The organism is Vibrio sp. Vb339, assembly GCF_902751245.1.
In the GTDB taxonomy this organism is placed as follows: Bacteria; Pseudomonadota; Gammaproteobacteria; order Enterobacterales; family Vibrionaceae; genus Vibrio; species Vibrio coralliirubri.
This window is the reverse complement of sequence record NZ_CADDIS010000005.1, coordinates 115,343-173,013: the sequence shown is the minus strand read 5'-3', so window position 1 is coordinate 173,013 and position 57,671 is coordinate 115,343. Positions and strand designations below refer to the sequence as shown.

At 45.7% G+C, this 57,671-nt stretch carries 49 protein-coding genes and 1 other RNA gene (2 of these 50 running past the window's edge); 13 read left to right on the top strand and 37 right to left on the bottom strand.

What is annotated here, in order from left to right; all coding sequences use genetic code 11:
- From secA to rsmI, 17 genes are all read right to left on the bottom strand, one after another.
- Positions 1-1,481, bottom strand: the 5' portion of a protein-coding gene (gene secA, locus HRQ85_RS20150; RefSeq protein ID WP_172380460.1) for a preprotein translocase subunit SecA. The gene continues 1,246 nt to the left of window position 1, outside the view; the window shows 1,481 of its 2,727 coding nt (coding positions 1-1,481); it begins with the start codon at positions 1,479-1,481; its stop codon lies beyond the left edge, outside the window.
- A 390-nt stretch (positions 1,482-1,871) separates the two neighbouring features.
- Positions 1,872-2,789 (bottom strand): UDP-3-O-acyl-N-acetylglucosamine deacetylase, encoded by a 918-nt coding sequence (gene lpxC, locus HRQ85_RS20145; protein WP_010434751.1) that lies wholly within the window; start codon positions 2,787-2,789, stop codon positions 1,872-1,874.
- Positions 2,790-2,885: 96 nt separating this feature from the next.
- Positions 2,886-4,115 (bottom strand): cell division protein FtsZ, encoded by a 1,230-nt coding sequence (ftsZ, locus tag HRQ85_RS20140; RefSeq protein ID WP_017059291.1) that lies wholly within the window; start codon positions 4,113-4,115, stop codon positions 2,886-2,888.
- Positions 4,116-4,146: 31 nt separating this feature from the next.
- Entirely contained in the window at positions 4,147-5,415 is a 1,269-nt protein-coding gene (ftsA, locus tag HRQ85_RS20135) for a cell division protein FtsA (RefSeq protein WP_010434747.1), read from the bottom strand.
- On the bottom strand, positions 5,408-6,100 hold the full coding sequence (locus HRQ85_RS20130) for a cell division protein FtsQ/DivIB (RefSeq protein WP_017059290.1): 693 nt from the start codon (positions 6,098-6,100) through the stop codon (positions 5,408-5,410). The genes ftsA and HRQ85_RS20130 overlap by 8 nt, the downstream gene beginning before the upstream one ends.
- A gap of 278 nt (positions 6,101-6,378) precedes the next feature.
- The gene (murC, locus tag HRQ85_RS20125; protein WP_172380459.1) at positions 6,379-7,839 is read right to left on the bottom strand and encodes a UDP-N-acetylmuramate--L-alanine ligase; all 1,461 of its coding nucleotides are present in this window, start codon (positions 7,837-7,839) and stop codon (positions 6,379-6,381) included.
- Between the two features lie 13 nt (positions 7,840-7,852).
- Entirely contained in the window at positions 7,853-8,914 is a 1,062-nt protein-coding gene (gene murG, locus HRQ85_RS20120) for an undecaprenyldiphospho-muramoylpentapeptide beta-N-acetylglucosaminyltransferase (RefSeq protein ID WP_172380485.1), read from the bottom strand.
- Between the two features lie 12 nt (positions 8,915-8,926).
- A complete protein-coding gene (gene ftsW, locus HRQ85_RS20115; RefSeq protein ID WP_048609688.1) occupies positions 8,927-10,123 on the bottom strand; it encodes a cell division protein FtsW in 1,197 nt (398 codons plus the stop codon).
- A gap of 22 nt (positions 10,124-10,145) precedes the next feature.
- The gene (gene murD, locus HRQ85_RS20110) at positions 10,146-11,462 is read right to left on the bottom strand and encodes a UDP-N-acetylmuramoyl-L-alanine--D-glutamate ligase (protein ID WP_172380458.1); all 1,317 of its coding nucleotides are present in this window, start codon (positions 11,460-11,462) and stop codon (positions 10,146-10,148) included.
- A 57-nt stretch (positions 11,463-11,519) separates the two neighbouring features.
- A complete protein-coding gene (gene mraY / locus HRQ85_RS20105; protein WP_019824581.1) occupies positions 11,520-12,602 on the bottom strand; it encodes a phospho-N-acetylmuramoyl-pentapeptide-transferase in 1,083 nt (360 codons plus the stop codon).
- Positions 12,599-13,972: a UDP-N-acetylmuramoyl-tripeptide--D-alanyl-D-alanine ligase gene (locus HRQ85_RS20100; protein ID WP_172380457.1), complete on the bottom strand. Its 1,374-nt coding sequence runs from the start codon at positions 13,970-13,972 to the stop codon at positions 12,599-12,601. Before HRQ85_RS20100 ends, mraY begins: the two co-directional genes overlap by 4 nt.
- Positions 13,972-15,456, bottom strand: a complete 1,485-nt coding sequence (gene murE / locus HRQ85_RS20095; RefSeq protein WP_172380456.1) for a UDP-N-acetylmuramoyl-L-alanyl-D-glutamate--2,6-diaminopimelate ligase — start codon at positions 15,454-15,456, stop codon at positions 13,972-13,974. The genes HRQ85_RS20100 and murE overlap by 1 nt, the downstream gene beginning before the upstream one ends.
- A gap of 18 nt (positions 15,457-15,474) precedes the next feature.
- Complete coding sequence (locus HRQ85_RS20090; RefSeq protein ID WP_019824584.1) at positions 15,475-17,232, bottom strand: peptidoglycan glycosyltransferase FtsI; 1,758 nt, start codon at positions 17,230-17,232, stop codon at positions 15,475-15,477.
- On the bottom strand, positions 17,229-17,546 hold the full coding sequence (gene ftsL / locus HRQ85_RS20085; protein ID WP_050643159.1) for a cell division protein FtsL: 318 nt from the start codon (positions 17,544-17,546) through the stop codon (positions 17,229-17,231). Before ftsL ends, HRQ85_RS20090 begins: the two co-directional genes overlap by 4 nt.
- Positions 17,547-17,549: 3 nt before the next feature.
- Positions 17,550-18,500: a 16S rRNA (cytosine(1402)-N(4))-methyltransferase RsmH gene (gene rsmH / locus HRQ85_RS20080; protein ID WP_017059280.1), complete on the bottom strand. Its 951-nt coding sequence runs from the start codon at positions 18,498-18,500 to the stop codon at positions 17,550-17,552.
- 228 nt (positions 18,501-18,728) lie between these two features.
- An RNA gene (gene rnpB, locus HRQ85_RS20075) (RNase P RNA component class A) lies at positions 18,729-19,168 on the bottom strand.
- Between the two features lie 176 nt (positions 19,169-19,344).
- Complete coding sequence (gene rsmI / locus HRQ85_RS20070; RefSeq protein ID WP_019824587.1) at positions 19,345-20,211, bottom strand: 16S rRNA (cytidine(1402)-2'-O)-methyltransferase; 867 nt, start codon at positions 20,209-20,211, stop codon at positions 19,345-19,347.
- Positions 20,212-20,272: 61 nt separating this feature from the next.
- Here rsmI and HRQ85_RS20065 point away from each other — a divergent pair, with 61 nt between their 5' ends.
- The 4 genes from HRQ85_RS20065 to HRQ85_RS20050 are packed head-to-tail and all read left to right on the top strand — an operon-like array spanning position 20,273 to position 23,690.
- Positions 20,273-22,090 (top strand): penicillin-binding protein activator, encoded by a 1,818-nt coding sequence (locus tag HRQ85_RS20065; protein ID WP_172380455.1) that lies wholly within the window; start codon positions 20,273-20,275, stop codon positions 22,088-22,090.
- Positions 22,077-22,475, top strand: a complete 399-nt coding sequence (locus HRQ85_RS20060) for a YraN family protein (RefSeq protein ID WP_048614934.1) — start codon at positions 22,077-22,079, stop codon at positions 22,473-22,475. The genes HRQ85_RS20065 and HRQ85_RS20060 overlap by 14 nt, the downstream gene beginning before the upstream one ends.
- Before the next feature lie 2 nt (positions 22,476-22,477).
- Positions 22,478-23,068 (top strand): phosphoheptose isomerase, encoded by a 591-nt coding sequence (locus tag HRQ85_RS20055; protein WP_004729817.1) that lies wholly within the window; start codon positions 22,478-22,480, stop codon positions 23,066-23,068.
- Between the two features lie 16 nt (positions 23,069-23,084).
- Entirely contained in the window at positions 23,085-23,690 is a 606-nt protein-coding gene (locus HRQ85_RS20050; protein WP_017059276.1) for a BON domain-containing protein, read from the top strand.
- A 92-nt stretch (positions 23,691-23,782) separates the two neighbouring features.
- On the opposite strand, the gene sspB is transcribed toward HRQ85_RS20050, so the two are convergent.
- The 8 genes from sspB to zapE form a co-directional block, all read right to left on the bottom strand.
- Positions 23,783-24,277, bottom strand: coding sequence for a ClpXP protease specificity-enhancing factor (gene sspB, locus HRQ85_RS20045; protein ID WP_017072808.1), 495 nt, complete (start codon positions 24,275-24,277; stop codon positions 23,783-23,785).
- 6 nt (positions 24,278-24,283) lie between these two features.
- A complete protein-coding gene (gene sspA, locus HRQ85_RS20040; RefSeq protein ID WP_009848943.1) occupies positions 24,284-24,919 on the bottom strand; it encodes a stringent starvation protein SspA in 636 nt (211 codons plus the stop codon).
- Positions 24,920-25,016: 97 nt separating this feature from the next.
- Positions 25,017-25,754: a cytochrome c1 gene (locus HRQ85_RS20035; RefSeq protein ID WP_172380454.1), complete on the bottom strand. Its 738-nt coding sequence runs from the start codon at positions 25,752-25,754 to the stop codon at positions 25,017-25,019.
- Entirely contained in the window at positions 25,751-27,016 is a 1,266-nt protein-coding gene (locus HRQ85_RS20030) for a cytochrome b (protein WP_017061435.1), read from the bottom strand. Before HRQ85_RS20030 ends, HRQ85_RS20035 begins: the two co-directional genes overlap by 4 nt.
- Positions 27,016-27,606 (bottom strand): ubiquinol-cytochrome c reductase iron-sulfur subunit, encoded by a 591-nt coding sequence (petA, locus tag HRQ85_RS20025; RefSeq protein ID WP_017061434.1) that lies wholly within the window; start codon positions 27,604-27,606, stop codon positions 27,016-27,018. The genes HRQ85_RS20030 and petA overlap by 1 nt, the downstream gene beginning before the upstream one ends.
- Before the next feature lie 330 nt (positions 27,607-27,936).
- Complete coding sequence (gene rpsI, locus HRQ85_RS20020; protein ID WP_004740758.1) at positions 27,937-28,329, bottom strand: 30S ribosomal protein S9; 393 nt, start codon at positions 28,327-28,329, stop codon at positions 27,937-27,939.
- Positions 28,330-28,342: 13 nt separating this feature from the next.
- Complete coding sequence (gene rplM / locus HRQ85_RS20015) at positions 28,343-28,771, bottom strand: 50S ribosomal protein L13 (protein ID WP_010434689.1); 429 nt, start codon at positions 28,769-28,771, stop codon at positions 28,343-28,345.
- A gap of 247 nt (positions 28,772-29,018) precedes the next feature.
- Positions 29,019-30,122, bottom strand: coding sequence for a cell division protein ZapE (zapE, locus tag HRQ85_RS20010; protein WP_048618220.1), 1,104 nt, complete (start codon positions 30,120-30,122; stop codon positions 29,019-29,021).
- 219 nt (positions 30,123-30,341) lie between these two features.
- Between zapE and zapG the strand changes: the two genes are divergently transcribed.
- From zapG to degS, 3 genes are all read left to right on the top strand, one after another.
- Complete coding sequence (zapG, locus tag HRQ85_RS20005; protein WP_019824592.1) at positions 30,342-30,797, top strand: Z-ring associated protein ZapG; 456 nt, start codon at positions 30,342-30,344, stop codon at positions 30,795-30,797.
- A 126-nt stretch (positions 30,798-30,923) separates the two neighbouring features.
- Positions 30,924-32,279, top strand: a complete 1,356-nt coding sequence (locus HRQ85_RS20000; protein ID WP_172380484.1) for a Do family serine endopeptidase — start codon at positions 30,924-30,926, stop codon at positions 32,277-32,279.
- A gap of 158 nt (positions 32,280-32,437) precedes the next feature.
- On the top strand, positions 32,438-33,502 hold the full coding sequence (degS, locus tag HRQ85_RS19995; protein ID WP_017061430.1) for an outer membrane-stress sensor serine endopeptidase DegS: 1,065 nt from the start codon (positions 32,438-32,440) through the stop codon (positions 33,500-33,502).
- A 102-nt stretch (positions 33,503-33,604) separates the two neighbouring features.
- On the opposite strand, the gene parC is transcribed toward degS, so the two are convergent.
- From parC to nudF, 6 genes are all read right to left on the bottom strand, one after another.
- On the bottom strand, positions 33,605-35,863 hold the full coding sequence (parC, locus tag HRQ85_RS19990) for a DNA topoisomerase IV subunit A (RefSeq protein ID WP_017067236.1): 2,259 nt from the start codon (positions 35,861-35,863) through the stop codon (positions 33,605-33,607).
- A gap of 3 nt (positions 35,864-35,866) precedes the next feature.
- Positions 35,867-37,747, bottom strand: coding sequence for a DNA topoisomerase IV subunit B (parE, locus tag HRQ85_RS19985; protein WP_172380453.1), 1,881 nt, complete (start codon positions 37,745-37,747; stop codon positions 35,867-35,869).
- A gap of 239 nt (positions 37,748-37,986) precedes the next feature.
- On the bottom strand, positions 37,987-38,592 hold the full coding sequence (gene yqiA / locus HRQ85_RS19980) for an esterase YqiA (RefSeq protein ID WP_050651938.1): 606 nt from the start codon (positions 38,590-38,592) through the stop codon (positions 37,987-37,989).
- Between the two features lie 15 nt (positions 38,593-38,607).
- The gene (cpdA, locus tag HRQ85_RS19975) at positions 38,608-39,432 is read right to left on the bottom strand and encodes a 3',5'-cyclic-AMP phosphodiesterase (RefSeq protein WP_017061426.1); all 825 of its coding nucleotides are present in this window, start codon (positions 39,430-39,432) and stop codon (positions 38,608-38,610) included.
- A gap of 59 nt (positions 39,433-39,491) precedes the next feature.
- Positions 39,492-39,932 carry a DUF1249 family protein gene (locus HRQ85_RS19970; protein ID WP_008222561.1) on the bottom strand — a complete coding sequence of 147 codons (441 nt, stop codon included), beginning with the start codon at positions 39,930-39,932 and terminating at the stop codon, positions 39,492-39,494.
- A 4-nt stretch (positions 39,933-39,936) separates the two neighbouring features.
- On the bottom strand, positions 39,937-40,566 hold the full coding sequence (gene nudF, locus HRQ85_RS19965; protein ID WP_017061425.1) for an ADP-ribose diphosphatase: 630 nt from the start codon (positions 40,564-40,566) through the stop codon (positions 39,937-39,939).
- Between the two features lie 227 nt (positions 40,567-40,793).
- Here nudF and tolC point away from each other — a divergent pair, with 227 nt between their 5' ends.
- The gene (gene tolC, locus HRQ85_RS19960; RefSeq protein ID WP_019824182.1) at positions 40,794-42,113 is read left to right on the top strand and encodes an outer membrane channel protein TolC; all 1,320 of its coding nucleotides are present in this window, start codon (positions 40,794-40,796) and stop codon (positions 42,111-42,113) included.
- Positions 42,114-42,242: 129 nt separating this feature from the next.
- Here the strand turns inward: tolC and hldE are convergent, their stop codons facing one another.
- The 3 genes from hldE to HRQ85_RS19945 form a co-directional block, all read right to left on the bottom strand.
- Positions 42,243-43,673, bottom strand: a complete 1,431-nt coding sequence (hldE, locus tag HRQ85_RS19955) for a bifunctional D-glycero-beta-D-manno-heptose-7-phosphate kinase/D-glycero-beta-D-manno-heptose 1-phosphate adenylyltransferase HldE (protein WP_172380452.1) — start codon at positions 43,671-43,673, stop codon at positions 42,243-42,245.
- A gap of 121 nt (positions 43,674-43,794) precedes the next feature.
- The gene (gene glnE / locus HRQ85_RS19950; protein WP_172380451.1) at positions 43,795-46,644 is read right to left on the bottom strand and encodes a bifunctional [glutamate--ammonia ligase]-adenylyl-L-tyrosine phosphorylase/[glutamate--ammonia-ligase] adenylyltransferase; all 2,850 of its coding nucleotides are present in this window, start codon (positions 46,642-46,644) and stop codon (positions 43,795-43,797) included.
- Between the two features lie 224 nt (positions 46,645-46,868).
- On the bottom strand, positions 46,869-48,125 hold the full coding sequence (locus HRQ85_RS19945) for a methyl-accepting chemotaxis protein (protein ID WP_048618204.1): 1,257 nt from the start codon (positions 48,123-48,125) through the stop codon (positions 46,869-46,871).
- 97 nt (positions 48,126-48,222) lie between these two features.
- Here HRQ85_RS19945 and HRQ85_RS19940 point away from each other — a divergent pair, with 97 nt between their 5' ends.
- On the top strand, positions 48,223-48,972 hold the full coding sequence (locus HRQ85_RS19940; protein WP_052880124.1) for a potassium channel family protein: 750 nt from the start codon (positions 48,223-48,225) through the stop codon (positions 48,970-48,972).
- A 51-nt stretch (positions 48,973-49,023) separates the two neighbouring features.
- On the opposite strand, the gene HRQ85_RS19935 is transcribed toward HRQ85_RS19940, so the two are convergent.
- On the bottom strand, positions 49,024-50,541 hold the full coding sequence (locus HRQ85_RS19935; protein WP_017102953.1) for a CYTH and CHAD domain-containing protein: 1,518 nt from the start codon (positions 50,539-50,541) through the stop codon (positions 49,024-49,026).
- Between the two features lie 207 nt (positions 50,542-50,748).
- Here HRQ85_RS19935 and HRQ85_RS19930 point away from each other — a divergent pair, with 207 nt between their 5' ends.
- The 3 genes from HRQ85_RS19930 to HRQ85_RS19920 all read left to right on the top strand — a co-directional run bounded on the left by HRQ85_RS19930 (position 50,749) and on the right by HRQ85_RS19920 (position 53,637).
- Positions 50,749-51,429 carry a TIGR00153 family protein gene (locus HRQ85_RS19930; protein WP_010434644.1) on the top strand — a complete coding sequence of 227 codons (681 nt, stop codon included), beginning with the start codon at positions 50,749-50,751 and terminating at the stop codon, positions 51,427-51,429.
- A 128-nt stretch (positions 51,430-51,557) separates the two neighbouring features.
- Entirely contained in the window at positions 51,558-52,820 is a 1,263-nt protein-coding gene (locus HRQ85_RS19925) for an inorganic phosphate transporter (RefSeq protein WP_017061418.1), read from the top strand.
- A gap of 205 nt (positions 52,821-53,025) precedes the next feature.
- Entirely contained in the window at positions 53,026-53,637 is a 612-nt protein-coding gene (locus HRQ85_RS19920; RefSeq protein WP_017062917.1) for a TIGR04211 family SH3 domain-containing protein, read from the top strand.
- A gap of 105 nt (positions 53,638-53,742) precedes the next feature.
- Here HRQ85_RS19920 and HRQ85_RS19915 read toward each other — a convergent pair whose 3' ends face one another.
- Complete coding sequence (locus HRQ85_RS19915; RefSeq protein WP_052880125.1) at positions 53,743-54,747, bottom strand: general secretion pathway protein GspB; 1,005 nt, start codon at positions 54,745-54,747, stop codon at positions 53,743-53,745.
- The gene (locus HRQ85_RS19910) at positions 54,747-56,417 is read right to left on the bottom strand and encodes an ExeA family protein (protein ID WP_172380450.1); all 1,671 of its coding nucleotides are present in this window, start codon (positions 56,415-56,417) and stop codon (positions 54,747-54,749) included. Before HRQ85_RS19910 ends, HRQ85_RS19915 begins: the two co-directional genes overlap by 1 nt.
- A 36-nt stretch (positions 56,418-56,453) precedes the next feature.
- On the opposite strand from HRQ85_RS19910, the gene HRQ85_RS19905 reads away from it, so the two are divergent.
- Positions 56,454-57,671 carry the 5' portion of a multifunctional CCA addition/repair protein gene (locus tag HRQ85_RS19905; RefSeq protein ID WP_172380449.1) on the top strand. Its footprint extends 99 nt past the window's final position, so the window shows 1,218 of its 1,317 coding nt (coding positions 1-1,218); it begins with the start codon at positions 56,454-56,456; the stop codon falls past the right edge of the window.

Here is a 57,671-nt window from a genome sequence, read left to right as displayed (position 1 = left end):
TGTGCAACGATCTCTGCTTCCATTTCGTGGAATTTAGCATTTAGAACGCTGTGCTTAATTTTTGCTTTTTTCAGTGCGTTAGACAGTAGTTCAGACTTCTCGATAGAAACCGTACCAACCAGTGATGGCTGACCAGCAGCTACACGGTCTTTAATGTCTTCAATGATCGCATTGAACTTGTCTTCTTCAGTACGATAAACCACATCTGGCATATCGTTACGAACCATAGGTTTGTTGGTTGGGATAACCACCGTTTCTAGGCCGTAGATAGACTGGAATTCGAAAGCTTCTGTATCGGCTGTACCTGTCATACCTGACAGTTTTTCGTATAGACGGAAGAAGTTCTGGAATGTAATCGATGCTAGCGTCTGGTTTTCATTCTGAATCTTCACACCTTCTTTAGCTTCAACAGCTTGGTGTAAACCTTCAGACCAACGACGACCTGGCATAGTACGACCAGTATGTTCATCAACGATAACCACTTCGCCTTCTTCAGTAACGATGTAGTCGACGTCTTTCTCAAACAGTACGTGTGCACGCAGCGCTGCATTAACATGGTGCAATAGGCTGATGTTTGTCGGAGAGTAAAGCGTGTCACCCTCTTCCATCAGGCCGTTTTTGACCATTAGCTCTTCTACAAATTCTTGACCGTTTTCAGTCAGGTGAACCTGTTTCGATTTCTCGTCCATGGTGTAGTGACCTTCACCACGGTACTCTTCAGAATCTTCTTTATCTTGGCGCTCAAGGTTAGGAATCAACGTGTTAATACGCGTGTAAAGATCTGAACTATCTTCTGCTGGGCCAGAGATAATAAGTGGAGTACGAGCTTCATCGATTAAGATTGAGTCAACCTCATCGACAACAGCAAAGAAGCGCTCACGTTGAACACGATCTTCAGCACGGAAAGCCATGTTGTCACGTAGGTAATCGAAGCCAAACTCGTTGTTTGTTCCGTATAGGATATCCGCTTGGTACGCTTCTTTCTTCTCTGGTGGAGCCATGTTTGGCACGTTCACGCCAACCGTCATACCAAGGAATTCAAATAATGGGCGGTTTGTTTCCGCATCACGCTTCGCTAGGTAGTCGTTCACCGTTACTACGTGAACACCTTTGCTAGGTAGGGCGTTAAGATAAGCTGGTAGGGTTGCTGTAAGAGTCTTACCTTCACCAGTACGCATTTCTGCAATTTGGCCAGCATTTAGAACCATGCCACCAATCATTTGCACGTCAAAGTGACGCATGCCGTAAACACGCTTAGACGCTTCACGTACCGTAGCAAATGCTTCAGGTAGAAGTTGGTCTAGCGATTCACCTTTATCTAAGCGCTCACGAAACTCAACCGTTTTTGCTTTTAGCTCTTCGTCTGAAAGTGCTTCAAACGATGGTTCGAAGTTATTAATTTCTTTTACAATTTTTCTAAGGCGGCGCAGTGTTCTGTCATTGCGACTGCCAATTACCTTTGTCAGCAGCTTAGTAATCATGTGCTTGGAATCTCTTCGTTCTCAGATCGTCCGCGATCTATTTTAAATGCCGTCAGTGTCTCTACTAGCTATGAACTAGTCTTCAGTTACTAACCAAGGATACTGAGATAAATCTAGTATCTTTGATATTGTACTTGAGAGTAGAGTTTTCAAGGCTTGAGTTAAAATTAATGCCCTTTAGTGTAAGTAATTTTCACACCAACGACCATTTATAACCCCATTTGTTTGATGTGCTTGGAACTTTTCTTTCTAATTGCTGATGGATTAGCCAGACTGCAGCTCATTGGGATACAACTTTCGGATGTTGACGACACTGTATCTGGAAAATAGATACAAAAAAACCAGGTCAATGACCTGGTTTTCGAAATCTTATATTGTTGTAAACAACAATTACGCTAGAACCATTCCTGGCTCAGCAAATGCAACAGGAGAGCCTACCTCTTCTTCGAATGTTGCCCATTCCCAAGCTTCTGCGTCAGCAAGTACTGCACGTAGTAGTTGGTTGTTTAGGCCGTGACCTGATTTGTATGCACGGAACTCACCAATAATAGCGTGTCCACACATGTACAAGTCACCAATCGCATCGAGTACTTTATGAGTTACGAACTCATTGTCAAAACGTAGACCTTCTTCATTAAGAATTCGGTACTCGTCAAGTACGATAGCATTATCAAAGCTACCACCAAGTACTAGGTTTTGAGATTGTAGATACTCAATGTCGCGCATGAAGCCGAAAGTACGAGCGCGAGAAATTTCTTTCACAAAACCTTGTGAAGAGAAATCAAACAACAAACGTTGCTCATCAGATTCAATTGCTGGGTGGTTAAAGTCAATCTCAAAGTCCATACGGAAGCCGTTAAATGGAACAAACTCTGCCCACTTATCGCCATCTTCAAAACGGATAGGCTTTTTGATACGAATAAAACGCTTCGCTGCATTCAGTGTTTCTACACCCGCTTGCTGTAGCAAGTATACGAATGGGCTTGCGCTACCATCCATAATTGGGATCTCAGGAGCATCTACTTCAACAATAATGTTGTCGATGCCCATACCCGCTAAAGCTGCGTTAAGGTGTTCCACTGTAGAGATACGTACGCCTTCGTCATTAACAAGAGCTGTACATAGCATAGTGTCACGAACTGACGCTGGATCAGCTGGGAAATCTACAGGTGGATTTACATCTGTACGACGATAAACAATACCTGTATTTGCAGCTGCCGGGCGAAGAGTAAGTGTGACTTTACGACCAGAGTGGAGACCCACACCAGTTGTTTTCACAATTTCTTTCAGAGTACGTTGTCTGATCATCTGCTTGCCTCGTTATCAGTGCTACAAATCACGGTCAGTATTTACCGACCGCGAATTTTACCATTAATTCGACGATAGTCAAATTTTGGGTATTTGTTAATCAGCCTGACGTCGTAAGAATGCTGGAATATCTAAGTATCCACTCTCTTTCTCAGCCTTAGGTGCTGCACTTTGGCTAGCGCCTGTACCTGAAGAAACAGGTGACGTTGTTGGCTGCGGCTTAACTTGAGGTTTAACCTCAGTTTTTTCTTGCAATGGTTGTGCCACTTTCTCTTCCACTTTTGGTGCAGTTTGAGCCGCTACCTGTGGTTGAGGAGTTGGTGCAACCTTAGCTTTACCACCAGCAACTAATGTAATGTCTGGTTTTTTCTCTGTGCCGATACCTGTTGCTACAACAGTTACACGGATTTCATCCGTCATATCAGGGTCTAGAGAAGTACCAATCACAACTGTTGCGTTATCAGATGCGAATGCCTTAACTGTATTACCTACTGTTTCGAACTCATCTAGACGCATATCTAGGCCTGCTGTGATGTTCACAAGAACGCCACGTGCGCCAGCTAGGTCGATGTCTTCTAGTAGTGGGCTAGAAATTGCCGTTTCAGCAGCTTCTTCAGCACGGTCTTCACCTTTTGCGATACCGCTACCCATCATTGCATGACCCATCTCAGACATTACGGTGCGAACATCCGCGAAATCGACGTTAATCATACCAGGGCGAGTAATTAGCTCAGCGATACCTTGTACAGCGTTTTTAAGTACATCATTTGCACTTGCGAAAGCTTCTAGCAGAGTTACGCCGCGGCCAAGTACTTTAAGTAGCTTCTCATTTGGAATCGTAATTAAAGAATCCACATGTTTAGAAAGCTCTTCAATACCTTGCTCAGCAAACGCTAAACGCTTTTTGCCTTCAAAGCTAAATGGCTTAGTTACAACAGCAACCGTTAGCACACCCAACTCTTTCGCAACTTCAGCAATAACTGGAGCAGCACCTGTACCAGTACCACCGCCCATACCAGCTGCGATAAATACCATATCGGCGCCAGTTAGAACTTCTTTAATTCTTTCTCGATCTTCGAGAGCTGCATCACGGCCTACTTGTGGGTTTGCACCAGCGCCCAAACCTTTAGTGATATCACCACCAATTTGGATCACGCTGCTCACGCTTGTTTTACGAAGTGCTTGTGCATCAGTGTTAACACTGATGAATTCTACGCCTTCGATTGATTCACGTACCATGTGCTCAACAGCGTTACCGCCACCGCCACCAACTCCAACGACTTTAATTACTGCATCGTCAGACATTTCCATCATCGGTTCAAACATGTGTTATCTCCGTTTTTTCCTGCAACTCAGGTTAAAACTCTTTTTGTATCCAATTACGCAATTTGCCAAATAAACCAGACATAGAAGGTGCTGAACGCTTAGGTTCGCTGTAATCACCTTCATCACTGATCTGACAATCTCTTGCGTAATGAAGTAAACCAACCGCCGTAGAATGATACGGCTCTTTAACATAGTCAGTTAAGCCACTAACTTCTAACGGCTTACCAACTCGAACTTGATTGCGGAAAACACGTTCCGCACACTCTACCAATCCGTCAATTTGTGCCGCTCCACCAGTGAGAACGACGCCAGCTGCAAGGTGGTGTTTAATACCTTCATCTCGTAGCTGTAATTGAACCGTATCAATAGTTTGGTTAACGAGACCCATAAGTTCAGTGTAACGTGGTTCAATCACTTCCGACAAAGTTTGTCGTTGCAAACTTCTCGATGGGCGACCACCAACACTTGGGACGTTAACAGAATCATCCTTGCTTACGAGTTCACTCAGAGCGCAACCATGGTTTACTTTTATCTCTTCAGCATCGCTCACTGGCGTGCCGAAAGCGAAGGCAATATCACTGGTTACTGCATTTCCTGCGTAGGAAAAGACTTCAGTGTGTCGAAGTGCGCCGCCAGTCCAAATGGAAATATCCATTGTACCCGCACCGATATCGACAACACACACTCCAAGCTCTCTCTCGTCTTCAGTAATTACCGCATTGCTTGAGGCAAGTCCTGAAAACACGATTTGTTCTACTGTAAGACCACATCGTTCAACAGCTTTAATAATGTTTCTCGCCATGTCGCTATGGCAAGAAATTAGGTGAACACTGACTTCCATTCGAACACCAGATAAACCAAGTGGGTTCTTAATCCCTTCTTGATAATCAATGGTAAATTCTTGTGGGATCACGTGCAGAATTCTCTGCTCATCACCTATTTTAATTGATTTCGCGGTATGGATCGCTCGATCCATATCGTCTTGAGACACCTCTTCATCAGAGATAGTGCCCATGCCTTTTTCAATTCGGCTTGCGATATGTTTACCCGATAGCGAGATAAATACATTGCTGATTTGGCATTCCGCCATCAACTCTGCTTGATCAATAGCTCGCTGAACCGACTTCACTACCGACTCTAGGTCGTTTACACCACCTTTATCCATACCTCTGGATGGGCTTTGCCCAGAACCAATGATATTGATTTGACCATCAGGCAATATTTCACCAACCAGAGCTGATATGGTCGCAGTGCCTATATCAAGACCAACGATTATGTTGTCATCTGCGGTCTTAGTCATCTGTGCTCTCTTCTAACTCTTGCTCTGGAAACCAGCCTACAGCGGCTCCCGTATCATACCTGAGGTCGATGTAGCTCACTTGATTCGCTTTACTACCAAGTTCGTTGTAAAGCGAAATGAAGCGTTCAACACGCTCATCTAAAGAATCTTTACCTAGTTCTAAACGGATACCGTTATCTAGGATTATTTGCCAAGCGCGACGCTCATTGAGAACGAGTGAGGTAACGGTTAACCCTAGACTGTTAATCAAAGGGGTTATCTGTCGCCACTTTTCTATCACTTCTTGGCTGGTGCCGTCTGGGCCGTAAAGCTTAACTCTATCGCCCTTCAACAGGCCGATATCACCATTAAACACCTGACCATCGTCATTCAGCAGCATGTTGCCGTTCCAGATTGCTGCTGCATGGTACTCAGTCAAAAATACTTTTATTGTGTCTGGCCACTGCTTACGAATGGAGACCACTGAAACCCAAGGTAACGCTTCTAAACTGTCTTGCAACACACCGATGTCTTGCGACATGAACGTTCCAATATGCTCTAGCTCGCTAAAGGCATGTTGAACATCACCAGCGGTTACGTAAGTTAAGTCGCCTTGAAGTACTATTTTGGAGAGAGGCAATCGCTGATCGTCCCACATCCAAGTCAGTGTGGTATAGAAAAGAAACCCAATGAATAGCAATACCATGACAAAAAAAGACCCGCCTAAGGCGTGTTTCTTGAGCGACGGTAAACTGAATAGGTGGCGGTTTTCGCTAAAAGTACTTTCTACCAAAGCCCGCATTCCCTGTCGTTGGTTCGCAATTCTATTCCCTATCTTCGTAATAGAGGTAAAAGCACTTACTTTAACCTATGAATTATACTGAGCAAAATCAAACTATCAAACGTTGATAATAAGATTTTTGGTCAATTTTAGGTCAATCGCAAGAAGTGAGCGATTGACCACAGTCTGTAGACAGTATTCTGTTACGCGTTCTGCATTTTATTAATGTCTAACTGTAACGATTCCAACTGCTTCGCTACTCGACCAACATCGCCTGCACCCTGCGTTAAAACAAGGTCACCGCCTTGAATTACGTTGGCTAAAGCCGATGGCAGTGCGTTGATATCGGCAACAAAGATTGGATCTATCTTACCACGCCCACGAATAGTTCGACTTAATGAACGCCCGTCAGCCCCTGCAATAGGTTTCTCACCTGCAGAATAAACATCTAACAGAATTAGGACATCAACCTGCTCAAGAACGTTCGCAAAATCATCATACAGATCGCGAGTACGACTATAACGGTGCGGTTGGAAGATCATTACAAGACGTTTATCAGTCCAGCCACTACGAGCAGCTTGAATCGTCACATCAACTTCGGTTGGGTGATGACCGTAATCATCGACCAACATTGCAACGCCTTTACCTGTTTCGTACTCACCTAGGTGATCGAAACGACGCCCCGTGCCTTCAGTTCCCGCCATCGCTTTGAGAATAGCTTCATCGCTGATGTCATCTTCTGTTGCAACGGCAATCGCCGCGGATGCATTCAATGCATTGTGACGACCCGGAATGTTTAACGTGATATCAAGGTTAGCTTTACCTTCACGTACTACCGTGAACTTACCTTGTTGACCTTGTTGTACGTAGTTCTCAATACGAATATCCGCATCTTCTGAGAAACCGTAAGTAATCACCTGGCGACTTACTTGAGGAATAAGCTCACGCACTACTGGATCATCAACACACATCACAGCCTGACCGTAGAATGGTAGGTTGTGTAAGAAATCAATAAACGTCTGCTTTAGCGTTTCAAAATCGCCGCCGTAGGTATCCATATGATCCGCTTCAATGTTAGTTACGATACTAACCATTGGTTGCAGATGTAAGAATGAAGCATCACTCTCATCGGCTTCAGCGATAAGAATACGGCTTGAACCTAAACGTGCGTTAGTGCCAGCACTTTTCACCAAACCACCGTTTACGAAGGTTGGATCTAGGCCTGCTTCCGAGTAAATCTGTGTCACTAGCGCAGTCGTGGTTGTTTTACCGTGCGTGCCTGCCACAGCAATGCCGTGACGAAAACGCATCAGCTCAGCTAGCATTTCTGCACGACGAACGATCGGTGTGCGCGCTTCACGAGCTGCAATAATTTCTGGGTTTTCTTCATTGATAGCGGTTGAAACCACCACCACACTTGCGTCGGCAACGTTACTTGCTTGGTGGCCGATATAAACGGTCGCACCCTTGCTAACTAAACGATCAGTCACTGGATTTTGAGCAATATCAGAACCCGTGATCTGGTAGCCTTCATTTAGCAAGACTTCAGCAATCCCGCTCATTCCGGCACCACCAATACCAATGAAGTGGATAGATTTAACACGGCGCATCTCTGGCACCATTGCACGGATTTGCGCTAAGTCTTGGGTATGTTCAATCGTCATCAATTCAATCTCATTATTTTGCTAAAGCTTTAATCGCTTCAGCGACGGTCACATCAGCATCAAGCTTGGCGGCTTGACGAGCTTTTGTTGCCATCATTTTTAATTCATTTCTATCAAGCTGCACGATAGTGTTCGCTAGCTTATCAGCCGTTAGTTGAGGCTGTTCAATCATTAACGCTGCGCCACATTCAACTAAATGGTCGGCATTCAACGCTTGTTGTCGGTCTTTGTGCATAAACGGAACGAAGATAGATCCGACACCTGCCGCAGACACTTCTGATACGGTTAATGCACCTGAGCGACACACTAATAGATCTGCCCACTCATAAGCTTGCGCCACATCATCAATAAATTCAGTCACTTGAACATTATCAACAGAATGTGATTTGTATTGCTCAATAACTTGCTGTTGATTGTTCTTACCCGCTTGGTGCATCACAGTGAAGCCTTCACCAAGCTGCGCCATCGTTATTGGCATGGTATCGTTCAGGATTTTGGCGCCCTGACTACCGCCCATAACCAAGATGCGGATGTCACCATCACGCTCAGCCATGCGTTGCTCGGGTTCAGCTAAGGCAACCACATCTTCGCGTACTGGGTTACCCACCACTTCTGCGGTAGGGAAAGCACCAGGGAAAGCTTGGAAAACCTTTTTAGCAATCTTAGACAGCCATTGGTTGGTTAAACCTGCCACTGCATTTTGTTCATGCAGAACTACTGGAATGCCAGACAACCATGCCGCGATACCACCCGGGCCACTCACGTAACCACCCATGCCAAGCACCACATCAGGTTGCCATGCTTTAATGTGTTGTCTTGCTTGAAGTATGGCATTAATAATCTGGAACGGCGCTTTAATTAACTTGCTAATGCCTTGACCACGCAGGCCTTTCACCTTGATGAAGTCGATCTCAATACCATGCTTTGGTACCAAATCCGCTTCCATCCTGTCTGCCGTTCCTAACCAGCGAATTTCCCAGCCCTGTTGCTGAAGCTTTTTAGCTACCGCTAACCCTGGGAAAACGTGACCGCCAGTACCACCAGCCATCACTAAAAGTTTTTTGTTTTGTTTCATCACGTTATATTCTTATTCTACTAATTCGTTTTGATTATCGGCTTGTTCTTTTTGTTGCATTCGGCATTCGTGATCGATACGCAGCAGCATAGACACCGCCACCGACATCACGATAAGACTTGAACCACCATAACTGATCAGCGGCAAGGTTAGACCTTTGGTTGGGACGATGCCTGAAGCTGCACCCACGTTAACAAGCGTCTGAAATGCAAACCAAATACCGATACCAAATGCTAGATAACCACTGAATACTTGGTCATTTTCAAAGGCCTTTTTACCAATAAAAATGGCTTTAAAAACCAAGCTAAAGATGAGTATCAACACTAAGGTCACGCCAACAAAACCCAATTCTTCAGCCAACACAGCAAATACAAAATCGGTGTGTGCTTCGGGTAGGTATTCGAGTTTCTGAATTGAGTTACCGAGCCCTTGTCCCATCCAATCACCACGGCCGAAAGCCATCAATGACTGAGTTAACTGGTAACCACTGCCGAACGGGTCGTTCCAAGGTTCCCAGAATGAGGTAACACGTCGAACACGATAAGGTTCTATAACAATCAAACCGACGACCGCGGCAATACCTGCCACCATCAAGGCGATAAACTGTGAAAGCTTGGCACCCGCAATGAATAGCATGCCAAACAGAGTCACTAGCATTACGACCACGGTACCTAAATCGGGCTGGCCTAGCAGCAGCACGGCAAAAGCGCCGAAAACCATGATCGGTTTACCAAAACCACCGAAGAAGGTTTTTCTGACTTCATCTTGTTTACGAACCAAGTAGCCCGCCATAAAGATAAACAGCGATAACTTGGCGACTTCAGCAGGTTGTAAGTTAAATAGCCCTAAGGGGATCCAACGCGATGCGCCGTTAACCGACTTACCGACGGCTAATACCACAATCAGCAAGAAGAAGGACAAGCCCAGTAGATACATACTGTATTGAAACCAGCGCTGCATCGGGATTTGCAATATGACGCTGGAGACACCTAACGCCAACACAAGGAAGATGGCATGACGGAACATAAAGTGAAACGGCTGATCGGTTAAACGAGCACTGATAGGAAACGAAGCCGACGTTACCATCACTAAGCCCGTCAGCATCAGTCCAAGAGCAATCCATACCAATTGACGATCGTAAAGCGCCTCTGGTGTGGCACGGTTAAGCCATTGCCAAATGGATTGATTAATCTCTTTCACTCTTTGCACTGAATGTTAGTCCTTCAACACGTTAGGCATACTCATGAGCAAGTTCAGTGAACGCATCACCCCTTGCCATGAAGTTATTAAATTGATCGAAGCTGGCACACGCTGGGGACAACATCACCATATCACCAGCAACTAACTGCTTCGAGATATTCTCGATAATGTCACCCATAGTTTCAAACGTCTTAGACGATGGGTGTAACGGCATAAATTGCGCTGCATCTTCACCAAAACAACACAGTTGAACGCGCTCTAGTTGCGACAACACAGGCTTAAGCTCACTGAAGTCGGCACCTTTACCAACCCCACCAACCAGAAGATACAAAGTACCTTGGCACTCTAAACCCGACAGAGCCGCTAATGTACTGGCTACGTTGGTCGCTTTTGAGTCGTTAACCCATTTGATTTCGCGTTTGTCAGCCACCACTTGGCAGCGATGCGTCAAACCATTGTAAGCCTTCAAGGCTTCAAGGCTTTTGTTGTAATCAACACCGACTTGTTTAAGCAGTGCTAGCGAGACTAACGCATTTGCCACATTGTGACGTCCAACCAATGTTAAATCTTGAGTCGCAAGTACAGGTTTACCGTTATCCATCAGCCATTCGATGCCATCAACTGTCGCGACACCAAACTCTTGGTCATCGAGTCCGAATGTGACTAATGACATGTTGTGGTCTGGATACGTCTCTTTGTCGTCGCGGTTTACAATCGCATATTGAGCATTATTAAAGATTCTTAGCTTGGCATCGCGGTAATCGGCCATGCCTTGGTAGCGATCCATATGGTCTTCTGACAGATTCAGAAATGCTGCAGCTGCTAAGTTTAGGCTTGATGTTGTCTCTAGCTGAAAACTTGAAAGCTCAAGAACATATAAATCAGCATCAAGCTCTAGAAGGTCTAAGGCAGGAATACCTATGTTGCCACCGACACCGACATTCAAACCAGCAGCCTTAGCAAGCACACCAGTAAGGTCAGTCACGGTGCTCTTGCCGTTAGAACCCGTGATAGCCACAACGGGTTTGTCTACCGCCCAGCCAAACAGTTCAATATCGCCAACAACCGGAGTTCCCGCTTGAATAACATCTTGTATTTCAGGGGTCGCGAGTGCGATACCTGGGTTAGCAACCACCAAATCAGCTTCCGCTAACCATTGGCTATTCCAACTTCCAGAATGCAGCTCTACCGATTCAGGTAAAGATTCCTTTCCTGGTGGTAGCTCTCGCGTATCAATCACCTTCACATGCGTATGAGGTTGATATTTTACGAGATGTTTAACGACAGAGAGCCCGGTAATACCGAGCCCCACAACCACTACATTTTGAATATTTTGCCAACGTTCCATTTAAACAAGATGCTCTTAATAGTTTTAAAGAGCCTCTACTCAGAGGCTCACACAGGATTAACGAACTTTCAGTGTCGCTAGGCCAACCAGTACTAATACCATTGATATGATCCAAAAACGCACGATAACACGCGGCTCTGGCCAACCTTTCAGTTCATAGTGGTGGTGAATCGGTGCCATGCGGAAAATACGCTGACCACGCAATTTATAAGAGCCCACCTGCAGAATCACTGACAGAGTCTCCATTACAAACACACCGCCCATGATAACCAGTACCAATTCTTGGCGAACTAACACAGCAATCACACCCAATGCACCGCCCAGTGCTAGCGAACCAACATCGCCCATGAATACTTGAGCTGGGTAGGTGTTGAACCATAGGAAACCAAGTCCGGCACCGACGATAGCAGTACATACAACCACAAGCTCAGAAGTGTACGGGATGTATGGAATATGTAGATATGCCGCGAAGTTAACGTTACCTGTCGCCCAAGCAATCACAGCAAAACCAGCAGCAACCATAACCGTTGGCATAATCGCCAAACCATCTAGGCCGTCTGTTAGGTTCACCGCGTTACTGGTACCCACAATAACAAAATAAGTCAGTACGATGTACAATAAACCTAATTGTGGCATAACATCTTTAAAGAAAGGAACAACCAGTTGAGTTGCTGCAGTATCGTGTCCGTGAGCATACAGAGCAAACGCCACAACCAATGCAATAGCCGATTGCCAGAAGTATTTCCAGCGAGCAATCAAGCCATCTGTGTTTTTACGAACCACTTTACGGTAGTCATCAACAAAGCCAACCGCACCGTAACCGCCAAGGACAACCAATACCGCCCAAACGTAAGGATTAGAAAGATCAGCCCACATTAATACCGTAATAATAATGGCAGCTAGGATCATCACGCCGCCCATGGTTGGTGTACCACGTTTGCTAAAGTGAGATTCAGGACCGTCGTTACGAACAACTTGGCCAATTTGTAGCATTTGCAGACGCTCAATTAAACGAGGTCCCATCCACAGCGACAGGCATAAAGCCGTCAAAATACTCGCGATTGCACGAAACGATAGGTATTCGAACAAACGGAAAAAAGAAAGGTGTGGCTGTAGTAGCTCTGCAAGCCAAATTATCATGAAAAGTTCTCCTTTAAAGCAGCGGCTATTTTACTCATTCCTGCACTATTCGCGCCTTTTACCAACAAGGTATGTGACGCGTTTTCTGGCAAGCATAAGTGCTGCTCTATGTGCGCGATCATCGCTTGATGCGTTGCAAAGTGGGTACCATTACAGACCTCACTAATCACCTTGGTATCATCACCGTAAGTGAGTACATGCTCAAAAGCGAATGGGGCAGCATATTCACCGACTTGACGGTGAAGTGCAAGGCTTTCGTCGCCTAATTCAGCCATATTGCCTAAAATCAACCAACGCTGACCTTTGAAGCTCGACAGCAGTTTGGCTGCCGCCTTCATCGCCGGTACGCTGGCGTTGTAACTGTCATCTATCAGTTTGATATTCTGACTTAATTGTTGAACCTCAACTCGCCCTTTGACAGAGATAAGATTCGCTAAACCATTTTTTACTTCTTCAAGCGTGGCACCAAACTGAATGCTCAACGCTGCCGCCGCCAACGCATTTGCTACGTTATGCTGACCAATAATGCCAAGCTCAACCGGCATAGCGCCTTGCGGCGTTTGCATATCAAAGCAAGCTTCACCCTGTTCATTAATGCGAATATTTTTAGCAAAGTAATCCGCCGTGCTGTCGCTTTCTGAAAATGTCAGTACCGTTTTATCTGCGAGTACTTCATTCCAGAAGTCACCACCGTTGCTTTCTAGATTAACAATAGCAGTATCACCAGCAGCAAGCCCCTGAAAGATTTCACCTTTCGCTTGTTTAACACCATCAATTGAACCAAAGCCCTCTAGATGCGCGGCTGCGACGTTATTCACCAACGCCACCTGCGGTTTCACAAGCTGCGTGGTATAGGCGATTTCACCAATGTGGTTCGCGCCCAGTTCTATCACGGCGTAGTCGTCATTGGGTTCACTGCGCAGCAAGGTTAGTGGTACTCCAATATCATTATTGAAGTTACCCGCCGTAAACAACACCTTGCCACGTTGCTGCAGAATGCTCGCCACCATCTCTTTGACGGTCGTTTTGCCACAGCTTCCTGTAATCGCCATGGTTGGCACGTCACATTGTTTGTGGATCCAAGCACTTAGCTGACCTAAAGCAAGTTTAGTGTCTTCAACAACAACTTGAGTAATATTTAGGTCAAGTTTTCGTTCGACTAACAACGCGCTCGCATTTGCCTCAACCGCTTGATGACAAAAATCATGCGCATCGAAACGTTCTCCGACAATAGCAACAAACAATGCACCTTCTTCAACGGTGCGAGTGTCGGTAGAAACGGCATTAATTACGGCATTGTTTGAGTTACCAGCCTCAATCAACTCACCGTTGACCGCTGAACAAATCTGTTCGAGTGATACATCAATCATTATGAAATACCTAAAAGTTGAAGCGCAGACTCTCGGTCTGAGTAATGGATCGTTTCGTCTTTTAATACTTGGTAATCCTCATGGCCTTTACCAGCCAAAAGAATAATGTCATTGCTGTCTGCCTGTTCAAGCGCGAACTTAACCGCTTGGTAGCGATCGTGTTCCACAAATGCAGACTCAGGTTTGTTTAAGCCTGCCAGCATGTCTTTGACAATCAATGCCGGATCTTCGCTACGAGGGTTGTCATCTGAAATAATGATTTTATCGGCGAACTGCTCTGCGGTCGCTGCCATCATAGGACGCTTACCAGTGTCACGGTCACCGCCGCAACCAAAGATAGCCCACAATTTTCCAGAACAGTGAACTCGCAATGCTGCTAATGCTTTTTCTAAAGCGTCTGGCGTATGCGCGTAATCGACAACCACTTTTGCTTTGTTCGGCACTTGGAATAGCTCCATTCGGCCAATCACAGGTTGCAGCTGAGGCGCAGTGTCAACCAAGATTTGCTTATCGATACCTAATGACAGCAAGGTAGCAAAGGCAACCAGTACATTTGATGCGTTAAACTGACCAATTAATGGAACAGAAAGATCGCCTTGTCCCCAACTACCATCGAAAGAGAGCTTAATCCCAGTTTCTGCATAGGCGACATCAGATGCCCACACCGACTGTTGGTAATCAGACAACGGAAGCAATGAAACAGCTATTGCATTGGACAAATCTGCCATCCACGCTTTGCCGACTTCATCATCCACATTGATCACTGCATGTTTGCATTTGTGTTGAGTAAACAGGCTTTTTTTAGCCAATGCGTACTCTTGCATCGTGCCGTGGTAATCAAGGTGATCACGACTCAGGTTAGTGAACACACCAACCTCAAAATTCAACGCTTTAACGCGACCTTGCACCAAACCATGAGAAGATATTTCCATAGCTGTGTAAGCCGCGTTTTCTTCCGCTAACTCACTCAGTGTGCGTTGTATTTCAATCGCACTGCCTGTGGTATTCGCCGCGGTTTTTAGATTGTCTAAAAAGCCATTGCCCGTGGTGCCCATTACCGCAGAGCGTTGACCAACAAGATCAAGCCATTGAACAATCAATTGGGTGATGGTGGTTTTGCCATTGGTGCCGGTAACACCAATCAACTTAGTCGCTTGAGACGAGTAAACACGACCGGCCAACTCAGATAACACCAAGTTAAGATCTTTAATGTAAATTACTGGAACAGCATCCAACCACTCAATCAGACCATGGGCCTTTTCAGCATCAGCTTGTGCGATAACGGCATTGGTTCCCTGTGCGACCGCTTTGTCGATGAAACGACGGCCATCAACAGCATGCCCAACTACAGCAACAAAAATATCGCCGTCTTTGATGGCACGGCTATCCAACTCCAACTGTTCAACGGCAATCGCATCCAGCTCAGGTGAACTAAAGTCACCCCAAGGAGAAAGTAAAGATGACAGCGTGAGGCTACTACTCATATTGAATCCTGATTGGCTCTATTCTTGAAACTTGTTTTCATCAGCAGGGACATTCAATATTTGCAATGCACCCTTCATGATTTCAGAAAAAACGGGGGCAGCAACTGAACCGCCATAGTAAAGGTCACCTTGAGGCTCATTGACCACAACAACCAGCGCGACTCTTGGGTCACTAACCGGGGCAAAACCTGCAGTAATCGCAATGTATTCGTCGCTGTATCCGCCAGCTTCAGCCTTACGAGAAGTACCCGTTTTTGCTGCAACTCGGTAACCAGGAACAGCCGCTCTTGTTGCTGTGCCGCCTTTTTGAGTCACCCCTTCGAGCATATTCAAAACCAGTTCAGCGTTCTCGCGCTTGATGATCTGCTTAGAAAAGTCTTGGTCGTTACTCTTAATAATATGAATCGGTTCATACATACCTTTGTTGGCTAGCGTCGCATACGCATGGGCCAACTGCATCGGTGTAACGGACAAACCGTAACCGAATGATAGTGTTGCAATTTCAAACTTAGACCAGCGACGACGATTCGGGAAAATACCGCTCGTTTCACCGATTAAATTCAGCCCTGACATTTCGCCAAGACCAACAGAACTGTACATCCCAAGCAGAGCTTCTAAAGGCATGTTAAGTGCCAACTTCGCCACACCGATGTTACTCGACTTCTTGAGGATCAGCGCTAAATCAGCCTTACCGACTTTAGAAGAGTCTCGCACACGGCTACCACCGATCTGCATGATGCCGTTGCCAGTATCAATAACGATATCTGGATCTGCCGTACCGTTCTCTAGAGCCGCCAAAACCACAAAAGGTTTCACGGTAGAACCGGGCTCCATCGCATCGGTAAGTACGCGGTTACGCATCTTAAAACTTTGTAAGTCAGCACGATTATTCGGGTTATAAGAAGGCGCATTAACCATTGCCAACACAGCGCCGGTTTTTACATCCAACAAAATAGCAGAGCCAGAAGTCGCCTTATGATCAGCCACCGCCTGTTTAATCGCTCGGTAGGCGATCGCTTGTAATCGTTGATCGATCGTTAGCTCGAGTGGCTTACCTTCTTCACGCTCTTCTAAAGCAATGTTTTCAACAACACGTCCGTAGCGGTCTTTACGAATCGTTCGCTTACCCGCCTCGCCTGTGAGCCATTTGTCATAGCTGCGCTCAACGCCTTCTAGGCCATGTCCATCAATGCCGGTAACACCGATAAGGTGCGCACTGACTTCGCCTGCAGGGTAGTAACGTCGAGATTCCGCTTTCAGGCCAACACCCACCAGCTTAAGCTCACGGATATACTTAGCCATTGCAGGGCTAACTTGTCTTTGCAGGTAAATAAATCGACGGGATTTGTTGCTAGAGATCTTGTCGATCATCGATTGTCGCTCTAAGCCAAGTACATCGGCTAACGCGTACCAACGATCAATTTGGGCCATGCCGTTTTTATCGAAAATCGTTTTAGGATCGGCCCATACCGCTTCAACTGGAACACTCACAGCAAGCGGCTCGCCATTACGGTCTGAAATAATACCGCGAGCAGAAGGAATTGCCTTAACACGTACCGAGCGAAGGTCGCCCTGACGAATTAAGTTATCTGGTTCAATGATTTGGATGTAAGCCACACGACCAACCAGCGCAGCAAAGGCAAGAAACACGAAAGCAATAACGACGTTGAAACGCCATTTAATAAGAATTGGATCCGAATCCTTTTCGCTCTTCACTCGCTCTTTCGTTGGTTTCTTAACGGCTTTTGCGGGTGCTTTTTCCTTTTTACCGGTCATTTCAGTGTGATCACAACTTCTTTTTCAGAGTCTGGACGTTTCATGTCTAGCTCTCTTTTTGCCGATGCTTGAACGCGACTATGTTCAGCCAGAGCCGTCTCTTCAAGCATTAAATTTCGCCACTCATCATCAAGCTGTTCTCGCTCCACCAATGCCGTGTCTTTCTGCGTGATCGCCTGACGTGACATATGTGTCGTAAGAACGACCCCCATCGCACTCGCAAAGATACAGATAAGAAGCATCAATGGAACCTTGCCCACAGAGATCAAATCAAAAAATATTACCTTGGCTAAGTTCGGTTTGGAGGTCTTCATTGACTATAGCTTTTCTGCGATTCGTAATACTGAGCTACGTGAACGAGTATTCTCATCCACTTCGCCTTTCGATGGTTTGATCGCTTTACCAACCGGCTTAAGATCAGCACTGCCTAGCGCCTTGATCTGCTCTTCTGTTAGTGGCAGGCCATGTGGTACTTGCGGGCCTTGGCTCTCTTTACGGATAAAGCGCTTCACCATGCGGTCTTCAAGTGAGTGGAAGCTGATAACAGACAAACGGCCTTCAGGAGCAAGAATGCTTGCTGCGCCTTTCAGGGCTGTATCGATCTCTTCAAGTTCACTGTTGATGTAGATACGGAATGCTTGGAATGCACGTGTTGCTGGGTGCTTTTTCTCTTTGAAGCTTTTTGGAGCCACATCCGAGATAAGCTTAGCCAACTGACCAGTGCGCGTTAGTGGTTCGTTCTCTTCATTCTCTTGATAAGCGATAATGCCTTTCGCGATACGACGAGCGTGTTTGTCTTCACCGAACTCACGGATAACCCATGTGATGTCATCAAGATCGGCTTCAACTAACCACTGAGACACAGGAATACCAGTTGTTGGATCCATACGCATATCAAGCGGGCCGTCTTTCATGAAGCTAAAACCACGCTCAGCATCATCTAGCTGAGGTGAAGAAACACCTAGATCCAGTAAAACGCCATCCACTTGACCGACTAAGTCATAACGCTCTGCATATTCAGCCATACCTGAGAACGGGCCGTGAATAATCGTAAAACGAGGGTCATCAATCTTTTGCGCTTCTGCAATCGCTTGTGGATCGCGGTCAATACTAAAGAGTCGTCCATTCTCGCCCAGTTTAGACAGGATTGTACGGCTGTGACCACCACGGCCAAAAGTACCATCGATGTAGGTACCGTCAGGTTTGATCGCAAGTCCGTCAATAGATTCGTTAAGCAATACTGAAATATGTTTGAATGCTTCTGTCATAGTCTTCTCAGTGAGTGGATTGAGCCATTAGTTCGGCAATAATTTGTTCTATTAACGTTTTAGTGTACTGATTTCACGCCGTATCTCCACCATATTGTGTATAGGCTTTGGGAATTTTTGACCCAAGCTCATATCAGGATGAAGGATTCTAAGGAAATCTAAATAATTTACGTCAATATAAAGCAAAAAACCCATCACTACCGTTAAGTAATGATGGGTTCTTTATATAGGTGGAGTTGACACATACGCCGGGTTCTGTTCCGCTTGCGCGGCGGTAACCATTCGTCTAGGCCTGCAATCGCTCACAGGCTCAAGCAATCTACCCGCCCCCATACGCGAGCAACGCAATGTGAGGGCCTATTTGATCTTGCTCCGGGTGGAGTTTACCTTGCTACGAACTGTTGCCAGTCGCACGGTGCGCTCTTACCGCACCCTTTCAGCCTTACCTGTGCCCCTTCCGAAGAAATGAGGCCATCGGCGGTCTTCTCTCTGCTGCACTTGTCGTGGGCTCGCGCCCCCCAGACGTTATCTGGCACCCTGCTCTATGGAGCCCGGACGTTCCTCCCCTCTACCAGTCTCCCGAAGGACTTCAACGTCAGTTTCCCGAAGGACCTCAACGTCAGTCTCCCGAAGGACATCAGCAAAGCAGCGATTACCCGTTCAACTCCGAGGGCGGATTGTATAGAGATTAGGGTGCAGTGTCTAGCGAGATCACAAATATGGTGCAAACCTCTAAGCAACTGCGTGATTTTCACACAATTCAGACAAAAAAAGAGGAATGACGGCAATACCATCACTCCTCACAAGCTTTTCAATACGGGTTAGCTACTCTATAAAGAGGTTTCTAGTTGTCTAGATGCTCTAGGCCCCATTTGTATAAAGCGTTCTTTTTCAGATTGTAGATTTCTGCCGTCATCGCCGCCGCTTTTTTAAGGGGCAGCTCTTTGGTTAGAATGCCTAGCGTGCGAGTCGCTTCGTCTGGCAATTCTGTGCTCGCTTCTTCACGGTGGCCGTGAATCAGTAACACCATCTCACCGCGTTTACGGTTCGCGTCTTCTTCAATCCACTCTATAAGTTCACCAAGTGGCAGCCCTTGGATGGTTTCGAAGGTTTTGGTTAGCTCACGCGCCAATACAACCTCACGGTCAGGGCCAAGAATCTCGAGCATATCTTGTAGAGAGTCTGAAATACGGTGCGGTGATTCATAAAAGATGCAGGTGCGCTCTGCCTTTGCGATCTCTAAGAACTTGTCTTTACGACCTTTGCTCTTTGGCGGTAAGAAGCCTTCAAAGCTGAAACGATCTGACGGTAAACCAGAAGCACTTAACGCGGTAATCACAGCACAAGCACCAGGAAGTGGCACAACTCTCACACCCGCTTGACGACATTGTGAGACAAGATGGTAACCTGGGTCACTAATTAAAGGAGTACCCGCATCAGAGACTAATGCGATAGACTGACCTTCTAATAACCTTTCGACTAGAACTTGCGCTTTAGTTTGTTCATTATGATCATGTAAAGCGAACGTTCTGGTTGATATATTGAAGTGAGCAAGCAGCTTACCCGTGTGGCGTGTGTCTTCAGCTGCAATAACATCGACACTTGATAAAATTTCAATTGCTCTTTGAGTGATATCTCCCAAATTTCCGATTGGGGTTGGCACAATGTAGAGAGTTGGGCTCTCTGTGAGCAAGGTTTTGTTATCTGTCATTTGTTTACCATCACTTCAACGATTAATATAGATACAAATTTATACGGAATTTAAAGAACTCATGGCAACGATGAACCATAAGAGACTCAGTGTACCACGCTTACTAACTCCAATTGCATTAGCAATTACATTGGCGGCTTGTTCTTCAGGTCCTCAAGCACCAACGAGCGTTGATATTACACTAGATCCAGCGCAATCAACTGAAAGTTACATGATGCAGGCGGATAGTAGCAAAGGAAGTCTACAAAACGACTGGTTAATCATGGCGCTTAAGGCTTCTGTGCAAGCTGGAAAAACCGATCAAGCAACTCTGCTTATTAAACGCTTAGCAAAACAAGAGCTGAGCGAAACGCAACAAGCGGAATGGCAATTAGCTCGCGCTCAACTGTTGGTGAATAACTCGCAGCCTGAACAAGCTTATAGCCAACTGAACTTCCAGCCTTGGTGGAAACTTCCGAACGAGCAGTGGAAAGATTATCACGAGCTACGCGCGAACATTTCTGAAATGCAAAGCGAGTATTTTGAAGCAAGCCGTGAGTTAGTTCTTTATTCAGAGTATCTAGACGCTGATGACGAGCTCCAACAACAAGCTGCTGACCGTATTTGGCAGAACCTAAATAGCTACTCTCAATATGAGATTCTAGAGCTTAAGACGTCGCCTACAGAAGACGTTCTTGCAGGTTGGTTACAGCTGGCGATTTATATGAAGACGCTGAATTCAAACCTTCCAAACCTGCAGGAAACCCTGTCTGATTGGCTAGCAGAGAACCCTCAGCACCCAGCAGCGACATACACACCTCAAGCGATCACTGACATCTTGGCGCTAGAGATCAGCAAGCCAACCAGCACTGCACTATTACTGCCTCTAACCGGTAAATACGGTAAGCAAGCACAACTTGTACGTGACGGCTTCATCTTTGCGATGATGAATGACAAAGAGCGTGAAGAAGATGCAACGCTGACGGTAATGGATACCAACGTGCAAAGTGCCGCTGAGATTAAAGCGACACTGGAAGAGAACAACGTTGATTTCATCGTTGGCCCGCTGATCAAGAGCAACATCACTAAGCTTCAGCAAGCGCAGAAAAACCACGAGAACTCGATTCCAGCTTTAGCTCTGAACATTCCTACGCAACTAGAACCAGATACCAACATTTGTTATCTCGCTCTATCACCAGAGCAAGAAGTCGCTCAGGCAGCGAAACACCTATTTGCTCAAGGCTACAAGTACCCGCTTATCCTTGCGCCAAGAGGACGTTTAGGTGAGCGTGTTGAGCAAGCGTTTAAGGAAGAGTGGAAAAAATACAGCAGCAACGATGTTGCTATCAGCTTGTTCTCTGACAAACGCCAACTGCAACGCAATGTGAATCAGGTATTCGGCTTGCAAGAGAGCCAACAGCGTATCGCTCAAATGGACGGGTTGCTGAACCTAGACCTAGAAACCGAGCCACGCAGCCGTCGTGATATCGATTCTGTCTACATTGTGGCTAAGAACTCAGAGCTAACGCTAATCAAACCCTTCATTGAAGTTGCAATTAACCCAGATGCGAGCCAGCCAGCTCTGTTCTCGAACTCGCGCAGCAACAGCGGTGATAAGCAGTATGAAGACCTAACCGGTGTGTTCTACAGCGATATACCACTATTAGTTGAGAATAAAAACGAGCTTAATAAAGAGCTCAACGACCTATGGCCTACACACTCAAACGGCCAAAAGCGTCTGCAAGCACTAGGAATGGATGCATACTACCTAATGGATGCACTGCCACAGATGAAAGCTGTGCAAGGTTACAGCATTCCAGGTGAAACGGGGGTGCTAACCATCGATAACAACTGTGTAGTTCAACGTGAAATCAGCTGGGCAGAGCATGGGGCTTTTTAGCCGAAAATTCCTATCTAAACCAAGCATCACCCACAAACAAGTGGGTGATAAATACGAGACCGTGGCAAAATCTTATCTGATTAACCACGGTTTATCGTTAATAGAACAAAACTTCATAGCAAAATGTGGCGAGATTGATCTTATAATGCGCCATAACAATACGGTTGTGTTTGCTGAGGTAAAATACCGCAAGCAAACCCGCTACGGACATGCCGCTGAAATGGTGACTGCCAAGAAGTCACAGAAACTGCTCAAAACAGCCAATGTTTGGCTTATGCAGCAAGGCTTGTCGGTGCACTCTACAGATTTCAGATTTGATATTGTTGCCATTGAAGGGCCGAATGACACTATCGACTGGATTCAAAACGCGATTACCCAAGGATAAACATGCTAGACAGCATTAAAGAAAGTTTCACAGAAAGTATTCAAATCCAAATTGCGGCTGCAGAAGCTCTGCCTGACGCAATCACGCATGCCGCTCAAGCAATGGTTGCGACCTTGCTTAACGGAAACAAAATTCTTTGTTGTGGTAATGGTGGTTCGGCGTCGAATGCTCAGCAATTTGTATCGTGCCTACTCAACCGATTTGAAACAGAGCGCCCTAGCCTCCCAGCGATGGCACTCACAGCCGACAACACCACGCTAACAGCAGTGGCTAACGACTACCACTATGAAGAGATCTTCTCTAAGCAGGTGCGTGCATTCGGTCAAACTGGCGATATCCTGTTGGCTATCTCGACTAGCGGTAACAGCAAGAACATCATCAAGGCAATGGAAGCGGCAGTAACTCGCGACATGACCATCATCGCCTTTACCGGTAAAGATGGTGGTGAGATGGCAGGTTTGCTTGGTGAACACGATGTAGAGATTCGTATCCCCTCACACCGTACAGCGCGTATTCATGAAGTACACATGGTGACACTACACTGCCTATGTGACCTAATCGATCAAGTACTCTTCCCTGCTCACGAAGAGTGATATACGGAGCATCACAATGAAATCATTAACCTCTATGAGGCTGTTTAAGCTGATTAGTGTTTCGCTACTTACACTGTCTCTGTCTGGTTGTGCTGGCATTTTCATTGCTGGTGCAGCAACCACTGCAAACCTAGTCACGGATACGCGAACAACCAAAGAGATTTGGAACGACAACAACATCGAATTTGAAGTTGCAGCGATTACCAATAAACAACCATTCCGTGGCAACGTACGTGTCACGGCAAGCTCTTACCGAGGTTCGGTGGTACTGATGGGGCAAGCGACCACAGATTCAGAACGTCGCGCTTTTGAAAACCAAGCCAAAGAGGTGGCTGGCGTTGAGAGCATCCACAATCAAGTTCGAGTGAAAGAGCCATTGTCTGTGAGCGCTATCAGTAAAGACAGCTGGATTACCACTAAGGTGAAATCAGCTCTGCTTGCAAATGCTGAGCTTAACGGCATCAAAGTAAAAGTGATTACTGAGGATTCAGAAGTATTCCTGCTTGGCCTCGTGACTCGAGAGCATGCCGATATCGCGACAGAAGTTGCGCGTAATATCTCTGGCGTAAAACAGGTTATTCGAGCGTTTGAATATGGTGAAGAAGAGACGGCTGTTAACTAGTCTTAAGCCAGTCAACTAAATGCTATATAGCAGAAAAGAAAAAGCAGCGACGAGTCGCTGCTTTTTTTATTTGATTCGTTATTTAACTAACGTTATTTGATAACACGAAGGCTTGGGCGACCTTTCGCTGGACGAGGTGGCTCAGGATCTGAGTCAGGCTCTTCAGCATCTACGTCTGCCGTTGCTACGCTCAAAGATGGGCCTTTTTCTGGTTCTTCAAAAGGACTTTCTTCAATCCCTTCTTCAAACGCTTCCATGTAAGCCTCTTCAGGTTCAAACATGGTACCAGCACCATTTTCACGAGCATAAATCGCTTGTACTGCGTAAAGCGGAACGATCACAGAGTGTGGACGACCACTAAAGCGAGCACTAAACGTCACAGCTTCGTTACCCAGCTCAAGTTGTCCAACCGCACGAGGCGCGATGTTCAGAATGATCTGACCATCTTGAACAAACTCTTCTGGAACTCGCACGCCCGGTAATGTTGCTTCAACAACAAGGTGTGGAGTTAGTTCGTTATCAACCAGCCACTCATAAAATGCACGAAGCATGTATGGTCGGCGTGGAGTCATATTAGAAATATCCATAAACGCTTAGCGAACGAGTCGCATCTCACGCTCAGCTTCAGTTAGAGAAGCTAGGAATGAATCACGTTCGAATACGCGGTTCATGTAAATCTTAAGCTCTTTAGAACCAGGACCAATTAGTTCGATACCAAGCTCAGGTAGACGCCATAGTAGCGGAGCTAGGTAACAATCAATTAGGCTAAACTCTTCGCTCATGAAGTATTCATACTCAGCGAAGATAGGAGCAAGAGTCAGTAGGTCGTTGCGTAGTTTAACGCGAGCTGCTTCAGATTCTTCAGCGTTGCCTTTAACGATCTTCTCTGCAACTGAATACCAGTTACGCTCAATGCGGTACATCATTAGACGGCTGTTACCACGAGCAACCGGGTATACAGGCATCAACGGTGGATGAGGAAAACGCTCATCTAGGTATTCCATGATGATCTTTGAGTCATATAGAGCAAGCTCACGATCAACAAGAGTAGGTACTGATTTGTACGGGTTCAGTTCAACAAGCTCTGCTGGTAGATTTTTTTCATCAACCAACTCAACTTCAACACTTACGCCTTTTTCAGCAAGAACGATGCGCACCTGATGGCTATACATATCAGAAGCACTTGAGAAAAGAGTCATTACAGAACGTTTATTGGCAGCTACAGCCATGGAGCCCTCCAGTACACTTTAAATAAAAACAATGGAGGCCTAAAGCCTCCATTGAACATTAACATAATTTGGGAATTAGCACGGCATTATAGCACAATTAGTGCACATCACGCCAATACTCTTTCTTCAGCAAAATCACGATGATAGTGAAGATTACTAAGAAGGCCATTACCCACCAACCCATAGCGTGACGCTCAAGTTGAACTGGGTCGCCCGAGTAAACCAAAAAGTTAACAAGGTCACGAACTGCTTCGTCGTATTCACCAGCACTTAATTCGCCAGAGCCATCAGTCTCAGTGCCAACAACAACCGTCACTTCCTCGCCATCTACCATATGAGTATCGTAGATTGGTGTTGGGATACCTTGCAGTTCTTCAAGAACGTGCGGCATACCAACGCTTGGGAAAACAATGTTGTTCACGCCAAATGGACGAGACGGATCTTCATAGAAAGTACGAAGGTAAGTGTACAGCCAGTCTGCGCCACGAACACGAGCAACCAATGTTAGGTCTGGTGGCGGAGCACCAAACCAACTTGCCGCTTGATCAGAAGGCATAGCATTAACCATCAAGTCACCGATTTTCGCTTCAGGGTCGAAAATCAGGTTTTCCTTCATAAGATCAACTGGGATCTCTAAATCATTCGCAACACGTTCATAGCGCTGGTACTGCGTTGAGTGACAAGCGAAACAGTAGTTCATGAACATCTTAGCGCCATTTTGCAATGAAGCTTTGTCTGTTAAATCATTGTTCGCTTTGTCTAATGGTACGTTTGCACCCGCTGCTATCACCAGTGACGGCAACATAGCAAATAAAATTACAATCCACTTTTTCATTTGAATGTCACCCTTTCTGGTAATGGTTTCGTCGCTTCATTTTTACTGTAGAACCACAGTAGAACGAAGAACATGAAGTAACCTAAGCTAAAGATTTGAGCCAGTAGCGTGTATGTTGGCGTTGCTGGAAGCGCACCAAGTACACCAAGCGCAATAAAGCTTATTGTGAATTGGATGATGTTAATCAAATGCAGTTTGCTACGGTAACGGTAAGAACGCACTTTACAACGGTCGAACCATGGTAGTAGGAATAGCACAACAATAGATGCGCCCATTGCTACAACACCTAGCAACTTATCAGGAACAGCACGCAGAATTGCGTAAAACGGCGTGAAGTACCATACCGGAGCGATGTGCTCTGGTGTTTTCAGTGGGTTAGCAGCTTCAAAGTTTGGCGGCTCAAGGAAGAATCCACCCATCTCTGGGTTAAAGAACAGCACATAACAGAAGAAGAATAGGAAACCAGCCACACCAACCATATCTTTCACGGTCCCGTATGGGTGGAAAGGAATAGAGTCAATGATGTCGTATTTCTTAGTGTAATCCTTGTGGAATGGGAACTGCGTTTTGTAGTCGTCGCCCATTGTGCCTTTAGGAAGTTTCGTCTCGATACCGTCTGGGTTGTTCGAACCCACTTCGTGCAGTGCTAGTACGTGAAGTACGATAAGCAGCAGAAGTACAATTGGTAGAGCGATAACGTGCAGTGCGAAGAAACGGTTCAGCGTTGCACCAGAGATGATGTAGTCACCACGGATCCAAAGCGTTAGGTCATCACCGATAACAGGGATTGCACCAAACAGAGAAATGATTACCTGAGCACCCCAGTAAGACATTTGCCCCCATGGTAGTAGGTAACCCATGAAAGCCTCAGCCATAAGCACTAAGAAGATCAACATACCGAAGATCCAAAGTAGCTCACGAGGTTTTTGGTAAGAACCGTAGATTAAGCCACGGAACATATGCAGGTAGATAACAACGAAGAATGCCGAAGCACCTGTTGAGTGCATGTAACGTAGTAGCCAACCGTATTCCACATCACGCATGATGTATTCAACAGAAGCAAATGCACCCTCACCTGATGGTACGTAGTTCATTGTTAGCCAAATACCCGTAAGGATTTGGTTAACCAGTACCAACATTGCCAAAGAACCGAAAAGGTACCAAAAGTTAAAGTTCTTAGGCATTGGGTATTCAGATAAATGCTTTTTATAAGCATTCATCGCGGGTAGACGTTTCTCTACCCAATCAAGCAATCCTTGCATTACGCGTCTCCCTCGTCCACACCGATCATGATCTTAGTGTCACTCAAATACATATGCTTTGGTACAACAAGATTCAATGGGGCTGGTACGCCTTGGAATACTCGACCTGCCATATCAAACTTTGAACCATGACAAGGACAGAAGAAACCAGACTTAACACCCTGAACTTGTTCTGCAAAAGAATCCGGCAGGTAAGTTGGAGAACAACCTAAGTGCGTACAGAAACCAACAGCAACGAAGAATTCCGGCTTAATTGAACGGAACTCGTTCTGTGCGTATTCTGGTTGTTGTTCAGCTTCAGATTGAGGGTCACGAAGTTGACCACCGATCGATTTTAGGTTTTCTAGTACCGACTCAGCACGGCGTACAACCCATACAGGTTTACCTTGCCACTCGACACGAACCATTTGTCCCGGTTCTAACTTACTGACTTCCACTTCCACCGGCGCGCCCGCAGCTTTCGCCTTGGCACTCGGATTCCATGATTTAATAAAAGGCACGGCTACAGCAGCTGCTCCTAAACCACCAACAACGGCTGTTGTTGCGGTTAAGAAACGCCTGCGACCGTTATTTAAAGGCGCGTTGCTCATCCAAACATTCTCCCATTTGCTCCTTGTGGATTGAAATAATTCCGATTAAAGAGCATGGCTAACAAAATATGTATTTAGTTCTATTTATTGACGGCAAATGATAAATAAAACCCTACTTTTTGACAAGATAAAGCTACCTTTTTGTAACAATCATGAGGCAAAGCGCACATTGGGTTACAAAAGCTTTCAAAATATAAGAATTTGGAAATAAAACGAGGAAGGGAAAGCGTTTAGAGGGGGTATAAAAACAAAAAGCCCGGCATATAGCCGAGCTTTGAACCACAATTCCAGTCGTAAAACTGGGAGCGTGTACTTTTTCGTAAAGAAAAATTAACGCTTAGAGAATTGAGGTTTACGACGTGCTTTACGTAGACCAACTTTCTTACGTTCAACGCAACGAGCGTCACGAGTAACGTAGCCAGCTGCACGTAGAGCAGGACGTAGAGTTTCATCGTACTCCATAAGAGCGCGAGTGATACCGTGGCGGATTGCGCCAGCTTGACCAGAAATACCACCACCAGAAACAGTGATGTAAAGGTCAAGTTTCTCAGTTAGTTCAACTAGCTCAAGAGGTTGCTTAACAACCATACGAGAAGTTGGACGACCGAAGTAAACATCAAGGCTACGCTTGTTGATTACGATCTCACCAGAGCCTGGTTTGATGAAAACACGAGCTGCTGAGCTTTTGCGACGACCAGTGCCGTAGTATTGATTCTCTGCCATTTTCATAATCCCCTTAGATGTCTAGTACTTGTGGCTGTTGAGCAACATGGTTGTGCTCAGTACCAGCGTACACTTTAAGCTTACGGTACATCGCGCGGCCTAGAGGACCACGTGGAAGCATACCTTTAACTGCTAGTTCTAGAACCATTTCTGGCTTCTTAGCAATTAGCTTTTCAAAAGTGATAGTTTTAAGACCACCTGGGAACTCAGAGTGACGGTAGTAAACCTTACCCTTAGCTTTGTTACCAGTTACAGCAACTTTCTCAGCGTTAACAACGATGATGTAATCACCAGTGTCTACGTGAGGAGTGTATTCTGCTTTGTGCTTGCCGCGTAGGCGAGAAGCGATTTCACTTGCTAGACGGCCAAGAGTTTTGCCTTCAGCGTCTACAACATACCAGTCGCGTTTTACAGTTTCTGGTTTAGCAACGAAAGTTTTCATGCTAATAATTACCTATTTAAAAAATTTACACTTAAGGAATACTCGCGTATTCCCACTGTCTAAGAGTTACCATTCATCACCCCTTCGAGTGTTGGAAAACTCTTGGCATAACGTGATTTTACTCATCGCTAGAGGCCCGCAGTAACGGTAGGTCGCAGGATTATAGAGAAGAGCGAAGAAAAAATCACCTCTTTTTGAACAAAATCACGATTTTTTTAATTCTATTTCTTATTCGAGATAATCAAAGCTAACTTAAGTGTTCTTTTGCCAAATATTCATGACTCTGCATTTCAATTAAACGCGACTGACAGCGTTTAAATTCAAACTCTAGCTGACCATGGGTGTATAGCTTTTCTAGCTCCACTTCCGCTGAAATAATCAGTTTCACATTGCGCTCGTAGAACTCATCAACTAATGCAATGAAGCGCCTCGCAGCGTCATCTGAAGTCGCGCCCATTTGCAACACATCCGCCAATAGAACTGTGTGATAAACCCGAGACAGCTCAATATAGTCGTTCTGGCTACGAGCCGACTGACAGAGCTGAGCAAAGGTACCATGCAGTACGCCATCACTCGCTTCGACTACATCTAATTGACGGTGATTAACCTCTATCTGCTTAAGCTTCTCTTTATCTTCGCCAACCAGCTGAGCGTAATACTTTTCGAGATTGATATTCGCTTGGCTATCTAGCGGGTAATGGTAAATCTCAGCCTGTTCTAAGGTACGTAGACGATAATCAATGCCACTATCGACATTAAGGATATAACAGTTGTCTTGAATGAGCTTAATGGCCGGTAAGAAACGCGCTCGCTGTAACCCGTTGCGATACAGATCCGCAGGTGGGATATTAGACGTCGCAACCAAGATAACGTTTCGAGCGAATAACTCTTGGAACAAGGTTCCTAGGATCATCGCATCGGTGATGTCTGAAACAAAGAATTCGTCGAAACAGATAATGTCCGCTTCTTCCTTCAACTTGTCTGCGACTAAAGGCAATGGATCACTCACATTACCTAGCGCCTTTAGCTCATCATGGACTCGATACATAAAGCGGTGAAAGTGGACACGCATTTTTTTAGTGGTCGGTAAGGCATCGTAGAACGTATCCATTAAGTACGTTTTTCCTCGCCCTACGCCCCCCCAAAAATAGAGACCTTTCGGTGGCTGTGGCAGTTCTGGCTTTTTGCCCAGTAATTTCTGGAAGCGAGTCAGTTGAGGAATGGGCATATTCATGTAATCTTGAAATTGATGAAAGAGTTCATCTAAAGATTTAACGGCTTGCTCTTGTGCTGGATCTCTTTGAAATCCATGTTCTTTTATATCTTGTTCGTATTTTTTAATGGGATTCATGACGACATTTCCACAATGAAAGCAATATCAGACAACAACTAAAAATGAGCCCAAACAGTACGAGGAATAACGTGATGTGGTGAATAATGCAGCATCAAACTGCTAACTAGCGCACACGCATTTCTCTTTATACTGCGGCTTTCTCATAGTACCATGGAGCCGTATCACGTGTAACTAAGCAGTAACAAACATGTTAAAAAACAATAATAAGGAGCTGTTATGCCTTGGATGTATGCCGTTGCCGGTTTACTAGTCGGAGTTATTTTAGGGGTCGCTATCTCTCGTCTCATGACACCTGAATACAAAAAACAAAAGAACGTACAGAAAGAATTAGATAGCGCAAAGTTTGCCCTTGAGCAGCAGCGACAAGAGCTGGCTGATCACTTTGCGAAATCCGCAGAAATGTTGGACACCTTAGGTAAAGACTACACAAAACTGTACCAACACATGGAAAAAACAAGCTCAGAGCTGATTCCTAACCTGCCAGAGCAAGATAACCCGTTTGTGAAAACAGCCGCTGCCCATTCGGACAAACCACAAGAGAAGTCTTCAGCAAAAGAGGCGACACTTGAGGAACAACCGAAAGATTACGCTAATGGCGCAACCGGTTTATTTACAGAGCAGAAGAAAGAAATCATGGATGCTCCCGATGTTGTAACAGCAAAAGCATCGTAAACATTTAACACTTCTGTGAACTTTACAAAGGTTTTTGAGTCATAACTTTCACTCAGGTCATTTGAAACTTCTCATACTTATTAAACGTATAAGAGGGTTAAGACCTTAACTAGAGAGGAGTTTATGATGAAAAAACCTTTGCTTGCTTTATCAGTACTGACTTTAAGCTTAAGTTCAATCATCACCCCCATTCAAGCAACAGCCGCACTACCATTAAATGTGGGTAATGAACAATTACCGAGCCTTGCTCCTATGCTTGAACAAGTGACCCCCGCTGTGGTTAGTATTGCCGTAGAAGGCAAACAGGTACAACGTCAGCAAATCCCTGAACAATTTCAATTCTTTTTTGGTCCCGAACAAACACGAGAGCGTCCATTCCGCGGATTAGGCTCTGGTGTCATCATTGACGCCAAGAAAGGTCATATCGTGACCAATTACCATGTCATTAATGGCGCGGACGATATAAAAGTAAAACTGCATGATGGTCGAGAGTACGATGCTGAGCTTATCGGCGGCGACCAGATGTCTGATATCGCACTGCTAAAATTAGAAGAAGCCAAGAACCTTACCCAGATAAAAGTCGCAGACTCAGACAAACTAAGAGTTGGTGATTTTAGTGTCGCGATCGGTAACCCATTCGGGCTAGGACAAACCGTAACATCCGGTATTGTTTCTGCACTCGGCCGTAGCGGCCTGAATCTAGAAAACTTTGAAAACTTCATTCAAACCGATGCAGCAATCAACAGCGGTAACTCTGGTGGCGCGCTAGTGAACCTTAACGGTGAGCTAATTGGTATCAACACCGCCATTCTTGGCCCTAACGGAGGTAATGTCGGTATCGGCTTTGCAATCCCTTCTAATATGATGACAAACCTGACAGAACAAATTCTCGACTTCGGTGAAGTAAAACGCGGCATGCTTGGCGTTCAAGGCGGAGAAGTGACCTCTGAATTGGCAGAAGCACTCGGTTATGAATCAAGTAAGGGCGCCTTTGTTAGCCAAATTGTCCCTGACAGCGCAGCAGATAAAGCAGGACTGAAAGCGGGCGATATTATTGTCTCTATTAATGGCAAACGCATTGATACCTTCAGCGAGTTAAGAGCTAAGGTCGCAACACTCGGCGCTGGTAAGCAGATTGAGCTGGGTGTGGTTCGTGACGGTAAGAGCAAAACCTTTGATGTGACGCTTGGTGAATCCACCAATAATAAAACACAGGCTGAGAAGCTCCATGAAGGACTGGCCGGTGCTGAGTTAACCAACACAACCGAGAGTGACTCGGCAACGGGCGTCAAGGTATCGAATGTTGCTCAAGGCTCACCAGCCGAAGCCTATCAACTTCTGAAAGATGACATCATCATCGGGGTAAACCGCCAAACGGTTAAGAACCTTGCTGAGTTTAGAGAGATTCTTGAAAAACAACCTGGTGTACTGGCGCTTAATATCCAGCGAGGCGACCGAACTATCTATCTTGTAATTCGATAGTCTTACGTCAGCGCAATTACAGGGAGGCCCAGTAAGTTTGCTTTAAACTTACTCAGTCTCCCTTTTCTTTAGATCAATCAAAATGCTATGCTTCACTTGTAATCAAGTCAGTCATCCATTGATGGAGGCTTCACACCTTACTTGTTGAAGAGGGAAACATGCTGTCCTTTCTATTTCGTTCTATTTCCCTTGGACTCGTTTCAGCGGCGCTTATTCTTCTCGCATTTCCGAGCTTAAGACCAGCGATTGTTGCTGACGTCACTAGCCCTAAAGTCGATAATATTGGCTCTCTTCAGATTTCATTTAACCAAGCAGTTCGCCGCGCGGCACCTGCAGTGGTTAACATTTATAGCCGTAAATACGCTGAAAGCGATCGCAACAAACTGCTCACTCAAGGTTTGGGTTCTGGGGTAATTGTCAGCGAGAAAGGCTACATCATTACCAACTTCCATGTTGTGGCTCAAGCAGACCAAATAGTTGTGGCACTTCAAGATGGGCGAGTAGCAGCTGCGCAACTTGTCGGTTCAGACAAGCGCACCGATATCGCGATACTTAGAGTCAGCGGTGATAACCTACCGGTGATCCCGCTCAACCCCAATTACAAAGCCAACGTCGGTGATGTTGTACTGGCTATCGGTAACCCATACAACCTAGGTCAAACAACAACCTTCGGTATCATCTCTGCAACCGGCCGCTCTTCGATCAGTGCTGATGGCCATCAAGCCTTTATCCAGACCGATGCGGCAATCAATGAAGGTAACTCAGGTGGCGCGCTGGTGAACTCACAAGGTGAGCTAGTCGGTATCAATACCGCTTCTTTCCAACAAGCTACCGACATGGAAACCTATGGGATCTCATTTGCTATCCCCTATCCGCTTGCTAATAAAATCATGGAAAAAATCATCGCCGATGGTCGTGTGATTCGTGGCTATATTGGTATCGATGGACAAGACATCAACTCAGTCACCTCACGCATGTTGGGTACTAAGAATATCGGCGGGATCGTTGTGTTGGGGATAGACCCTAATGGTCCGGCTGCCGATGCGGGTTTTGAAGCTCAAGACATTATTGTCAGTATCAACGATAACCAAGTAAATGGTCGCCAGAGTGTAATGGATATCGTTACCGACCTGCGACCGGGTACAGTTATCGATGTGGGTATATTGCGCCAAGGTGAAAGCAAAACCTTAAAGGTGACCATCGCCGAAGATACTCGCCTGTAGAGCAAACTCTGTAAGCAGTGATTCAAGCTGCTAATACACAAGTACAAAAAACCCAGCTCATAGGCTGGGTTTTCTTTTATCTAAAGATTGTTTCAAGTATCTCTACGATTCACTTTGCTCTTCGATATCGATGCGAGTCACTCGCTGTAGTCCTCTAGGCAGTAGACCACCACGACGACCACGTTCACCACGGAAGTTTTCAAGATCCGCAGGTTTCAAACCAAGCTTACGTTTACCGGCGTAGATAGTCAGCGTCGCATTCTCTGGGATAGCCATAAGATGCGAGACAAACTCTTCACGCTCTTTTGCTTTCGCAGAAGGGATGTTGATGATCTTGTTGCCTTTACCTTTGCTCAGCTGAGGTAGATCTTTAATCGGGAACAACAACATACGGCCTTGGTTAGTAATCGCCAGAATCTGGTTACTGTCCAAGTCAGCAATAGGGCTTGGCATCATCACTTCAGAAGCTTGTGGCAAGTTAACCAAGGCTTTACCGCTCTTGTTCTTAGACAGCAGATCGCTACCCTTACAAACAAAACCATAACCTGCATCGGAACCGACTAACCATAATTGTTCATTCTCTCCCATCACCACTTGGCGAATAGAGGTACCCGGGCTGACGTTCAAGCGGCCTGTAATGGGCTCACCTTGGCTTCGCGCCGACGGTAGTGAATGTGACTCAAGGGAGTAGCTTCGGCCATCACTGCCGAGGAACACCGCTTGCTGGTTACTCTTACCCTTAGCACTCGCTAAGAACTTATCACCCGATTTGTAGTTCAAGCCTTCAGCGTCCACTTCATGCCCTTTGGCATGACGAATCCAACCTTTCTCAGACAACACAACCGTGATTGGTTCGCTTGGTACTAAGTCGCGTTCTGTTAGCGCTTTCGCTTCAGCACGCTCAATCAGAGGCGAACGACGATCATCGCCGTATTTATCCGCATCTGCTTGGATTTCTTTCTTGATCAGCGTATTCAAGCGACGCTCTGAACCGAGTAGCTTTTCAAGCTTTTCACGTTCAGCTTCAAGCTCTTCTTGCTCAGCTCGAATCTTAAACTCTTCTAACTTAGCTAAGTTACGAAGTTTAATATCAAGAATCGCATTGGCTTGAATTTCAGAAATGTTGAAACGGCTCATTAGCACAGGACATGGTTCGTCTTCTGTACGAATGATCTCAATCACTTCATCGATATTAAGATAAGCAGCAAGCAAACCTTCTAAGATGTGCAAACGTGCTAGTACTTTATCTAAACGGTACTGCAAACGACGGCGAACCGTTGTGCGACGGAACTCAATCCACTCTTTCAGGATTTGAACTAAGCCTTTCACTTGAGGACGGTTATCTAAACCAATCATGTTCAAGTTAACGCGGAAGTTTTTCTCTAGATCTGTAGACGCGAACAAGTGACTCATCAATTGATCACAGTCGATACGATTAGAACGAGGAACAACAACGATACGCGTTGGGTTCTCGTGATCAGATTCATCACGCAAGTCGTCAACCATTGGCAGCTTCTTAGCGCGCATCTGGTTAGCGATTTGCTCAAGTAACTTCGCACCTGACACTTGATGAGGTAAAGCCGTGATAACAATATCAGAGCCTTCCTTGTGCCAAACCGCGCGCATCTTGATGCTGCCACGTCCAGTACGGTAGATCTTTTCGATGTCCGATTTCGGAGAGATAATCTCAGCTTCAGTCGGGTAATCTGGACCTTGAATGAAACCCATCACGTCTGAAAGCTCAGACTTAGGCGTATCAATTAGGTGAATGGCTGCATTAGCGACTTCACGCACGTTGTGTGGTGGAATATCGGTCGCCATACCTACCGCGATACCTGTAATACCGTTAAGCAGAATATGAGGCAGACGAGCTGGCAACATTTGAGGCTCTTTCATGGTGCCATCAAAGTTTGGTTGCCAGTCAACAGTGCCTTGACCTAATTCACCTAGAAGAACCTCAGCAAACTTAGATAATTTCGCTTCGGTATAACGCATCGCAGCGAACGATTTCGGGTCATCCGGAGCACCCCAGTTACCTTGACCATCGACCAATGGGTAGCGGTAAGAGAAAGGCTGCGCCATCAATACCATCGCTTCGTAACAAGCAGAGTCACCGTGTGGGTGATACTTACCTAATACGTCACCAACGGTACGTGCTGATTTTTTGTATTTCGATGCAGCCGACAAGCCTAGCTCAGACATCGCGTAGATAATACGACGCTGTACTGGCTTCAAGCCATCACCGATATACGGCAATGCACGATCCATAATCACGTACATTGAGTAATTTAAGTAGGCATCTTCGGTGAACTTGCGCATTGGCAGCTGTTCAACGCCATCATATGTAATTTCGTTAGACATCCATTATACCTCGGCCATATCACCGTTAGTCTGTAGCCATGTACGGCGATCATCTGCACGTTTCTTACCAAGCAGCATGTCCATCATCTCGTTGGTCGCTTCGCTGTCATCAATCGTTAACTGAACAAGGCGACGAGTGTTTGGATCCATGGTGGTTTCACGCAACTGAAGTGGGTTCATTTCACCCAGACCTTTGAATCGTTGCACGTTGATCTTGGCTTTCTTCTGCGATAATCGCTCAAGCACACCGTCTTTCTCTGCGTCATCAAGTGCGTAGAACACTTCTTTACCGCAATCGATACGATACAGAGGAGGCATTGCCACATAGATATGACCCGCTTCAACCAATGCATGGAAATGGCGGGTAAACAATGCACAAAGCAGTGTCGCGATATGAAGACCATCCGAGTCCGCATCGGCAAGGATACAGATCTTACCGTAACGCAGGCCTGATAAATCATCGTTGTCCGGGTCGATACCCAGAGCCACCGAAATGTCGTGCACTTCTTGCGAGGCCAATACTTGGTCTGCTGACACTTCCCATGTATTTAGGATCTTACCGCGAAGTGGCATCACCGCTTGGAACTCACGGTCACGAGCTTGTTTAGCAGAACCACCCGCCGAGTCCCCTTCCACGAAGAAGATTTCGGTACGGCTTAAATCTTGAACTGAACAGTCAGTTAGCTTACCCGGCAGTGCTGGGCCTGAAGCGATTTTCTTACGCACTACCTTTTTGCTTGCGCGCATACGGCGATGGGCATTCGCAATACAAGCTTCTGCTAGCTGTTCTGCCAGTTGTGGCTTTTCGTTCAACCACAGGCTAAACGCATCTTTTACCACACCAGACACAAACGCAGCAGTTTGACGAGAAGACAAGCGCTCTTTTGTTTGACCAGCAAACTGCGGATCTTGCATCTTCACCGATAGTACGTACGAACAGCGATCGAAAATATCGTCGCCCGTTAGCTTAACGCCACGTGGTAGCAAGTTGCGGAATTCACAGAATTCACGCATTGCATCAAGCAGACCTTGGCGAAGACCGTTTACGTGTGTACCACCTTGTTTAGTCGGTACTAAGTTCACGTAACTTTCGGTGATCATATCACCGCCTTCTGGCTGCCAAATGATCGCCCAGTTTGCCATTTCTGTTTCAGCAACGAATTCGCCAACATACGGTTCTTCAGGCAGTAAGGTGTAACCTTTCACGCCTTCGGCAAGGTAGTCTTTTAGACCATCTTCATAGAACCATTTATGCTCTTCGCCACCGACTTTGTCGATAAAGGTAATTTCTAAACCTGGGCAAAGCACTGCTTTTGCACGTAGGTTGTTAATCAGACGAAGTGTCGAGAATTTAGGGCTATCGAAGTACTTAGGATCAGGCCAGAAATGTACTGATGTACCACTGTTACGATGACCACAAGTGCCCGTGACAGTAAGCTCTGTTACGGCATGACCGCCTTCAAGTGCGATCTCGTGAACCTGACCTTCTCGACGTACGGTCACTTCAACACGTTTTGACAGCGCGTTTACAACCGAGATACCTACACCGTGCAGACCACCAGAGAACTTGTAGTTGTTGTTTGAGAATTTACCGCCAGAGTGGAGCTTAGTTAAAATCAGCTCAACACCTGAGATCCCTTTTTCAGGGTGAATATCGACAGGCATACCACGGCCGTCATCGGTAACTTCTAACGATTGGTCTTCATGAAGTACCACTTTGATCTTCTTAGCGTGTCCCGCTAGTGCTTCATCGACCGAGTTATCAATGACTTCTTGGGCAAGGTGGTTAGGTCTTTCTGTCTCGGTATACATTCCCGGGCGGTGTCGCACAGGATCGAGACCTTCAAGTACCTCGAGGTCTTTTGCATTATATTGTTCAGTCATAATACGGAGTTTACTCAAAAAGTTTGCGTCAGTTCGCTGGCTCCAGTTTCACTAAAGCAGAATCATTACTATGAACCGTCATAGTAGAGCGAACGAGCGAAGTATTGGGGAATATAGTCTGGAAGCTGAGTAATGATGTCAAGCTAGTTCAAAAACTAAGACATCAAACTATGATATTTCACCATTGATAGATGAAATAACAGGCAAACAAGAGAAAATCACTTGGTTGGTGGAACAGATTAAAGATTTAGAAAGGTGATGATTTGTTGTGGGTAGCGTTCAAAATCAACAAAGCTATGATCCCCGCCCTCTTCTACTGTCTGTGTTGCACCTTGGTACTTCTCTACCGCTTGTCGGTAATCCAGAACTTCGTCTTCCGTTTGCTGAAGTAACCAGAAGTCGCTCGGCTTAGCGATAGCCGAAACCTCTAACGCCTTCAGTTCATCAATATGCTTTGTTTCCAGTACATATCGTTCATCTGTGTATGGGTTTACTTGTTCACCTAAATAGTCAGCAAGAAGCTCATACGGCTTCACTGCAGGGTTTACAACCACCGCTTTAAAACCATAGTGACTATTCAGCCATGTTGAAAGATAGCCACCCAGCGAGCTACCGACCAACGCTATTTGATATTGCTCTTTGTATTGCTCCACCAGCTGCTGCAAATGGAGTGCCGCTTGCTGAGGGAAACTCGGCAGTTGAGGGGTTACAACTTTAATATCAGCGCGATGCTCCGCACAGTAATCTGCCATTACGTTCGCTTTATGAGAACGTGATGAGCTGTTAAACCCATGAATATAGAGAAGCAGTGATGGCTTAGCGGTTTGCTGATTAGAGCCTGTCATCAATAACTACCTTCATTAGTAACCAGCAGCCTTAAAATCAGGCAAGAACTGCCCATGAGGCAGACGACGAACTTGCGTGCTGACCGTTCCGTCTTGATGTAATTCAATCTCTCTCCAACCCGGAGACAAAGTATCGACCGCGAAGTCATCTGAGTTAGGTTTGAATTGCACACAAGTCGATGGGGTTGCCATGACTTGTACACCATGATGATCTCGGTTCATGTCTTGATGAACATGACCACAAAGTACCGCTTTAACATTGGTGTGCTGTTGAACCACATCCCAAAATTGATCGGCGTCTTTTAGGTTATGTTGATCCAACCATGCGCTGCCAACCAATAATGGATGGTGGTGCAATAGAACCAAGGTATTACGTTCAGGGAACTCCGTCAGCTTCTGTTCTAACAGATCAAGCTGTTGATCGCTGAGGCGACCATGAGGCACACCAACAACCTGTGAGTCTAGCATCACCATCTGCCAGTTATCGCCTAGCAAGACATGCTCAACACACTGTATTTGTGGTGATGGTAAAACACTGCCCATATTAGGCTTAAAGTCATGGTTCCCTGGCAGCCAATAGCATGGCTTTTCCAAAGGTTGAATCCCTGACTCAAATTTCTGGTACGACTCAGCACTGTGATCTTGAGAGATATCACCGGTTGCTAAAATCGCTTGATAGTCAAAGCCCTGACTAACAATGCCATCGACTACAGCACGAAAGCTATCTTGAGTGTTGATGCTTAATAAGCTGCCATTGCTCGGCGCAAATAAATGCGTGTCCGTTAGCTGCACCAGCTTAATAGTGCTCTCATCAAATTTTGAAGTGTGTGATAATTCCAAAATAACAAATCCAGATACGTTACTGTTTAGACTTTAAAAGTGTTGTTAAATAGGCTCAATTAAAAGGCAATTGGAGTTCGGCTGATACCAGTTTTTAAACAAAACGTTAACCATTCCCCAAGAAATTTATTCAATTGAAATTTCTCGTCCTTTTGCAGAAGCTTAGTGTTGGGATAGTCATATTTCGCTTTGACTCGCGAAAAATCCCCGCTAGCGCACACTTCTGCAACTCGAGCGTCGTGATATAGCCTGACAGACATTTTTGGCAAAGGAAACACTGGCATCGCGTCACTCTGACATATATCTATTAATGTGGTGTATTTTGTGACCTCATTCACTGTCAATTGATACACCATATTAACGGCTTGGTAACAGCGAACGTCACCAACCTCATGCCCAACCGGTAACAAAGCGTTCAGTTTGGCATAGTTAGTCTCGTAAACTCGCATCAATTCAGCAAGATCAACATGATACGGTTTTTTGACCGCGATATTTGGCATGACGTTAATCTATCCACTCTGACTGTAATTCTTGGTAGTTCAATTGTAGCCACTGTAGCGCAATGATCGTGGCTCCATTTTCAAATACACCATCTTTTACCAACTGATAAGCAGCTTCGCGACTCATCACTTGTACACGAATGTCTTCACCTTCGTAGTCCAATCCGTGTACCCCTTTGGCTGTCGTTGCATCAACACAGCCAACAAAGACGTCGAGCTTTTCAGAGCAACCACCAGATGAAGGATAATACGAAGTAATAGGCAACACAGATCCGACTTCGACTCCGGCTTCTTCCATCGCCTCACGACGAGCGACATCTTGTGGTGATTCATCGGTATCAATGATCCCAGCAACAATTTCGTATTGCCATGGGTTCTCATGCTCTAGGGCACCGACACGGATCTGTTCGACGATCACAACTTCATCACGCACAGGATCATAAGGTAGCAAAGCGGCAGCATGTCCACGCTCAAACATCTCACGCTCTATTGGTTGGCTCCAGCCGCCCTCAAACAGTCTATGTTTAAATGTGTACTTAACCATTTTGAAAAAACCACGAAACAGCGTCTCTTTTGAGACTATTTCCACATCTTGCGGAGTAAACTCATGTCGTTGATTGTCATACTGTTGCATTTGGTACCTCACTAAGTGATCTTTATAGTTTACTCATTGTCCGAGTTAACTACCAAGGATAAGGTTCAACTTTTTATATAAAATTTATAATTAAAGTTAAGTTTTAAAAAATAAATATTGCACAAGTGGACAGTTAACTGTAAAAAAGTGCAAAGTTTCGAGTAAATTACCACCAAACTGGGTTAAACTCTTTTAAAGAAAATTCCATAAAAGGCAGGAATAGGAAAATGAAAAAACTGCTTCCACTATTTATCAGTGCAGCAATTGGCAGCCTGAGTTCGTCAGCTTTTGCTGATACGCTAGCTGAAGTTTACGACCAAGCAAAACAGAACGATCCACAACTTCTTCGTTCAGCAGCGCAGCGCGATGCCGCTTTTGAAGCAGTAACGTCAAGCCGTAGCTCTTTGTTACCGCAAATTAATCTAACAGCTAACTACGATATTAATCGTGGTGACCGAAGCGATATGAGCAATGATAACAACCAATGGGGTGTTGGCATTGGTTTCAGTCAGGAGCTTTACCAGCGTTCTTCTTGGATCACTCTAGACACGGCAGAGAAAACTGCTCGTCAATCTGATTCAGCTTACGCGGCAGAACAACAAGCCTTGATCCTTCGTGTTGCAACAGCATACTTCGAAGTGCTTCGAGCTCAAGATAACCTAGAGTTTGTTCGTGCAGAGAAAGCAGCGGTTGCTCGTCAACTAGAGCAAACTAAACAGCGTTTTGAAGTGGGTCTTTCAGCAATCACCGATGTGCACGATGCGCAAGCTCAGTACGATGGCGTTTTGGCTGATGAAGTTCTTGCAGAGAACGACCTAACGAATAGCTACGAAGGTCTACGCGAGATTACAGGTCAGGAACACTCTAACCTAAGCATCCTAGATACTGATCGTTTCTCAGCAAGCAAATCTTCTGAATCTGCAGTTGCACTTGTTGAACAAGCAGAACAAAAGAACCTTAGCTTATTGGCTGCACGTATCTCTCAAGATGTAGCGAAAGATAATATCTCTCTAGCAAGCTCTGGTCACCTACCAAGCTTAACGTTAGATGGTAGCTACGGTCTTGCAGAACAGACAGACAGCTCTAACAGCGTAAATGACTACGACTCTGACAACCTAAACATCGGTTTGAACTTAGTTGTACCTCTATACACGGGTGGTAGCACAACTTCTTTGACTAAACAGGCTGAATACAACTACGTTGCAGCAAGTGAAGATCTAGAAGCAACTTACCGTAGCGTTGTAAAAGACGTACGTGCATTCAACAACAACATCAGCGCTTCGATCGGTGCTCTACGCGCTTACGAACAGTCTGTAGTTTCTGCTCAGTCTGCTCTAGAAGCAACAGAAGCTGGTTTTGATGTAGGTACTCGTACTATCGTTGACGTACTAGATTCGACTCGTCGTCTATATGATGCGAACAAAAATCTTTCAGATGCGCGTTACAACTACATCCTAAGTGTACTTCAGCTTCGTCAAGCGGTTGGTACGCTAAGCGAACAAGACATTGTTGATGTAAACGCAGGTCTGAAAGTAGCGAGTAAGTAACTCTTAATTACTCAAGTTACCGTTACAAAAATGCCGCTCATTGAGCGGCATTTTTATTATCTATTGAAAGCTAATTCTCAACCTAACTCAAAGTTAAGCCTTGAGACTAGAAAACGAGAAGGCTAAGAGTTAGCCTCGGCCACCTTTAATCGCTTTAATGATTTCAGTGGTAGAGCAACCATCTTCAAAGTTAAGTACTTTCACTTCACCACCAGCCGCAATCACTTCTTCACCACCAGCAATCTCTTCAGGTTTATAATCACCACCTTTCACTAGAATGCTAGGTAGAACCTCAGAGATCAAACGTTGAGGTGTATCTTCAGAGAATGGTACAACCCAATCAACTGCACCTAAGCCAGCTAATACCGCCATACGACGATCAGTTGGGTTCACAGGGCGACCTGGGCCTTTCAAGCGTTTCACTGATTCGTCCGTATTCACCGCAACGATCAAACGATCGCCCAGCTCAGCCGCATGATTCATGTAAGAAACATGACCAGCATGCAGAATATCGAAGCAGCCATTGGTCATAACCACTTTCTCGCCTTTCGCACGAGCACGCTTCACCGCTTCAACCAGTGCCGATTCAGAGATAACACCGTAGTCTGTGTCTTGGCTACCGTGAATCGCTTCCGCTAACTCAATCGTAGACAGTGTAGATGTACCAAGCTTACCCACTACCACACCCGCAGCAGCGTTTGCCAGTGCACACGCCTCGTCCAATGGCTTGCCAGCAGCAACAGAAGCCGCCAGTACCGAGATAACCGTATCGCCAGCACCCGTCACGTCATACACTTCTTTCGCTTGAGTCGGCAAATGGAATGGAGCCTGACCTTTACGAAGCAGCGTCATACCATGTTCACTGCGAGTCACCAGCAATGCTTCAAAGTCGTATTTTTCGATTAAGGCAATGCCTTTCTCGATAAGGTCTTCTTCAGATTTAACCTTACCAGCTACCAACTCGAACTCTGCCATGTTTGGCGTAAGCAACGTTGCACCACGGTAACGCTCTAAATCAGCCCCTTTTGGATCGATGAATACCGGAACATTCGCTGCACGCGCTTTTTGAATAAAGCTTTGCACATGCTCCAACGCACCTTTTGCGTAATCAGATAAGATTACCGAACGAACATTTGGCAGCGCTTGCTCCATGCGAGACAGTACCAATTCAGGGTCCGTATTCTCGAATTTGTCTTCAAAATCAAGACGGATCAACTGCTGACCACGACTCATCACACGCAGTTTAGTAATGGTTGGGTAGTCTTCCAACTCAACGAAATCACACTTAACCTTTAGTGCGCCTAAGGTATTTTTTAACACCTCAGCAGGCTCATCTTTACCAGTTAAACCAACGACATGAGCATGGCCACCAAGAGAGGCAATGTTCATTGCAACGTTGGCAGCACCACCAGGACGCTCTTCGTTATTTTCTACTTTCACAACGGGAACTGGTGCTTCTGGTGAAATACGGCCAGTTGGGCCATACCAGTAACGGTCAAGCATTACGTCACCGACAATAAGAACACCTGATTGGCTGTAGTCAGGTAGAATTGGTTTCATTGTTGAGCTCCAAAAATCGAATCTGGCTAGAGTCTAGCACACTGATTACAGTGGCTAAACTACAGATAAATGAGTAAAAGCCTATCAAGATAAACATAGCACTCGCTACGCTATAACTGAATTATGCTTCCATCCACTGCTTCCATGCCTGAACAACATGTTCTCTTTCCATTTCAAACTTTTCAATCGCCACATCCGCATCAAGATTGAGTAGATTGCGGTGGTGGATTTCATCTCTTAACGTTGTATAAGCATGAGTTAATGCCATCCCTTGCTGCTCGTCCATAATCCCTTGTGACAACAAGCTTTCGAAGATTCGTACATTGTCACACCAACGAGTAAGCTTTGGCTTCTCATTGCTGTATCGAAGGACTAAGTATTGCGCCAAGAATTCAATATCGGTAATACCACCCGCATCTTGTTTGAGCATGAATCGATCAGCTTTTTTACCCCCTAAATGGCCGCGCATTTTTTCACGCATATCCACAACGGACTTTTTGAGTGTTGCCTCATCACGCGCCAAGCACAAAACCTCATGACGCGTTTTGTTAAATGCCGAAGCCAATAAGTCATCACCATAAATCATACGAGCGCGAGTCAAGGCTTGGTGTTCCCAAGTCCACGCGTCATTGTGCTGATACTCGTCAAAGGCATCGGTTGGACTCACCAACAGGCCAGATGCACCAGAAGGGCGTAGGCGAGTATCAACTTCGTACAGAATGCCAGAAGCGGTTCTGGTCGAGAAAATATGAATAATACGCTGCGCCAATCTTAAGTAGAATTGGCGTCCATCAATCTCTTTCTTACCGTCAGTATAGATGTGTACCGGGCAGTCGTGCATGAACACAATATCGAGATCGGAGTTATAGCCAAGCTCCCAACCGCCGACTTTGCCATAACCAACGACAGCAAAACCGCGACCTTCGCGATCTTTGACATGGGTCGGTTCACCAAACTTGGCCGATACTTGTAACCAAGCCTGATTGACCCCCGCCTCAACTATCGCTTCGGCTAAGTAGGTCAAATGATCACTGACCTTCATGACCGGTAAAGCACCCGCAATATCCGCGGCTGCAATTCTCAAGATACAGGTCTGCTTAAACTGACGCAGGCCTTCCATCTGTTGCTCCATATCATCTTCAGGGATGCGGGCTAGGTAATCACGCAGTTCGGTCTTGTATGACTCTAAAGGCACTGGATTGTAGAGTTGCTGAGGATCGATAAGTTCATCTAACAGAATTGGATAACGACCCAACTGCTCCGAAATCATCGGACTGGCGGTACACAGGCGAACTAGCTGAGTCAACGCAGCAGGGTGTTCATCTAGCAGCTCAAGGTAAGTGGTACGGGTAACGATTTTATGCAGTAGATGCAGTACTCGAGACAAACCAAACTCGGCATCCTTAGCGGTGTACAGTGCTTGAAACACTTTCGGCATCAATCGATTGAGGACTTCACGGCCGCGTGGGCCAAGGGTCTTCTTAGCCAAATCGGCTTTAAATTGAATAATCGTTTTCGCGGCTTCCGGTGGGTTAGCAATCGCAATATCATGTTCCAGAACATGTTCAATCACATCTGGTTTATGGGCCATATCCCACAGTTCACTAAAGTGACTAGCAATCGGGTTGGCGTCATCTTCATCAACACCAATCAGATCTTCGAACACGGTATGTACATTGGCCATATGAGCACGAGTTGCCTCAATCAAACTATCCCAATCAGTGAATTGCATTGCGACAGCGAGTTGCAACTGTTCGAATTCACCGTCAGGTAAGGTTTGAGTTTGCTTGTCGGCCATTGCTTGTAACAGGTTCTCAAGGCGACGCAAAAACAGATAAGCCTCACGTAAGTGCCCTACCTCTTCTGCCTCTAACAGATGAAGTGATTCAATCGCGCTTAAGGTTTCCAGTAACCCTCGACCACGAAGGCTCGGTTCGCGGCCACCACGAATCAATTGGAATACTTGTGCAATAAATTCCACTTCGCGAATCCCACCAGACCCCAGCTTGATGTTGTTTGATAATCCACGACGACGTACTTCGCTGCTTATCATCGACTTCATTCGGCGCAGAGATTGAATCGCACTAAAATCAATATAACGGCGGAACACAAACGGGCGTAGCATTTGGCGAAGCTCTTGATACTCCGGATACATCTCACTGCCCATCACGCGCGCTTTAACCATGGCGTAGCGTTCCCAATCGCGCCCTTGCTCTTGGTAATAGTCTTCAAGTGCAGCATAGCTCATCACAAGTGGACCACTCTCACCAAACGGGCGCAGGCGCATGTCGACTCGATAGCAGAATCCATCGAAGGTTTGCTGATCAAGCGCCTTGATAATACGTTGCCCTAGACGGGTGAAGAACTGCGCATTGGCAATACTGCGTCTTGCACCTTGGGTTTCGCCATTCTCTGGGTAGGTGAAGATCAGATCGATATCGGAAGAGAAGTTAAGCTCACCGCCCCCTAGCTTGCCCATACCAATGATCAACATCGGCTGTGCTTCGCCTTGTTCATTACAAGGCATGCCCCACTCTTTACAACAAATATCGTACTGCCATTGATAGGTCTCGAAGATCATCGCCTCAGCCAACATCGATAGATGATTTAGGCTCTGCTCTAGTTCCCACGAACCCATGAAATCACGCCAAGCAATGTAGGTCATTTCTCGATTGCGGAATTGACGCAGCACGCGTTGACCGCTCATTTCATCGGCGCAACCAGAAAGTAATTCAGCTAGTCGTTCTCGGTACGCTTCAGTACGTTCTTCGCATGCCAACATATCAGGTAAGTCACCGCATAAAACCGTATCACGCTGTAGGCAATCTCCAACAAAACAGCTTAAACCGAGTACACGTTTAAGATCTTCAGTCAGTGGCTCAGACCAAGTATTGATGGCTTCACTTTGATGCTCTAATAATTGCTCAAAAGCAGACTGGGAGTGAGTGATGAGTTGAGAAGGCAATGGCATGTTTCTTCCTTGTATAAGCTGCGCGCCGAACAATCGGTTTATCGATTCAGTTCTTCAATAACGAGTTTTCATAACTAAAGGTAAGTTATACCAAAGTTACGCCAATAAAAAACGCCCACATTAGCAATGTGGGCGTTTTATCGATTAACTTATCTGGTAGAGCTTACAACCGAGAAACCGTCTCTGGAAATAAGCCTTTACCGATGAAGATTAGGTGCTGAGGACTAAACCTTAAATTGCTTAATCTTACCGTCGAGTTCTTGCGCGTTGCTTTCCATAAGCTGAGAGGTCTCTAGCAGCTCACTAACAACAACCACTGAAGCTTCAACAAGCTCGCGAACATTGGTTAGGTTAACACTCATCTCTTCAGCAACACTGCTCTGTTGGCCTGCAGCCGTTGCTATTTGGAAGTTCATATCATTGATTTGATTGACTTGGCTTACGATGCCATCAAGCTCTGTTCCTGCATTGGTTACCAGATCAACACCTTCAGCCGCTTCTACAACACTCTTCTCCATCAGCTCTACCGCAGAATTAGCGCTGCTTTGTAGATGACTGATCATGTCTTGAATCTCTACCGTTGCTTGTTGAGTGCGCTGTGCAAGGTTACGAACCTCATCGGCAACAACCGCAAAACCACGACCCGCTTCACCTGCACGTGCCGCTTCAATTGCAGCGTTCAATGCTAATAGGTTTGTTTGTTCTGAAATGCCTTGGATAGTACCAACCACACTGCCAATTGAGTCAACGCGCTCTTCTACTTGGTTTACCGCTGCTGCTGATGCTGCGATATCTGAAGATAGCTCACTCATCTTAGACACTGACCCTTGCACGAACTTCTGACCAGTAAGAGCTTGGCCTGATGCCTGCTCAGTCAATGACGAAGCGCTTTGTGCATGCTCAGCGACAGTTTGTACCGTAGACGTCATCTCGCTCATAGCTGTTGCCAGTTGATCGATCTCGTTGAACTCTTCTTGCGCTGACTCTTTGGTTTCAGACATGCTGATGGTCATCACTTCCGTCAGAGCAAACAGCTCATCAGAAGAGGCCACCTGAGTTTTGATCATGTCGTTCAATTGGACGCGAGTTTTTTCAAGTTCACGTGCCACGTCGCCGTATTCATCTTTACAATCCATTTGAATCGGCACTGATAAGTTCTTGTCGGCCATGGTTTTAATGGCGTCATTAAGGTATTGAGTCTGGCGCAACATAACGCGAGCCGCTGCTAACAGAAGAACCACAAACACAATGATCATCAAGGCTGTTTGCCAAGCCACTTGAACTAGGTAAGTCTCGTAATGCTGCTGTGCGACTTGCGCGTTATTGGTTACAGCAAGCAATGAATCGTAAAACGTACTTGCGTCCCATAGCTGCTTCGAAATGATCAAGATAGTGCTGAATATCATCAACATGACCATTTTTGGAACGAGACGAACGTCAGAGATTACCCTTTCCCACGGCTTGAATGACAGTTTAGTCATTGTCAGTTCTCCATTAATTCTTATATATTGATGGCTTCTATATCCGCGAGGTGGCTATGTCAGTCAAAGTTCGCGATTTATTTTGAGCCTCGTATGAATGTTGAATAATACCAAAGACGCCACCAAGCCGATGAGCTTATTGTCACTGATTCTCTCTTTCTTAGCGTTATTTGTGATCTCAGGCTTGTTGTTCGTACCGATCGATAAAGAATCGAAACAAGTCCTTATCGGCCTCGATTTTATAATCTGTAGTGTTTTTCTTTTTCAGATCACAATTGATCTATTCAGATCACAAAACAAAAAAGAATATCTAAAAGTACACTGGATCGATTTCTTAGCAAGCATCCCAATGATCGAGCCTCTTCGTTTCGCTCGCATTTTTCAGATCCTGCGTGTCATTCTTGTGCTTCGCTCGGGGAAACGTGTTTTCAGAGAGCTATTCCGCAATCGCAAAGAAACCACCCTCGCCTCAATTATATTGTTACTGGTCATTCTCCTGACCATTGGAGCTGGAACAATATTGCTGTTAGAGCACAAAGATCCCAATGCCAACATCACCACTGGGCAAGATGCTTTATGGTGGGCTTTCGTTACTATTAGTACGGTGGGATATGGCGATCATTATCCAGTCACGAGCTCAGGAAAATTAGTCGCGTCTCTGGTGATCATTTGCGGAGTGGGTGTGTTTGGTATGATTTCAGGCTTGATTACTTCTTTGATCACCTCTCCCACTCATCATGAGAATCAACGAGCGGAAAACAAAGAGAAACACCTTGAGAAGATCATCGAGCAGCAACAGAAGATCTTAGAGCGACTCGAAAAGCTTGAGCAACAAACAAAAAAATAGGGCCGGAGCCCTATTTTCAAATTCATACTTATATTGATACAGATATTGAATCTAGTCTTGCCAGTATGGCTCAACCTCAACACTGATTTGGCGTGTCTGTTCCATCGCATGCAGAATGGACACTTCTTGACGAGCCAACCAACGCTCTAGCTGAACCTTCTCATCGCCTTCCAACTTCTCGGTCAAAGGCTCTAATGTTTTAAGTGCCAGCAAGTCATCAATGCCTTGCACCATATCGGCCCATGGCAAGCGGAAGCTGTTTCGCTCAGCGTCATCATATAAACTCGCGAAACCAACACCAGAATACAGATTACGCATCAAACGGTATTGCTGCTCAATATACGCTTGGCTGGTCATTACTCGCTCTGGCGGGAAAGCTTCCATCAAGTCTGCCCATGTACGGTCGAGTTGCTGCACGGAAAACCATTCGATACCGCGCCCCATTTGTTCTCGCGCTTTCTCATCTAAGAAAGGCTGCCAGCCACGAGACAAGATCCAACGGCTCAAATCCAACAATAAACCGGTGTAACGAGCAGAGCTCAGCAAGGTAAGCAGATCTTCACGATCTGGCAGTTGCTCTTGCATCTCTTTAAGCTCAGCGACTAAGAATTTACGCGCATCGAGTTTACGTAGTACGTGTCCTTTATCTTCCAGCAAGTCTTCGAAGTGATCATAGCTTTTCAGCCAATCGAGTTCTTGCTCAAGCCACTTCAATTCTTGACGTAAAATAGCACTCGCACGTCTTGGGACAATGCCACCGTAGATAGTGAAGGTTTGACGAATAAAACTCAGTGAGTGACTGATCTCATGCAGCGCTTCGATTGATTGGCGCTCGGTGAAGATCTGCTCGTGATAGTGCCAATGAGCGAGAGCATGCTCTAAAGATTGAATGAAACACGATTCAACGGTATCACTTTTGTCAGTATCAACTAAGGTCAAAGGAGTGACTTCATCTCCTTGATAACCTTGAGCAAGGCGGTAACCCTTAGCTGCTTTGCTTAGGTTACCCAAACGCATGCCACCTTGTTCGCAGAATTGGCGAGACAATGTAAATAGCGCATCCGTTTGACCAGATTTAAGCTCCAGTTCGACTTCGCAAATCGGTTCTTGCAGGTCGCCTGATTCAACGAAGCCTTGATCGAATGCGACCTCGACTTGGCTACCATCAGGCATACCAATCAACCACTGCTCACGCGTGAAGTTGGTAGAGAACAGGGGAGTCAGCTCAGCTTGCAACGTTTCGATGTCTTTACCTGCTGGCCAGATATCCTCTGGGTGCAGGGCTAACTTAGGTTCGTTGCTGTCGTGTTCTGCATTGTATTCTGGCCTTTGATGCAGGCCAGCAACCACACGACCAGCAGTCTTTACGGTTTGTACAAATACGTCATCAAAGCGTCGAATGCGTAAGCCTGTATCGTGCTTACGTAGCCAGTTGTCAGCGGTGTCAAAGTAGATGTTACCTAGCTCACGACAACTGTGCTGAAGTACTTTAGTTTCAGCAATTTTATTGCGTAAAGTCTCTGAAAATTCAGGAGAAACAAAAAACTTCAGTTCTATCTCGGTTTCCATAGTTATACCTTTCTGTGAAGATAGGGACAGGATATTGCCAATTTGAAAAGTCGGCAAGTCAGAAATATCGCCCTTATGATGATCTAAAACAGTTTTAATGAGAGATTGATTAGGTTAACATGCGCGACTTTGTAGCCATCGCTTAACATTTCACCATGAATATGGTGTATGTTGTTTTAAGGTTATTATTTATTAGGTTGGATGACCATGCCAGTAAATACAATTATGGGGTTATTTGCAAAGTCCCCAATTAAACCTTTGCAGCGTCACGTAGTATGCGTGAACGAATGTTGTTCTCACCTAGTTAATTTCTTTGAAGTTTCTTCAAAAGGTGACTGGGAAAAAGCATCAGAAATTCGAGCTCAAATTTCTCACCTTGAGAAAGAAGCTGACGTACTAAAACGTGAAATTCGCCTTAAACTTCCTCGTGGTTTGTTTATGCCAGTTGATCGCACCGATATGTTGGAGCTATTAACGCAACAAGACAAACTCGCAAACCTAGCGAAAGACATTGCTGGCCGTGTATATGGTCGTCAACTTGTCATTCCTGCTCCTATGCAAGAAAACTTCATCGCTTACGTTAAACGTTGTCTAGATGCAGCGAACCAAGCACAAAACGTAATCAATGAATTAGACGAATTACTTGAGACTGGCTTTAAAGGCCGTGAAGTAACACTCGTTGCCGAAATGATTCATCAATTAGATGTAATTGAAGATGACACGGATGCGATGCAGATCGAACTACGCCAACAACTAATGGCAATTGAAGGCGATCTGAATCCAGTTGATATCATGTTCTTATACAAAATTCTTGAATGGGTTGGTGGTATTGCAGATCAAGCACAGCGTGTAGGCGCTCGTCTTGAAGTAATGCTTTCTCGATCTTAAATCATACGTTAACCATATAACGAAGAGCATTTTTTGAACAAACCACTTATGCGCTGAGTATTCCTCTCGCTGAGCGGTTTTTTGCGTCTAAATTTGTTCCGCTTGTTATCAAACAACTAGGTATTACGATGGATATCCTTGCTAACTACGGCACTGTCCTGATTATTGTTGCAGCAGCTTTCGGTTTCTTGATGGCTATTGGTATTGGTGCAAATGACGTTGCGAACGCAATGGGCACCTCAGTAGGCTCTAAAGCTCTAACCGTTAAACAAGCGATCATTATCGCAATGATCTTTGAATTCGCAGGTGCTTACCTTGCGGGCGGCGAAGTAACAGACACGATCCGTAAAGGTGTTATCGAAACGTCTCTATTCGCTCATCAACCAGATGTACTTGTGTACGGCATGATGTCAGCACTTCTTGCTGCTGGTACATGGCTACTTCTCGCTTCTTACATGGGCTGGCCTGTTTCTACAACTCACTCAATCATCGGTGCAATCATCGGTTTTGCGTGTATTTCTGTAGGTACTGAAGCTGTAGACTGGAACAGTGTTCAAGGTATTGTGGGCAGTTGGATTATCACACCAGTTATTTCCGGCTTCTTCGCTTACGTCATATTTGTAAGTGCTCAACGACTGATTTTTGATACAGAGAACCCGCTATTTAACGCGAAACGCTTTGTACCTGTATACATGTTCATTACAACAATGGTAATTGCACTTGTAACCATCAAGAAAGGTCTTAAGCACGTTGGTCTGCACCTAAGCAACACTGAAGCATGGGTTTGGGCTGCTGGCGTTTCTGCGCTTGTTATGATCGGCGGTTACCTATACATCCAGAAGAAATTTGCTAACCGCGAAGAAGACCACGGCTTTGCTGGTGTTGAAGGCATCTTCTCTGTACTAATGGTTATCACAGCTTGTGCGATGGCATTTGCACACGGTTCAAACGACGTTGCGAACGCGATTGGTCCACTGTCTGCTGTTGTATCAACCGTTGAGCACATGGGTGAAATCACAGGTAAGAGTACTATCGCATGGTGGATTCTTCCTCTAGGTGGTTTCGGTATCGTTGTTGGTCTTGCAACAATGGGTCATAAAGTAATGGCAACCGTTGGTACTGGTATTACAGAACTAACACCTAGCCGTGGCTTTGCTGCACAACTTGCAACTGCATGTACGGTTGTACTAGCTTCAGGTACTGGCCTTCCAATCTCTACTACACAAACACTCGTTGGTGCAGTATTAGGTGTTGGCTTTGCTCGTGGTATCGCAGCACTAAACTTAGGCGTTGTGCGTAATATCGTGGCTTCTTGGATTGTGACACTACCTGCAGGTGCTCTACTTGCTGTTGTGTTCTTCTACGGAATTCAAGCTGCGTTTACTATGTAATCGCGACTGCGTTAGTGAATACTAGCGTCAGAATAGTGTGAGCTTCAGTAACGATATGTAAATGCCATGTCATTATTGACTCAAACGCACAGAAAGGGAGGCTTTGCCTCCCTTCTTTGTTGCACCGCATAAAGAAACTAAATATTATTTGCTGATTGAGGCTGACTCATACGCCTACCCAATTTGAATCGTTAAGGGATTTACTGTGAAAAAACTGATTAGCTTAGTTTTGTTCGCAATGCTTGCGGCTCCAGCTGCCTTTGCACAAGACCGTTATATTGCTGACAAACTATTTACTTATATGCATTCTGGCCCAAACAACACATTCCGTATCATCGGTAGTGTTGATGCTGGTGAAAAGATTACATTCCTACAAACTAACAAGAGTACGGGTTACACCCAAATTCAAGACAACCGTGGCCGTAAAGGTTGGGTTGAAAGCAAGTTTGTAAGCACTCAAGAAAGCATGGCACTGCGTATGCCTAAGCTAGAGAAAGAGCTGACGGAAGTTAAAGGTAAGCTAGCGAATGCTCGTCAGAGTGCTGACAGCGAAAAAGCTGGCCTAGCAAGCTCTCTAGATTCTCGTAACAAGCAGATTGCTGAACTAGAACAGAACTACAGTGAAATTAGCCAACAGCTAACGAGCTCTCAAACAGAGAACCGTGAACTACGCGCTAAGCTAGACACTCAGAAAGACGACCTGCTATTAAAGTACTTCATGTACGGCGGTGGTGTTGCGGGTATTGGTCTACTTCTAGGCCTTGTTCTGCCACACATCATGCCTCGTCGCAGAAAATCACCAAACGGTTGGGCGTAGACGTAACGCTTGTATCAGGTACAGTAAATTCAGTATCGAATATCAAAAAGGAGCACCTCGGTACTCCTTTTTATTTGTCTGTTATCTAGATGCGTTTAGAGCTATCTAACCTTTCCACTCATACAGAGCTGGGATTTCTATCTTCTGCTGATTAAACTCTATGATCACCGATTGTGGCTTAATCTCCAGTAATTGAATGTCTTGTCCAATCCAATCTCCTTGCGCCACTTCTTGACCGTTCACTTTTACCCAACGCTTGGTTTCGCTACTCGAGTACATATGGGTTTGTAGGTCTAACTTAGGTAATACACCTGATAAGCTATTGGTGTGCGTTTCCAACTCAATGACCTGAGAGCCTCTTTGCCCTGCGGGTCTAGAGTCCATCGGCTCAGGAGCGCTTTGTTGCTCACCCATGATTGATTCAAGTTTCAATGCTAAATCAGGTGACAACTCACTGAGGTCTAGCCCTTGCAGCAGATCATTGTCCGATTGTAAGTCACTATTTGGTTGCTGCTCAGTGCTTGATTGCCGATCAGTCGTTTCATCGCTCGCGCCTGGCTGAACGGTTGGTTGAACAGGTGACGATTCAGAACTGGTTGTCATTTGAGTGTTGTTATCAGCATTCGCTAAGATCACTGCTGAGCCACCAGCGGTGTTTGCACGATTAGCGCCAGAATCAATCTGTGCATACATCTCTTGCCTTGGCAGCGCTTTCAACGGTTGGCTCGCCGGTGCAGGACGAACGGCGAACAAGGCATCTTCTTCCTCAGACACGGCATCCATGCTTGCTATATCAGCATCCGCAATTTCAGGCTCAACGTCTGATTCAGTTTTTAATTCTGGCAGAGCGACATTGGCAGCTTTGTTCACTGGTTCTTGTTGTTGGCTATACGATTGATAAGCCAGAACGCCACCTACCAACAAAGAAGGAACCAAGATTAAGAGTAGCCCCATCGCTAACGATGAACCTCGTTTGTTGCTCATCCCTTTTGCTGAATTAGGAACATGATGATTCTGGTAGCCTTTGAAGTTTGGTTTGCTAAGAGGATGCTGATTAATAGAAGACTGTTTGTGAGACGACTGTTTAAGTTCGTGCATAATACGTGACATTAGCTTTCGCCCCCTTCTAGTGACATCAACTTAGGCGAATCGAGTTGAGCTAATCTCTGCAATCTTGCCAAGGTGCGCTTACCTGCAATGCCATCAACCGACATACCCTGCCACGTTTGAAATGCTTCGATTTTCATTTTTAACTCATAATCAAAGACATCACTACCGGAAACAACCTCTCCTAATACTTCAGAAAGCAGTAGATCAAGCAAAGCAACCGCTTCACCTTGATAGCCCTCTTTGAGGGTCTCTCGCAGCGGCTGCTTCCAAATAGCGACATAATCGCCTTGCCAGATTTGTTCTAAGGATTGCTTCGGCATCACCAACAGCTTTTCATTCACCAGTAACTCGACAGAATCCTCAGACACGCCATACAGCACAGCAAACACTGGCTTTGGGTCTATGTCGAGATTAAGTACCACAGGCACACCTAGTTCTAACAATGTATCCAAATTGGCCTGTTGCTGCTCACACACAAAAACACTCTGTGGCTCACTTAAGCACAATCCATCACGCAGTGAAGATTGATATCCCCACAGCGTATACAAGTCTTTGATAGCGAGAGAACGATTGGTCCCCTGCATCAAATGTTGTTGAATATGTTGTGGCAATTCAAACTTGGCAGGTTTTGGCTCAGCAACCAACTTAGGAACATCTGATACCAAAGAACGCTGAGTACGTGCGAACACTTCCGTCTTCGCTTCACCTGAAGTTTCGACAGATAGCCATGAATTGATATAGCTTGGAGCGAAGTTAAAGGTCGCTATTGCAAGACCAACGCTTAACGTCGCAATCCCTGCGTATTGGAATAACTTGGGCGCGACACGAGAAGTTCGAGCTTTCTCGACGTGATAGACATCGGCCTGAAAGGACATAACCTGCTGACATGCTCGGTTAACCGTTTCATTGCTCGGTAGCTGCTCTCCATCATGAAAAGCCAACTGCAGTGCTTTGTCACACACCAAGTTAATGAGCCTTGGAATACCATGCGTATATTGAGCAATCAGCTTGATAGAGCGGTTCGAAAACAACATCTGCTCGCCACCCGCCGTCTCCAAACGAAACGCGATGTACTTGCCCGTTTCTTCGGTATTAAGAGGCAGTAAGTGATAACGACCAGTAATGCGCTGTGCTAGCTGACGCAGCTGCGTAGTTTGTAAGTGCTGTTGTAATTCAGGTTGGCCGACCAACAGTACTTTTAACAACTTGCGACTGTCGGTTTCCAAGTTTGTTAGAAGGCGTAGCTGCTCCAACACATCGGCAGCGAGATGTTGGGCTTCATCTATTACCAATAGGGTTTGAATGCCTTCGGCATGGCTATCAAGTAGAAAATAATGAATAGCCTGACTGAGCTGTTTCAACGATGCCTGTTCCGGGTACTCGACCTCAAACTCATCGCAGATAGCTTCAAGTAAATCCGTATTTGAAAACGTAGGGTTAAGTATAAGGCCAGCCTGAGTATGACTATCCAATGAAGACAACATCGCCTTAGCGACCGTTGTTTTCCCAGTACCAACCTCACCAGTAAGCATCGCAAAGCCCCCACCCTCGCCTAAACCGGCTTGTAGGTTCTGCATCGCTTCTTGATGGCGCTGACTCAAAAACAAGTAGCGAGAATTTGGTACAATCGAAAATGGCATCTCAACGAAGCCAAAATATTCCTTATACATGTGCTGCCCTATAATTACGATTAATGGAAAGTACCATTGCTTGCAGTAAAGTCCAGCAGTGATAAAACATTTCGAGGTGATAAGTTGCAAATTTACGATAGCCTACCAAAAGACAACGGGCTACAACGCTATCTAGTCGGTGGAGCAGTGCGCGATAAGCTGCTCAATATTGATAGTTATGATAGAGACTGGGTCGTGGTAGGGAGTACCCCTCAAGAGATGGAAAACCTTGGCTTTACTGCTGTGGGAAAAGATTTCCCCGTATTCTTGCACCCAAAAACCAAAGAAGAGCACGCACTGGCTCGCACTGAGAGAAAATCCGGTTCCGGTTACACCGGCTTTGAGTGTTACTTCGCGCCAGACGTGAGTTTGGAAGAAGACCTGATGCGTCGAGATCTGACCATCAACGCTATCGCTCAAGATGATAAAGGCCAACTTTACGATCCTTACCATGGTCAGAAAGATCTCTCAGATCGTGTTTTAAGACACGTTTCAGACGCTTTTGTTGAAGATCCTCTTCGTGTGCTGCGTGTGGCTCGCTTCGCCGCTAAGCTTCACCATCTTAACTTCACGGTTGCACCTGAAACCATGGATATGATGAGTGAGATCGTTCAATCTGGTGAGCTGGCACACCTCACTGCAGAGCGAGTTTGGCAAGAGTGGCATAAGTCTCTTAGTACGCCGCACCCTGAAATGTTCCTCTCTATATTGAAAGAGTGTGGTGCATTGGCAGTCGTATTGCCTGAGATTGACGCTCTATTTGGCGTCCCGCAACCTGAGAAATGGCACCCTGAAATCGACACGGGTATTCACACTCTGATGGTTGCTCAGCAAGCCGCACTATTAAGCCCATCGCTACCGGTACGCTTTGCAGCTCAAGTGCATGACTTAGGTAAAGGCGTCACGCCAGAAAGCGAATGGCCAAGCCACAAATTGCATTGCCACACAGGTTTGAAAATCATTAAGAAGCTGTGTGAACGAGTCAGAGTGCCCAATGAGTTCAGAGATCTTGCGCTTCTAGTGTGCGAGCAGCATTCTAATATCCACCGTGCAGGTGAACTAAAGCCAACCACCTTTCTCAAGGTTCTCAACAAGTTTGATGTTTGGCGTAAGCCAGATAGGCTCGACGATATACTGCTTTGCTGCCAAGCCGATCACGCAGGCCGAAAAGGATTAGAAGATCAGCCGTATCCTCAAAAAGCGCGTTTTGAAGTCGCTTACCAAGCGGCGCTTCAAGTCGAAGTCAAAGCGATC

Excerpts from the sequence above, each read along its gene's own strand:
- HRQ85_RS20030 (WP_017061435.1), bottom strand. The coding sequence starts at position 27,016 with ATGCAAGGATTGCTTGATTGGGTAGAGAAACGTCTACCCGCGATGAAT.
- murD (WP_172380458.1), bottom strand. The coding sequence starts at position 11,462 with ATGGAACGTTGGCAAAATATTCAAAATGTAGTGGTTGTGGGGCTCGGT.
- sspB (WP_017072808.1), bottom strand. The coding sequence starts at position 24,277 with ATGGATATTTCTAATATGACTCCACGCCGACCATACATGCTTCGTGCA.
- rplM (WP_010434689.1), bottom strand. The coding sequence starts at position 28,771 with ATGAAAACTTTCGTTGCTAAACCAGAAACTGTAAAACGCGACTGGTAT.
- ftsZ (WP_017059291.1), bottom strand. The coding sequence starts at position 4,115 with ATGTTTGAACCGATGATGGAAATGTCTGACGATGCAGTAATTAAAGTC.
- HRQ85_RS20055 (WP_004729817.1), top strand. The coding sequence starts at position 22,478 with ATGCTAGACAGCATTAAAGAAAGTTTCACAGAAAGTATTCAAATCCAA.
- HRQ85_RS20090 (WP_019824584.1), bottom strand. The coding sequence starts at position 17,232 with ATGACCGGTAAAAAGGAAAAAGCACCCGCAAAAGCCGTTAAGAAACCA.
- parC (WP_017067236.1), bottom strand. The coding sequence starts at position 35,863 with ATGTCTAACGAAATTACATATGATGGCGTTGAACAGCTGCCAATGCGC.
- HRQ85_RS20060 (WP_048614934.1), top strand. The coding sequence starts at position 22,077 with ATGGGGCTTTTTAGCCGAAAATTCCTATCTAAACCAAGCATCACCCAC.
- sspA (WP_009848943.1), bottom strand. The coding sequence starts at position 24,919 with ATGGCTGTAGCTGCCAATAAACGTTCTGTAATGACTCTTTTCTCAAGT.
- lpxC (WP_010434751.1), bottom strand. The coding sequence starts at position 2,789 with ATGATCAGACAACGTACTCTGAAAGAAATTGTGAAAACAACTGGTGTG.
- HRQ85_RS20035 (WP_172380454.1), bottom strand. The coding sequence starts at position 25,754 with ATGAAAAAGTGGATTGTAATTTTATTTGCTATGTTGCCGTCACTGGTG.
- murE (WP_172380456.1), bottom strand. The coding sequence starts at position 15,456 with ATGAGTAGTAGCCTCACGCTGTCATCTTTACTTTCTCCTTGGGGTGAC.
- rsmH (WP_017059280.1), bottom strand. The coding sequence starts at position 18,500 with ATGACAGAAGCATTCAAACATATTTCAGTATTGCTTAACGAATCTATT.
- petA (WP_017061434.1), bottom strand. The coding sequence starts at position 27,606 with ATGAGCAACGCGCCTTTAAATAACGGTCGCAGGCGTTTCTTAACCGCA.
- HRQ85_RS20130 (WP_017059290.1), bottom strand. The coding sequence starts at position 6,100 with ATGGTATTGCTATTCATTGGGTTTCTTTTCTATACCACACTGACTTGG.
- HRQ85_RS20050 (WP_017059276.1), top strand. The coding sequence starts at position 23,085 with ATGAAATCATTAACCTCTATGAGGCTGTTTAAGCTGATTAGTGTTTCG.
- nudF (WP_017061425.1), bottom strand. The coding sequence starts at position 40,566 with ATGCAACAGTATGACAATCAACGACATGAGTTTACTCCGCAAGATGTG.
- HRQ85_RS19935 (WP_017102953.1), bottom strand. The coding sequence starts at position 50,541 with ATGGAAACCGAGATAGAACTGAAGTTTTTTGTTTCTCCTGAATTTTCA.
- HRQ85_RS19910 (WP_172380450.1), bottom strand. The coding sequence starts at position 56,417 with ATGTATAAGGAATATTTTGGCTTCGTTGAGATGCCATTTTCGATTGTA.
- parE (WP_172380453.1), bottom strand. The coding sequence starts at position 37,747 with ATGACTGAACAATATAATGCAAAAGACCTCGAGGTACTTGAAGGTCTC.
- ftsL (WP_050643159.1), bottom strand. The coding sequence starts at position 17,546 with ATGAAGACCTCCAAACCGAACTTAGCCAAGGTAATATTTTTTGATTTG.
- glnE (WP_172380451.1), bottom strand. The coding sequence starts at position 46,644 with ATGCCATTGCCTTCTCAACTCATCACTCACTCCCAGTCTGCTTTTGAG.
- degS (WP_017061430.1), top strand. The coding sequence starts at position 32,438 with ATGCTGTCCTTTCTATTTCGTTCTATTTCCCTTGGACTCGTTTCAGCG.
- HRQ85_RS20065 (WP_172380455.1), top strand. The coding sequence starts at position 20,273 with ATGGCAACGATGAACCATAAGAGACTCAGTGTACCACGCTTACTAACT.
- HRQ85_RS20100 (WP_172380457.1), bottom strand. The coding sequence starts at position 13,972 with ATGATTGATGTATCACTCGAACAGATTTGTTCAGCGGTCAACGGTGAG.
- HRQ85_RS19940 (WP_052880124.1), top strand. The coding sequence starts at position 48,223 with ATGTTGAATAATACCAAAGACGCCACCAAGCCGATGAGCTTATTGTCA.
- tolC (WP_019824182.1), top strand. The coding sequence starts at position 40,794 with ATGAAAAAACTGCTTCCACTATTTATCAGTGCAGCAATTGGCAGCCTG.
- zapE (WP_048618220.1), bottom strand. The coding sequence starts at position 30,122 with ATGAATCCCATTAAAAAATACGAACAAGATATAAAAGAACATGGATTT.
- rsmI (WP_019824587.1), bottom strand. The coding sequence starts at position 20,211 with ATGACAGATAACAAAACCTTGCTCACAGAGAGCCCAACTCTCTACATT.
- HRQ85_RS19930 (WP_010434644.1), top strand. The coding sequence starts at position 50,749 with ATGCCAGTAAATACAATTATGGGGTTATTTGCAAAGTCCCCAATTAAA.
- HRQ85_RS19915 (WP_052880125.1), bottom strand. The coding sequence starts at position 54,747 with ATGTCACGTATTATGCACGAACTTAAACAGTCGTCTCACAAACAGTCT.
- zapG (WP_019824592.1), top strand. The coding sequence starts at position 30,342 with ATGCCTTGGATGTATGCCGTTGCCGGTTTACTAGTCGGAGTTATTTTA.
- rpsI (WP_004740758.1), bottom strand. The coding sequence starts at position 28,329 with ATGGCAGAGAATCAATACTACGGCACTGGTCGTCGCAAAAGCTCAGCA.
- yqiA (WP_050651938.1), bottom strand. The coding sequence starts at position 38,592 with ATGACAGGCTCTAATCAGCAAACCGCTAAGCCATCACTGCTTCTCTAT.
- HRQ85_RS19945 (WP_048618204.1), bottom strand. The coding sequence starts at position 48,125 with ATGACTAAACTGTCATTCAAGCCGTGGGAAAGGGTAATCTCTGACGTT.
- hldE (WP_172380452.1), bottom strand. The coding sequence starts at position 43,673 with ATGAAACCAATTCTACCTGACTACAGCCAATCAGGTGTTCTTATTGTC.
- murG (WP_172380485.1), bottom strand. The coding sequence starts at position 8,914 with ATGAAACAAAACAAAAAACTTTTAGTGATGGCTGGTGGTACTGGCGGT.
- HRQ85_RS20000 (WP_172380484.1), top strand. The coding sequence starts at position 30,924 with ATGAAAAAACCTTTGCTTGCTTTATCAGTACTGACTTTAAGCTTAAGT.
- HRQ85_RS19925 (WP_017061418.1), top strand. The coding sequence starts at position 51,558 with ATGGATATCCTTGCTAACTACGGCACTGTCCTGATTATTGTTGCAGCA.
- mraY (WP_019824581.1), bottom strand. The coding sequence starts at position 12,602 with ATGATAATTTGGCTTGCAGAGCTACTACAGCCACACCTTTCTTTTTTC.
- HRQ85_RS19970 (WP_008222561.1), bottom strand. The coding sequence starts at position 39,932 with ATGCCAAATATCGCGGTCAAAAAACCGTATCATGTTGATCTTGCTGAA.
- murC (WP_172380459.1), bottom strand. The coding sequence starts at position 7,839 with ATGACGATTGAACATACCCAAGACTTAGCGCAAATCCGTGCAATGGTG.
- ftsA (WP_010434747.1), bottom strand. The coding sequence starts at position 5,415 with ATGACTAAGACCGCAGATGACAACATAATCGTTGGTCTTGATATAGGC.